The 56,634-nt window shown below is 70.2% G+C and carries 46 protein-coding genes (2 of these 46 running past the window's edge); 22 read left to right on the forward strand and 24 right to left on the reverse strand.

The features are described 5' to 3' along the window. Window positions 1-1,006, reverse strand: partial view of a CTP synthase gene (pyrG, locus tag IE209_RS11075; RefSeq protein WP_189687011.1) — the 5' portion only. Its footprint begins 674 nt before the window's first position; 1,006 of the gene's 1,680 nt are visible here — the first part of the coding sequence; it begins with the start codon at window positions 1,004-1,006; its stop codon lies beyond the left edge, outside the window. A gap of 135 nt (window positions 1,007-1,141) precedes the next feature. Between pyrG and coaBC the strand changes: the two genes are divergently transcribed. From coaBC to dut, 3 genes are read left to right on the forward strand one after another with little or no spacing between them, the layout of a single operon-like run. Continuing rightward, a complete protein-coding gene (coaBC, locus tag IE209_RS11080) occupies window positions 1,142-2,386 on the forward strand; it encodes a bifunctional phosphopantothenoylcysteine decarboxylase/phosphopantothenate--cysteine ligase CoaBC (RefSeq protein ID WP_189687012.1) in 1,245 nt (414 codons plus the stop codon). Then, the gene (locus IE209_RS11085; protein ID WP_189687013.1) at window positions 2,386-2,718 is read left to right on the forward strand and encodes a hypothetical protein; all 333 of its coding nucleotides are present in this window, start codon (window positions 2,386-2,388) and stop codon (window positions 2,716-2,718) included. The genes coaBC and IE209_RS11085 overlap by 1 nt, the downstream gene beginning before the upstream one ends. Continuing rightward, complete coding sequence (gene dut / locus IE209_RS11090) at window positions 2,715-3,161, forward strand: dUTP diphosphatase (RefSeq protein WP_145546321.1); 447 nt, start codon at window positions 2,715-2,717, stop codon at window positions 3,159-3,161. The genes IE209_RS11085 and dut overlap by 4 nt, the downstream gene beginning before the upstream one ends. Window positions 3,162-3,177: 16 nt before the next feature. Here dut and IE209_RS11095 read toward each other — a convergent pair whose 3' ends face one another. Continuing rightward, on the reverse strand, window positions 3,178-3,702 hold the full coding sequence (locus tag IE209_RS11095; protein WP_189687014.1) for an FKBP-type peptidyl-prolyl cis-trans isomerase: 525 nt from the start codon (window positions 3,700-3,702) through the stop codon (window positions 3,178-3,180). A gap of 68 nt (window positions 3,703-3,770) precedes the next feature. Here IE209_RS11095 and IE209_RS11100 point away from each other — a divergent pair, with 68 nt between their 5' ends. From IE209_RS11100 to IE209_RS11110, 3 genes are all read left to right on the forward strand, one after another. Continuing rightward, complete coding sequence (locus tag IE209_RS11100) at window positions 3,771-4,898, forward strand: cupin domain-containing protein (protein ID WP_189687015.1); 1,128 nt, start codon at window positions 3,771-3,773, stop codon at window positions 4,896-4,898. Then, complete coding sequence (locus IE209_RS11105) at window positions 4,891-5,391, forward strand: hypothetical protein (RefSeq protein ID WP_189687016.1); 501 nt, start codon at window positions 4,891-4,893, stop codon at window positions 5,389-5,391. Before IE209_RS11100 ends, IE209_RS11105 begins: the two co-directional genes overlap by 8 nt. A gap of 160 nt (window positions 5,392-5,551) precedes the next feature. Then, window positions 5,552-5,908, forward strand: a complete 357-nt coding sequence (locus IE209_RS11110) for a hypothetical protein (RefSeq protein ID WP_189687017.1) — start codon at window positions 5,552-5,554, stop codon at window positions 5,906-5,908. A gap of 51 nt (window positions 5,909-5,959) precedes the next feature. Here IE209_RS11110 and IE209_RS11115 read toward each other — a convergent pair whose 3' ends face one another. The 5 genes from IE209_RS11115 to IE209_RS11135 form a co-directional block, all read right to left on the reverse strand. Then, on the reverse strand, window positions 5,960-6,736 hold the full coding sequence (locus IE209_RS11115; RefSeq protein ID WP_189687018.1) for an MBL fold metallo-hydrolase: 777 nt from the start codon (window positions 6,734-6,736) through the stop codon (window positions 5,960-5,962). A 15-nt stretch (window positions 6,737-6,751) separates the two neighbouring features. Next, a complete protein-coding gene (bamC, locus tag IE209_RS11120; protein WP_189687019.1) occupies window positions 6,752-7,843 on the reverse strand; it encodes an NlpB/DapX family lipoprotein in 1,092 nt (363 codons plus the stop codon). 38 nt (window positions 7,844-7,881) lie between these two features. Next, window positions 7,882-8,778, reverse strand: coding sequence for a 4-hydroxy-tetrahydrodipicolinate synthase (dapA, locus tag IE209_RS11125; protein WP_189687020.1), 897 nt, complete (start codon window positions 8,776-8,778; stop codon window positions 7,882-7,884). 60 nt (window positions 8,779-8,838) lie between these two features. After that, window positions 8,839-9,405 (reverse strand): class I SAM-dependent methyltransferase, encoded by a 567-nt coding sequence (locus tag IE209_RS11130; RefSeq protein ID WP_189687021.1) that lies wholly within the window; start codon window positions 9,403-9,405, stop codon window positions 8,839-8,841. Between the two features lie 115 nt (window positions 9,406-9,520). Further along, window positions 9,521-10,744 carry an MFS transporter gene (locus tag IE209_RS11135; RefSeq protein WP_189687022.1) on the reverse strand — a complete coding sequence of 408 codons (1,224 nt, stop codon included), beginning with the start codon at window positions 10,742-10,744 and terminating at the stop codon, window positions 9,521-9,523. A 102-nt stretch (window positions 10,745-10,846) separates the two neighbouring features. On the opposite strand from IE209_RS11135, the gene IE209_RS11140 reads away from it, so the two are divergent. The 3 genes from IE209_RS11140 to parC all read left to right on the forward strand — a co-directional run bounded on the left by IE209_RS11140 (window position 10,847) and on the right by parC (window position 16,097). Continuing rightward, window positions 10,847-12,826: a DNA topoisomerase IV subunit B gene (locus IE209_RS11140; RefSeq protein ID WP_189687023.1), complete on the forward strand. Its 1,980-nt coding sequence runs from the start codon at window positions 10,847-10,849 to the stop codon at window positions 12,824-12,826. Continuing rightward, on the forward strand, window positions 12,826-13,626 hold the full coding sequence (locus IE209_RS11145; protein WP_189687024.1) for a lytic transglycosylase domain-containing protein: 801 nt from the start codon (window positions 12,826-12,828) through the stop codon (window positions 13,624-13,626). Before IE209_RS11140 ends, IE209_RS11145 begins: the two co-directional genes overlap by 1 nt. 71 nt (window positions 13,627-13,697) lie before the next feature. Further along, on the forward strand, window positions 13,698-16,097 hold the full coding sequence (gene parC / locus IE209_RS11150; protein WP_189687025.1) for a DNA topoisomerase IV subunit A: 2,400 nt from the start codon (window positions 13,698-13,700) through the stop codon (window positions 16,095-16,097). A gap of 10 nt (window positions 16,098-16,107) precedes the next feature. Here the strand turns inward: parC and IE209_RS11155 are convergent, their stop codons facing one another. From IE209_RS11155 to IE209_RS11180, 6 genes are all read right to left on the reverse strand, one after another. Further along, window positions 16,108-18,015 (reverse strand): PhoX family protein, encoded by a 1,908-nt coding sequence (locus IE209_RS11155; RefSeq protein ID WP_189687026.1) that lies wholly within the window; start codon window positions 18,013-18,015, stop codon window positions 16,108-16,110. A gap of 65 nt (window positions 18,016-18,080) precedes the next feature. Continuing rightward, window positions 18,081-18,782: an SDR family oxidoreductase gene (locus tag IE209_RS11160; protein WP_189687027.1), complete on the reverse strand. Its 702-nt coding sequence runs from the start codon at window positions 18,780-18,782 to the stop codon at window positions 18,081-18,083. Further along, entirely contained in the window at window positions 18,779-19,234 is a 456-nt protein-coding gene (locus tag IE209_RS11165) for a RidA family protein (RefSeq protein WP_189687028.1), read from the reverse strand. The genes IE209_RS11160 and IE209_RS11165 overlap by 4 nt, the downstream gene beginning before the upstream one ends. Further along, entirely contained in the window at window positions 19,231-20,145 is a 915-nt protein-coding gene (locus IE209_RS11170) for a transglutaminase family protein (RefSeq protein WP_189687029.1), read from the reverse strand. The genes IE209_RS11165 and IE209_RS11170 overlap by 4 nt, the downstream gene beginning before the upstream one ends. Window positions 20,146-20,154: 9 nt before the next feature. Further along, entirely contained in the window at window positions 20,155-22,692 is a 2,538-nt protein-coding gene (locus IE209_RS11175; protein ID WP_189687154.1) for a circularly permuted type 2 ATP-grasp protein, read from the reverse strand. Window positions 22,693-22,849: 157 nt separating this feature from the next. Further along, on the reverse strand, window positions 22,850-26,374 hold the full coding sequence (locus tag IE209_RS11180; RefSeq protein WP_189687030.1) for a transglutaminase family protein: 3,525 nt from the start codon (window positions 26,372-26,374) through the stop codon (window positions 22,850-22,852). Between the two features lie 120 nt (window positions 26,375-26,494). On the opposite strand from IE209_RS11180, the gene IE209_RS11185 reads away from it, so the two are divergent. From IE209_RS11185 to IE209_RS11200, 4 genes are all read left to right on the forward strand, one after another. After that, the gene (locus IE209_RS11185; RefSeq protein WP_189687031.1) at window positions 26,495-28,882 is read left to right on the forward strand and encodes a DNA internalization-related competence protein ComEC/Rec2; all 2,388 of its coding nucleotides are present in this window, start codon (window positions 26,495-26,497) and stop codon (window positions 28,880-28,882) included. Between the two features lie 83 nt (window positions 28,883-28,965). After that, on the forward strand, window positions 28,966-30,483 hold the full coding sequence (locus IE209_RS11190) for a circularly permuted type 2 ATP-grasp protein (RefSeq protein WP_189687032.1): 1,518 nt from the start codon (window positions 28,966-28,968) through the stop codon (window positions 30,481-30,483). A gap of 4 nt (window positions 30,484-30,487) precedes the next feature. Beyond that, window positions 30,488-31,447 carry an alpha-E domain-containing protein gene (locus IE209_RS11195; RefSeq protein WP_189687033.1) on the forward strand — a complete coding sequence of 320 codons (960 nt, stop codon included), beginning with the start codon at window positions 30,488-30,490 and terminating at the stop codon, window positions 31,445-31,447. Between the two features lie 57 nt (window positions 31,448-31,504). Further along, the gene (locus IE209_RS11200; RefSeq protein WP_189687034.1) at window positions 31,505-34,708 is read left to right on the forward strand and encodes a bifunctional diguanylate cyclase/phosphodiesterase; all 3,204 of its coding nucleotides are present in this window, start codon (window positions 31,505-31,507) and stop codon (window positions 34,706-34,708) included. Here the strand turns inward: IE209_RS11200 and IE209_RS11205 are convergent. Genes IE209_RS11205 through IE209_RS11215 form a run of 3 tightly spaced genes read right to left on the reverse strand, consistent with a single transcriptional unit; the run spans window position 34,695 to window position 35,536 of the window. Further along, window positions 34,695-34,934, reverse strand: a complete 240-nt coding sequence (locus IE209_RS11205) for a hypothetical protein (RefSeq protein ID WP_189687035.1) — start codon at window positions 34,932-34,934, stop codon at window positions 34,695-34,697. The two genes, IE209_RS11200 and IE209_RS11205, sit on opposite strands and share 14 nt — an antisense overlap. 38 nt (window positions 34,935-34,972) lie before the next feature. Next, window positions 34,973-35,341, reverse strand: a complete 369-nt coding sequence (locus IE209_RS11210; RefSeq protein ID WP_189687036.1) for a hypothetical protein — start codon at window positions 35,339-35,341, stop codon at window positions 34,973-34,975. A 12-nt stretch (window positions 35,342-35,353) separates the two neighbouring features. Next, window positions 35,354-35,536 (reverse strand): hypothetical protein, encoded by a 183-nt coding sequence (locus IE209_RS11215; RefSeq protein ID WP_189687037.1) that lies wholly within the window; start codon window positions 35,534-35,536, stop codon window positions 35,354-35,356. A gap of 149 nt (window positions 35,537-35,685) precedes the next feature. On the opposite strand from IE209_RS11215, the gene IE209_RS11220 reads away from it, so the two are divergent. Further along, window positions 35,686-35,997 (forward strand): I78 family peptidase inhibitor, encoded by a 312-nt coding sequence (locus IE209_RS11220; RefSeq protein WP_189687038.1) that lies wholly within the window; start codon window positions 35,686-35,688, stop codon window positions 35,995-35,997. 2 nt (window positions 35,998-35,999) lie between these two features. Here IE209_RS11220 and IE209_RS34195 read toward each other — a convergent pair whose 3' ends face one another. After that, on the reverse strand, window positions 36,000-36,122 hold the full coding sequence (locus tag IE209_RS34195) for a hypothetical protein (RefSeq protein ID WP_268245960.1): 123 nt from the start codon (window positions 36,120-36,122) through the stop codon (window positions 36,000-36,002). Window positions 36,123-36,136: 14 nt separating this feature from the next. After that, window positions 36,137-36,550 carry an RNA-binding S4 domain-containing protein gene (locus IE209_RS11225; protein WP_189687039.1) on the reverse strand — a complete coding sequence of 138 codons (414 nt, stop codon included), beginning with the start codon at window positions 36,548-36,550 and terminating at the stop codon, window positions 36,137-36,139. A gap of 101 nt (window positions 36,551-36,651) precedes the next feature. On the opposite strand from IE209_RS11225, the gene IE209_RS11230 reads away from it, so the two are divergent. After that, window positions 36,652-38,151: a sigma-54 interaction domain-containing protein gene (locus tag IE209_RS11230; RefSeq protein WP_189687040.1), complete on the forward strand. Its 1,500-nt coding sequence runs from the start codon at window positions 36,652-36,654 to the stop codon at window positions 38,149-38,151. Window positions 38,152-38,257: 106 nt separating this feature from the next. Beyond that, window positions 38,258-41,782, forward strand: a complete 3,525-nt coding sequence (locus tag IE209_RS34200) for a Dyp-type peroxidase (RefSeq protein ID WP_189687041.1) — start codon at window positions 38,258-38,260, stop codon at window positions 41,780-41,782. An 88-nt stretch (window positions 41,783-41,870) separates the two neighbouring features. Here the strand turns inward: IE209_RS34200 and IE209_RS34490 are convergent, their stop codons facing one another. Next, window positions 41,871-42,332 carry a hypothetical protein gene (locus IE209_RS34490; protein ID WP_189687162.1) on the reverse strand — a complete coding sequence of 154 codons (462 nt, stop codon included), beginning with the start codon at window positions 42,330-42,332 and terminating at the stop codon, window positions 41,871-41,873. Between IE209_RS34490 and IE209_RS11245 the strand changes: the two genes are divergently transcribed. The 5 genes from IE209_RS11245 (at window position 42,313) to IE209_RS11265 (ending at window position 47,172) form a co-directional block, all read left to right on the forward strand. After that, window positions 42,313-43,884 carry an RHS repeat-associated core domain-containing protein gene (locus IE209_RS11245; protein ID WP_189687042.1) on the forward strand — a complete coding sequence of 524 codons (1,572 nt, stop codon included), beginning with the start codon at window positions 42,313-42,315 and terminating at the stop codon, window positions 43,882-43,884. The two genes, IE209_RS34490 and IE209_RS11245, sit on opposite strands and share 20 nt — an antisense overlap. 38 nt (window positions 43,885-43,922) lie before the next feature. Next, on the forward strand, window positions 43,923-44,387 hold the full coding sequence (locus IE209_RS11250; protein WP_189687043.1) for an SMI1/KNR4 family protein: 465 nt from the start codon (window positions 43,923-43,925) through the stop codon (window positions 44,385-44,387). A gap of 55 nt (window positions 44,388-44,442) precedes the next feature. Then, window positions 44,443-45,393, forward strand: coding sequence for an IS5 family transposase (locus tag IE209_RS11255; protein WP_189687044.1), 951 nt, complete (start codon window positions 44,443-44,445; stop codon window positions 45,391-45,393). A 561-nt stretch (window positions 45,394-45,954) separates the two neighbouring features. Next, a complete protein-coding gene (locus IE209_RS11260) occupies window positions 45,955-46,113 on the forward strand; it encodes a hypothetical protein (RefSeq protein WP_189687045.1) in 159 nt (52 codons plus the stop codon). A gap of 228 nt (window positions 46,114-46,341) precedes the next feature. Next, window positions 46,342-47,172, forward strand: coding sequence for a DUF6216 family protein (locus tag IE209_RS11265; RefSeq protein WP_189687046.1), 831 nt, complete (start codon window positions 46,342-46,344; stop codon window positions 47,170-47,172). 79 nt (window positions 47,173-47,251) lie between these two features. Here IE209_RS11265 and IE209_RS11270 read toward each other — a convergent pair whose 3' ends face one another. The 5 genes from IE209_RS11270 to IE209_RS11290 form a co-directional block, all read right to left on the reverse strand. Next, window positions 47,252-50,182, reverse strand: coding sequence for an ATP-binding protein (locus IE209_RS11270; RefSeq protein WP_189687047.1), 2,931 nt, complete (start codon window positions 50,180-50,182; stop codon window positions 47,252-47,254). A 321-nt stretch (window positions 50,183-50,503) separates the two neighbouring features. Beyond that, complete coding sequence (locus IE209_RS11275) at window positions 50,504-51,724, reverse strand: DUF2399 domain-containing protein (RefSeq protein WP_189687048.1); 1,221 nt, start codon at window positions 51,722-51,724, stop codon at window positions 50,504-50,506. After that, on the reverse strand, window positions 51,724-54,537 hold the full coding sequence (locus IE209_RS11280) for an ATP-binding protein (RefSeq protein WP_189687049.1): 2,814 nt from the start codon (window positions 54,535-54,537) through the stop codon (window positions 51,724-51,726). The genes IE209_RS11275 and IE209_RS11280 overlap by 1 nt, the downstream gene beginning before the upstream one ends. Further along, window positions 54,537-55,217 (reverse strand): DUF4194 domain-containing protein, encoded by a 681-nt coding sequence (locus tag IE209_RS11285; RefSeq protein ID WP_189687050.1) that lies wholly within the window; start codon window positions 55,215-55,217, stop codon window positions 54,537-54,539. Before IE209_RS11285 ends, IE209_RS11280 begins: the two co-directional genes overlap by 1 nt. After that, window positions 55,214-56,503, reverse strand: coding sequence for a hypothetical protein (locus IE209_RS11290; protein ID WP_189687051.1), 1,290 nt, complete (start codon window positions 56,501-56,503; stop codon window positions 55,214-55,216). Before IE209_RS11290 ends, IE209_RS11285 begins: the two co-directional genes overlap by 4 nt. Window positions 56,504-56,587: 84 nt before the next feature. Here IE209_RS11290 and IE209_RS11295 point away from each other — a divergent pair, with 84 nt between their 5' ends. Beyond that, a protein-coding gene (locus IE209_RS11295) for a response regulator (RefSeq protein WP_189687052.1) crosses the window boundary here: on the forward strand, window positions 56,588-56,634 show its start. Its footprint extends 634 nt past the window's final position; 47 of the gene's 681 nt are visible here — the first part of the coding sequence; its start codon is at window positions 56,588-56,590; its stop codon lies off the right edge, out of view.

The following is a 56,634-nucleotide window of genomic DNA, read 5'->3' on the forward strand; positions in this document are numbered from 1 at the left end:
TCTCCGAGTCGATGTAGCTGATCTTGACGCGCGCATGGTTGCGCATGCCGGCGTGGCGAAGCGCCTCGTTGAGCGACTTGTAGCTGTCCGACAGGTCGACGTACTTGCCGACCATGGCGATGTTGACCTCGTGCTGCGGGTGCTCGGTCTCATACACCAGGTCGTCCCAGCGCTTGAGCTTGGCCGGCGGCGTGTTCAGGCGCAACTTGTCGCAGATCAGGCCGTCCAGGCCCTGCTCGTGCAGCATGCGCGGCACCTTGTAGATGGTGTCCACGTCCCACATGGAGATCACGCCCCAGCGCGGCACGTTGGTGAACAGGGAGATCTTCTCGGCTTCTTCGTCGGGGATGCGGCGGTCGGCGCGGCACAGCAGCGCGTCGGCCTGGATGCCGATCTCGCGCAGCTTCTGCACCGTGTGCTGCGTGGGCTTGGTCTTGAGCTCGCCGGCCGCGGCGATCCAGGGCAGATAGGTCAGGTGCACGAAGGCGGCCTGGTTCGGGCCCATGCGCAGGCTCATCTGGCGCACGGCTTCCAGGAAGGGCAGCGACTCGATGTCGCCCACGGTGCCGCCGATCTCGACGATGGCCACGTCCACCGCGTCCGGCGTGCCGACACCGGCGCCGCGCTTGACGTATTCCTGGATTTCGTTGGTCACGTGCGGGATCACCTGGACCGTCTTGCCCAGGTAATCGCCACGGCGCTCCTTCTCCAGCACGGACTGGTAGATCCGGCCCGTGGTGAAGTTGTTGGCGCGCCGCATGCGCGTGTTGATGAAGCGTTCGTAGTGGCCCAGGTCCAGGTCGGTCTCGGCGCCGTCGTCGGTGACGAACACTTCGCCATGCTGGAACGGCGACATCGTGCCGGGATCGACGTTGATGTACGGATCGAGCTTGATGAGGGTGACCTTCAGGCCACGCGATTCCAGGATCGCAGCAAGGGAGGCTGAGGCGATTCCCTTGCCGAGGGAGGACACCACACCGCCGGTGACGAAGACGAATTTGGTCATGTCAGGGTCGGGAAAACGTTCCCGGGGAGGTGGTAAAGCGAGATTATAGAAGGGCGCCCGGCCCCATCGTGGTGCGCCTGCGGGTGGCCTCGGCCTGTCTGCTAAATTGCGCCCCCACGTCAACGAGGGAACCCCATGGACAACTCTGCCCAGCCTGCGCCGGGCGCGGCAGGCGACCTGGCCGGCCGCCACATCGTGCTGGGCCTGACCGGCGGCATCGCCTGCTACAAGTCGGCCGAGCTGTGCCGGCTGCTCGTCAAGCAGGGCGCGACCGTGCAGGTGGTCATGACCGAGGCGGCCGAACAGTTCATCACCGCCGTGACCATGCAGGCGTTGTCGGGCCGGCCCGTGTACGGCTCGCAATGGGATGCGCGCGAGCCCAACAACATGCCGCACATCAACCTCTCGCGCGAGGCCGATGCGATCGTGCTGGCGCCGTGCAGCGCGGACTTCATCGCGCGGCTGGTGCAGGGCCGCTCCGACGAACTGCTGAGCCTCTTGTGCCTGGCACGGCCGATGCAGCGCGTGCCGCTGCTGGTGGCGCCGGCCATGAACCGCGAGATGTGGTTGCACCCTGCGACCCAGCGCAACATGGCGCAGTTGGCTTCCGACGGTGCGGTGCTGCTGGGCGTGGGCAGCGGCCCGCAGGCCTGCGGCGAGACCGGCGACGGCCGCATGCTGGAGCCGGCTGAGATCGCCCTGGACCTGATCGCCCACCTGGCACCCAAGCCGCTCGCGGGCCAGCATGTGCTGGTCACGGCCGGGCCGACCTTCGAGGCCATCGACCCGGTGCGCGGCATCACCAACCTGTCCAGCGGCAAGATGGGCTTTGCGATCGCGCGCGCCGCGCGCGAGGCCGGCGCCCGCGTCACGCTGGTGGCCGGGCCCGTGCACCTGGCCACGCCGCGCGGCGTCGCGCGCGTGGACGTGCGCTCGGCGCAGGACCTGCTGGCAGCGGTGGAGCGGCATGTGGATGCGGCCACCGTGTTCGTGGCCACGGCGGCCGTGGCCGATTGGCGGCCGGCCGTTGCCGCCGAACAGAAGATCAAGAAGGACGGCTCGGGCCAGGTGCCGGCCCTGGCCTTCGTCGAGAACCCCGACGTGCTGGCGCGCGTGGCGCAGTCGGACCGTGCGCGAAGCGGCAAGCTCTACTGCGTGGGCTTCGCGGCCGAGAGCGAGGCCCTGCTGCAGAACGCCGAGGCCAAACGGGCACGCAAGGGCGTGCCGCTGCTGGTGGGCAATATCGGCCCCGCGACCTTCGGCCAGGATCACAACGCCTTGCTGCTGGTCGACGAAGCCGGCGCGCGCGAGTTGCCCCATGCGCCCAAGCTGGCGCTGGCGCGCCAGCTCGTGGCCGAGATCGCCACGCGCTTGCGCTGATGCCCTCTCCCTACGACACACCGCCCGATGGCGACTTTGCGCGCTACATCGAGCAACTGACCCGGCCACAACCCCCGGCCGCCGCGCCTGCGCCCAAACGCCCTCCGCGCACGCCCGTGCCCAAGACCATCCCCGCGGCCGCCAGGCCCTTCTCCCCGCTGCGCCAGGTTGCGCAGGGCGCGCTGTTCGCGTACGTCGCCTGGCTCATGCTGTCCGCGGCCGTGCCGCTGCTCGCGCCCTGGGGCGGGCTGGTCGGCCTGGCCTACCTCGTCTTCGCCTTTTTGCGCTTGCGCCACCTGCCGTGGCGTAAGCTGCTCCAGCCCAAACCATGAACATCGACGTCAAGATCCTCGACCCCCGCATGGCCGAACAGCTGCCGGCCTATGCCACGCCGGGCAGTGCCGGCCTGGACCTGCGCGCCTGCCTGGACGCGCCGCTGCTGCTGGCACCCGGCGCCTGGGAACTGGTGCCCACCGGTATCGCCATCCACCTGGCCGACCCGGGCTACGCCGCCATGATCCTGCCGCGCTCGGGCCTGGGCCACAAGCACGGCATCGTGCTCGGCAACCTCGTGGGACTGATCGACAGCGACTACCAGGGCCAGCTCATGGTCAGCGCCTGGAACCGCAGCAGCACGGCCTACACCGTGCAGCCGCTGGAGCGCATCGCGCAGCTGGTGGTGGTGCCCGTGGTGCAGGCCAAATTCAACATCGTGCAGGACTTCGAAGCTTCCGCCCGCGGGGCGGGCGGTTACGGTTCTACCGGGACCGCCTGAGCCGCGGCGCAGCGCTTCAGTGCAGGGTGTCGTTGCCGGCCACCGGCACCTGGACCTTGAAGAAGCCCGTGCCGGCCGTGCCGCGGCCGATCTCGTCCTCGGTCGCCTCGCGCACGGCGTTGACCGTCAGCGACAGGCGCAGCGCGATGCCGGCCAGCGGGTGGTTGCCGTCCAGCACCACGTGCTCGGGGTAGATCTCGGTCACCGTGTACATGCGGTTGCGGGGAATGCCCGCCGACAGGCCCTGGGGCAGGGCCGTGCCCTCGAAGCTCATGCCTTCCTCGAGCACGTCGGGGAACAGCGCGCGCGGCTCCAGGAAGATCAGCTCTTCGTTGAAGTCGCCGAAGGCGTCCTCGGGTTCCAGGTGCAGGTGCAGCTGGTCGCCGGCCACATGGCCCTGCAAGGCCTCTTCGACCTTGGCCAGCAGATCGTCGCCGCCGACCAGGAATTCCACGGGGTCGCTCAGCACGTCCAGGTCTTCGCCCAGCGTGTCCTTGAGGGTCCAGGTCAGCGCCACGACGCATTGGGGGATGATTTCCATGGAAGAATTGTCGCAGCTTCGCCCCGCCGGCATCCGCGCGGGGCGATGGCGTTTTTGCACAGGACTCCATGGACACGACCCAACCCCTGCCGCTGCTGGGCGGCCTTTCGCCCGAACGCTTCATGCGCAGGCACTGGCAGAAAAAGCCCCTGCTGGTGCGTGGCGCCATCCCCGGCTTCAAGGCCCTGCTGGAACGTTCTGCGCTGTTCGCGCTGGCGGAGCAGGAGGGCGTGGAGTCCCGCCTGGTGCAGCAGGGCGCCAAGGGCTGGACGCTCCAGCACGGCCCGTTCGCGCGGCGCGCACTGCCGCCGCTGAGCCGGCGCCAATGGTCGCTGCTGGTGCAGGGCGTGGACCTGCACAGCGATGGCATTCATGCGCTGCTCCAGGCCTTTCGCTTCGTGCCCGACGCGCGGCTGGACGATGTGATGATCAGCTATGCCACGGACGGCGGGGGCGTCGGTCCGCACTTCGACAGCTACGACGTGTTCCTGCTGCAGGCCCATGGCCAGCGCCGCTGGCGCATCGGCCGCCAGCGCGACTTCCAGCTGCAAGAGGGCGTGCCGCTCAAGATCCTGGCGGCCTTCGAACCCGAAGAGGAATACGTGCTGGAGCCCGGCGACATGCTCTACCTGCCGCCGCGCTACGCGCACGACGGCGTGGCGGTCGGCGAGTGCATGACGTATTCCATCGGCTTCAGGGCGCCCAGCCGCGGTGGCATCGCCCGCGAGCTGCTGCAGCGGCTGGCCGACACGGCAGAGGAGAGCCTGGGCGCTGCGCTGTACCGCGATCCCAAGCAGACGGCCACGCCACAGCCGGCCGCCGTGCCGGTCGAGGTGCGCTCGTTTGCGGCCGATGCCCTGCGCGCTTTGCTGGACGACCCGGCCGCACTGGACTGCGCGCTCGGCGAAATCCTGAGCGAACCCAAGGCGCAGGTCTGGTTCGGCGAGGGCGCGGACCTGCCCGAGGGCTGCGGCGTCGCGCTGGACCGGCGCAGCCGCATGCTCTACGACGCCGGCCATGTCTACCTGAACGGTGAGAGCTGGCGCGCCGGCGGCCGCGATGCGCGCCTCATGCAGCGCCTGGCGGACCTGCGCCGCCTGTCGGCACGCGAGGTCGCCGGCGCCAGCGAGGGCGCGCGCGAACTGCTCGCGCAATGGTGCGAAGACGGCTGGCTGCAGCCGCTACCGCATGGCTGAGGACGCCGCGCCGGCGCTGCCGCAGGGCCGCTTCGCGGGCCGCGCGCAGTTCCACCAGTGGTTGTGCGCCGGTCTGCAGGCGGCCGCGCGCGCCGGCTGGGCCGAGCTGATCCTGGCCGATGCCGACTTCGCCGACTGGCCGCTCGGCGAGCGCGCCGTGGTCGCCGAGCTGCAGGCCTGGGCGCGGCCGGGCCGCCGCTGCACGCTGCTTGCAGGCAGCTACGAGGAGCTGCGGCGGCGCCATGCCCGCTTCGTGCAGTGGCGCATGCAATGGGACCACCTGATCAGCTGCCGCGCCTGCAGGGCCATGGACCGGCAGGATTTCCCGAGCGCGCTGTGGAGCCCGCACTGGAGCCTGCGCCGACTCGACACCGTGCACTGCACCGGATGGGCCGGGCCCGAGGCGGCACGCCGTGTGCAGACGCAGGAATTGCTGGCCGAGGCGCTGCGGCGCAGCACGCCCGCATTCGCGGCCTCCGTGCTGGGTCTGTAACCAGGGTTTACACGGGGTTTACAGAATGTCGCTGCCTATAATCGCGGGCTGAGCTGAAGGCGACCTTGTGCTTTCAACTCGGTCGTTGCAGCCCCTCGTTCTTCTGGCGGGACTGCAGCTCTTCAGGACTGTTTTCCAGAGAACACAAAGGATTCATGCAATGAACAAGAAGCTCGTTCTGGCCGCTCTGATGGCCGCTGCTGCCCTGGCCGCCTGCGGCAAGAAGGAAGAGCCGGCGCCCGCGCCTGCTCCGGCTCCTGCTGCCGAAGCACCGGCGCCCGCGCCCGCCGCAGCTCCGGCCGAAGCTGCTGCTTCCGCCGCCGCCGATGCCGCGAGCGCTGCCTCCGCTGCAGCCGACTCCGCTGCTTCGGCCGTGGGCTCCGCCACCGAGGCCGCCAAGGATGCCGCTGCCGCTGCCGTGAACAACGCCACCGAAGCCGCCAAGGACGCCGCTGCTGCCGCGTCCGACGCCGCCAAGGCCGCCGCCGAAGCCGCCAAGGGCGCTGCCAAGCAGTAAGCTGCTCCGCAGCCTGTCCGAAGGAGCCACCGCAAGGTGGCTTTTTCGTTTCTAGACCTCGATCCAGTCCGTGCCCGTGACCGGGTCGGCCACGCCCAGCGCCAGGCTGCCGCAGCCTTGCGCGCCGGCCAGTGCGGCCAGTGCCAGCTCGGGCCGGTTGTTCTGCCGGCTCAGGTGCGCGGCGACGATCTGCTGCAGGCCCTGCGCCGCCAGCGCCGTGGCGATCCCCGCCGCCAGCGGGTTGGCCAGATGGCCGTGCGTGCCCCCCACGCGCCGTTTGAGGAAGTAGGGGTAGGGAGAGGCGGCCAGCAGCTCCGGGTCATGGTTGCATTCCAGCAGCATCGCGCGGCAGCCGGCCAGCTGCGCCAGCACATGCTCGGTGGCGTGGCCGAGATCGGTCAGAACGCCCAGGCAGGTGGCGCCGTCGGACAGGCGCAGCTGCAAGGGCTCGCGCGCATCGTGCGGCACCGTGAAGGGGCGGAACTGCAGCGCACCCAGGCCGACCACGTCGCCGTCGCGCGCGATGTGCAGCAGATCGCCCAGGTCGGGCGCGCCGATGGCCTGGTGCGTGCCGTGGCTCATCCACAGCGGGATGCGGTGGCGCAGCGCGATCTTGCAGGCGCTGCCGATGTGGTCGCTGTGCTCGTGCGTGATGAAGATCGCGTCGATGTCGGCCATGTCCAGGCCGGCGAGCCCCAGACGCGTGGCCAGCGTGCGCGGGCCCAGGCCGCAATCGATCAGCAGGCGGTTGGGCCGGCCGCCGTCACGGGCTTCCACCACGGTGGCGTTGCCCGAACTGCCGCTGCCCAGGTTCTTGAAGCGCAGCATCTGTGCGCCGGCTCCTCAGCGCAGGTCGTCGGCGATGACCTTGACGATGTTCTGCGCGTCGGCCTGCTTGGCCGGGCCGCCATCGGCGCCCAGCACGGCCACGGTGCTGATCTCGCCCTGGCTGCGCACCGTGATGCGGTACTTGAGCGGTGCCTCGGTCTTGGAGGAGCTGCCGAACAGCTTGCCGAAGAAGCCGGGCTCGGCCTTGTTCGGATTGGGCGCCACGTAGCGCACGAAGTAGGTGCCCTGGCTGCGGTCACGGTCTTCCACGGTGAAGCCGGTGCGGTCCAGTGCCAGGCCGACGCGGCGCCAGGCGCGGTCGAAGCCGTCGTCCATCTGCACCACGGGCTGGTTGTCGACCGTGGCCACGCGCGTGGTCGAGCGCACCATGGTCTCGGACGCGGCCGCGGCCTTGACCTGCTCGTCGCGTGTGCCCAGCTTGACCATCAGCCGGCGCAGGAACTCGGCTTCGAGCTCGGGATCGACGGCGCGCGGCTGCCAGACGGTGCGGTCGCGGGCGTTGGTGTCGGGATAGACCTCGATCATGCCGCGGTGGCTGATGAAGATCTCCGAGCCTTTGGCCGTGCGCTCGATGCGGGTGCGGAAGCGGTCGCGCTCACCGGTGGAGTAGACCGAATCCAGCACCTTGCCCAGCGTGCTGCGGATGAAGTCCTGCGGCAGCTTGGCACGGTTCTCGGCCCAGTCGGTCTCCATGATGCCCAGGTTGCGCTGGTCGATCGTGAGCAGGAAGCCGTTCTCCTGCCAGAAGTCGCGCACCTGGTCCCAAAGCTTCTCGTCCGGCGCACGGTCGAGCACCAGCCAGCGCGTGTTGCCGTCGCGCTCGATGCGCACGTCGCCGATCTGGCTGGCCGCGATGGGCACGCCGGCCTGCTGCTGCGGCTGGGTGGTCTGGTAGGCATTGGCCGAGATGGTGCTGCCGGGCACCACGTAGCGGCTGTCGCGGCTCAGCTGCGTGAGGTCGGGCGGCACCTCCAGCGTGGGCGCCTTGCCGGCGCTCTTGTAATCGATCTTGCTGCCTTCGAGCACCGAGCAGGCGCCAAGCGCCAGGGACAGCGCGAGCAGCGCCAGTCGAGCGGGAAATTTCACGGACGGGATTCCTGTAGAAAGACCGGGGCGCCGGCGGCTCAGAGCAGGCCGCTGGCGCGCAATGCCGCTTCGACGACGGCTTCGTTGTTCTGGGCGAGGGGGGTCATGGGCAGGCGCATGGTGCCGCCGCACAGGCCCATGCGGGCCATCGCCCACTTGAGCGGGATGGGGTTGGCTTCGACGAACAGGTGCTTGTGCACGGGCAGCAGCTTGCGCTGGATCTCCATGGCGCCGCGCGCATCGCCGGCGATGGCGGCCACGCACAGTTCGTGCATGAGGCGCGGCGCGATGTTGGCCGTCACGCTCACATTGCCCTGGCCGCCGCACAGCATCAGCGCCACGGCGGTCGGGTCGTCGCCCGAATAGACGGCGAAGCCCTTGGGCACGTCGCGGATCAGCCACTGCGCACGTTCGATGTTGCCCGTGGCTTCCTTGATGCCGACGATGCCGGGCACCTGGGCCAGGCGCAGCACGGTGTCGTGCGCCATGTCGGCCACGGTGCGGCCGGGCACGTTGTACAGCACGGTGGGCAGGTCGCCGACGGCTTCGGCGATGGCCTTGAAGTGCTGGTACTGGCCTTCCTGCGTGGGCTTGTTGTAGTAGGGCACGACCTGCAGCTGGCAGTCGGCGCCGACCTTCTTGGCGAAGCGGGCCAGCTCGATGGCCTCGGCCGTGGAGTTGGCGCCGCAGCCGGCCATGATGGGCACGCGGCCCTTGGCTTGTTCCACCGAGACGCGGATGATCTCGCAATGCTCTTCGACATTGACGGTGGGCGACTCGCCCGTCGTGCCGACCACGCCGATGCAGTCGGTGCCTTCGGCGATGTGCCAGTCGATCAGCTTGCGCAGCGCCGGGTAGTCGACGCTGCCGTCCTCGTGCATGGGCGTGACGAGGGCGACGATGCTGCCCGTGATGCTGGCGGTTAAAGAGGTCATGTCCGCGGTCTGGAACGGAAAAACGCGCATTCTACCCAGCCGGTCTTGGCTGGAAGGGGCTCAGAGCCGGTGGCGCGGCGGGAGTTCCGTCGGGCTTTCCCGTACGGCGGCGATGCGTTGCACGAAGCGCGGGTGCTCCTCGAGGAAGCCGTCTTCGTAGGCGACCACGCGCAGGTCCGCCGCAGCGCGCAGCAGTTCCCCGGGCCGCAGCAGGAATTCGGGCCGCGACGGCCGGCCGACGGCCTCGTTGCCGAGCGCGAAGGTTTCGTAGACCAGCACGCCGCCCGGGCCGACCGCGGCCACCACCTCGGCCAGGCGCGGGCGCCAGAGGTAGTTCGTGACGACCACGGCGTCGAACCGGCGGCCCGCCAGCGGCCAGGGGCCGTCTTCGAGCTCTGCCTGCAGCACCTCGGCACCGGCTGCGGCCAACGGTGCCAGGCTGGCCAGGGCCTCGGGCGCGCGGTCGATCGCCGTCACGGCGAAGCCCTGCGCGTGCAGCCAGTAGGCGTGGCGGCCGGGCCCGCAGGCCAGGTCGAGCACATGTCCGCCGGGGGTGATCAGATGCGCCCAGCGCTGCACCCAGGCCGACGGCGGGTGCAGCGGGGCGGGCGGTGTGACGGCGCTCAAAAGCAGGCCCAGACCTGGTTGGCCAGCCCCACCATGAATTCGGGCTGCAGGTACATCGTGAACACGCCGGCCAGGGCGGCCAGCGCGATGGACCAGGCCGCGATGCGTGCCATGCTCATGTGGCCTTCAGCGCCGCGCCGCGCCGGATCGCGGCTTCCTTGACGGGCAGGTTCACGAGCCCGGCGAAGACCCCGAGCGCGATGGTGATCATCCAGACCACGTCGTAGCTGCCCGTGCGGTCGTACAGGTAGCCGCCCAGCCAGACGCCCAGGAAGGAGCCGATCTGGTGCGAGAAGAACACGAAGCCGCCCAGCATCGAGAGGTGCTGGATGCCGAAGATCGAGGCCACGGCGGCCGTGGTCGGCGGCACGGTGGACAGCCACAGCAGGCCCATGGTGGCGGCGAACAGGTACACGCTCAGGGGCGACAGCGGTGCCAGGATGAAGGCCGTGATGACCACGGCGCGCGCGAAGTAGATGAAGGACAGGATGTTCTTCTTGGCCATGCGCTGGCCCAGCGTGCCCGCGATGTAGGTGCCGAATACGTTGAACAGCCCGACCAGCGCCAGCGCGTAGCTGGCCACCTGGGGCGACAGGCCGTGGTCTTTCAGGTAGCTCGGCAGATGCACGCCGATGAAGACGACCTGGAAGCCGCAGACGAAGTAGCCGGCCATGAGCAGCTGAAAGCTTGGGTACTTGAAGGCCTCGGCCAGCGCCTGGGCGATGGTCTGCTCGCGCTTCACCGGTGCCGCGCCCGTGAAGCCCGGCTCGCGCAGCGCGAAGGCCAGCGGCACGATCAGGAGCGCGGCCGCGCCCAGGATCACGAGCGCCTCCTGCCAGCCGAAGCGCGCGATCAGAAAGCCCTCCACCGGCACCATCAGAAACTGCCCGAACGAGCCGGCCGCCGCCGCGATGCCCATGGCCCAGGAGCGCCGCTCGGCCGAGACGTTGCGGCCGATCACGCCGAAGATCACGGCGTAGGTGGTGCCGGCCTGGGCCATGCCCAGCAGCACGCCGGTGGACAGCGAGAACATCAGCGGCGTGGTGGCATGGGCCATGCCGAACAGGCCGAGCGCGTACAGCGCGGCGCAGACCAGCAGCACGCGGAAGGCGCCGAAGCGGTCGGCCGCCATGCCGGCGAAGATGCCGGCGATGCCCCAGGAGATGTTCTGGACCGCAATCGCCAGCGCAAAGGCCTCGCGCGTCCAGCCATTGGCCTGCGTGATGGGCTGCAGCCACAGGCCGAAACCGTGGCGGATGCCCATGGACAGCGTCACGATCAGGCCGCCGCAGACCAGGATGCGGGCCAGCGGAAGGGGTGTCTTCGTTGTATTTGTCATGGGGGCGCACTGTAGTGAATTTGCGTGACCCTTGCCGTCGCCCAGACTCCGGTCTGTGTTTGCATCCAGTCGCGCCGCGCGGCGACCCTACAATCCCGCGCCATGGCAACCCAATCCTCCGCTAAGGCGCAGCCACAGTACGGCGAAGCCTCCATCCGAGTTCTGAAAGGCCTGGAGCCCGTCAAGCAGCGGCCCGGCATGTACACGCGCACCGACAACCCGTTGCACGTGGTCCAGGAAGTGCTGGACAACGCGGCCGACGAGGCCCTTGCCGGCCACGGCAAGCGCATCCGCGTGACGCTGTTCGCCGACGGTTCCGTCGGCATCGACGACGACGGCCGCGGCATCCCGTTCGGCATGCACCCCGAAGAGAAGGCACCCGTCATCGAACTGGTCTTCACGCGCCTGCACGCGGGCGGCAAGTTCGACAAGGGCAAGGGCGGCGCCTACAGCTTCTCGGGCGGCCTGCACGGCGTGGGCGTGTCCGTCACCAATGCGCTGGCCCGGCGGCTGGAAGTCACGAGCCACCGCGAGGGCCAGGTGGCCCGGCTGGTGTTCGCCGATGGCGACGTGGCCGAGCCGCTGGTCGTGCGCAAGGCGGGCGAGGGCGATCGCCGCAGCGGCACCTCGGTGCGCGTGTGGCCCGACGCCAAGTACTTCGACAGCGAGGCCCTGCCCATGCAGGAGCTGGCGCATCTGCTGCGCAGCAAGGCCGTGCTGATGCCGGGCGTCACCGTCTCGCTGACGGTCGAGAAGACCCGGGAAAGCCAGACCTGGCAGTACAAGGGCGGGCTCACCGACTACCTCTCGCAGACGCTCACGGCCGATCCCGTGATCCCGCTGTTCGAGGGCGAGGGCTATGCCGACAGCAACGAGACCTTCGCCGAGGGCGAGGGTGCGCAGTGGTCGGTCGCCTTCACCGAGGACGGCCACGTGGTGCGCGAGAGCTACGTCAACCTGATCCCGACCAGCGCCGGCGGCACGCACGAGGCCGGCCTGCGCGAGGGCCTGTTCACGGCCGTCAAGAGCTTCATCGAACTGCATTCGCTGCTGCCCAAGGGCGTCAAGCTGCTGCCCGAGGATGTGTTCGCGCGCGCCAGCTACGTGCTGTCGGCCAAGGTGCTGGACCCGCAGTTCCAGGGCCAGATCAAGGAACGGCTGAACTCGCGCGACGCCGTGCGCCTGGTGGCCAGCTTCGTGCGGCCTGCGCTTGAGCTCTGGCTCAACCAGCATGTGGACTACGGCAAGAAGCTGGCCGAGCTGGCCATCCGCGCCGCACAGACGCGCCAGCGCGCGGGCCAGAAGGTCGAGAAGCGCAAGGGTTCGGGCGTGGCCGTGCTGCCCGGCAAGTTGACCGACTGCGAAAGCCGCGACATCTCGCACAACGAGGTCTTCCTGGTCGAGGGCGACTCGGCCGGCGGCAGCGCCAAGATGGGCCGCGACAAGGAATGCCAGGCCATCCTTCCGCTGCGCGGCAAGGTGCTCAACACCTGGGAGGTCGAGCGCGACCGGCTGTTTGCCAACACCGAGATCCACGACATCTCGGTGGCGGTGGGCGTCGACCCGCACGGCCCGAACGACAACCCCGACCTCTCCGGCCTGCGCTACGGCAAGATCTGCATCCTGGCCGACGCCGACGTGGACGGCTCGCACATCCAGGTGCTGCTGCTCACGCTGTTCTTTCGGCACTTCCCCAAGCTCATCGAAGCCGGCCACGTGTTCGTGGCGCGCCCGCCGCTGTTCCGTGTCGATGCGCCGGCGCGGGGAAAGAAGCCGGCCTCCAAGACCTACGCGCTGGACGCTGGCGAACTGACCGCCATCCTCGATAAACTGCGCAAGGAAGGCGTGCGCGAGGGCAGCTGGACCATCAGCCGGTTCAAGGGCCTGGGCGAAATGAGTGCCGAGCAGCTGTGGGACACCACGCTGAACCCGGACACGCGGCGCCTGCTGCCGGTGCAGCTCGGTTCCGTGGACTTCACGGGCACCGAACAGCTGATCACCAAGCTCATGGGCAAGGGCGAAGCCGCATCCCGTCGCGAACTGATGGAATTGCATGGCGACGCCGTCGAGGTGGACATCTGATGGCACGCGCACGACGGAACTGGAAGACACTGCTGGCAACGCTGACCGCCGCCGCCACCTTGTGGCCGGTGGCGTCGCGCGCGGATGTCTGGGGTTTCATCGATGCGCGCGGCGTCGCCCATTTCTCCAGCCACCAGGTCGACGAGCGCTACACGCTGTTCTACAAGGGCGACGACAGCTTCGACACCCGCAGCGGCATCGGCGCCTTCAACCCGGCGCCGGAGGACCGGCCCGCGCTGCCGCTCAAGCTGCAGAACTTCTTCGAGGTCTCGCCGACCTACAAGCAGGTGCTGCCGCATCTGCGTGCGGCTGCGGCCAAGCACGGCATCGAGATCGAGCTGCTGCAGGCGCTGATCGTGGCCGAGTCGGGGTTCGACCGCCAGGCCGTCTCGCCCAAGGGCGCGGTCGGCCTCATGCAGATCATGCCCGCCACGGCCGAGCGCTACGGCCTGGTGGGCGATGCCAAGGTGCCGATCGAGGCCAAGCTCACCGACCCCAAGACCAACATCGGCATCGGCACGCGCTACCTGCGCTTCCTGCTCGACCTGTTTCCGGGCCAGCTCGAACTGGCGCTTGCTTCCTACAACGCAGGCGAAGGCGCCGTGCAGAAGGCCGGCAACCGGATCCCGAACTACAAGGAAACGCAGGACTACGTGCGCACCGTCACGCGGCTGTACCTGGGCCTCAAACCGCCGCCGGAAACACGCCGGCTGCAGCTGCCGCAGCAGCGCCTGCGCATGGAGCTGCGTGGCCGTGCGCCCGCGGGCGACGCCGGCACGCAGCTCGCGCAGCAACCTTGATCTCCTGAGCCGGCCCGCACCGGCCATCACTGCGGCGGCCTCGCTGCCGCATGTCCCTCTCGTTCTGCAACATGACTGATTCTTCGATCCTGGACGATTCCCACCTGCCTCCGCAGGGCCCCGGCACGGGCGGCCCCGGCGACGGCGAGAGCGACGACGCGCTCGACCTGGGCCGCTACGCCCAGCGCGCCTACCTCGAGTACGCGATGAGCGTGGTCAAGGGCCGCGCGCTGCCCGATGTCTGCGACGGCCAGAAGCCCGTGCAGCGCCGCATCCTGTACTCCATGGGCCGGATGGGCCTCGGTTTCGGCGGTGCCAACGGCACCGTCGGCGCCAAGCCCGTCAAGAGCGCGCGCGTGGTCGGCGACGTGCTGGGCCGCTTCCATCCGCACGGCGACCAGGCCGCCTACGACGCGCTGGTGCGCATGGCGCAGGATTTTTCCCAGCGCTACCCGCTCATCGACGGCCAGGGCAACTTTGGCAGCCGCGACGGCGACGGCGCGGCGGCCATGCGCTACACCGAGGCCCGGCTCGCGCGCATCACGCGGCTGCTGCTCGACGAGATCGACGAGGGCACGGTGGACTTCGTGCCCAACTACGACGGCTCGACCGAAGAGCCGCGCCAGCTGCCCGCACGGCTGCCGTTCACGCTGCTCAACGGCGCCAGCGGCATCGCCGTGGGCCTGGCCACCGAGATCCCGAGCCACAACCTGCGCGAGGTGGCCGACGCCTGCGTGGCGCTGATCAAGACGCCCAAGCTCAGCGACGAGGAACTGCTGCAGATCCTGCCCGGCCCCGACTACGCCGGTGGCGGCCAGATCATCAGCGCGGCCAGCGACATCTTTGAGGCCTACCGCACGGGCCGCGGCTCGCTCAAGGTGCGCGCACGCTGGAAGATCGAGGAACTCGCACGCGGCCAGTGGCAGATGGTGGTCACCGAGCTGCCGCCCGGCGTCAGCAGCCAGCGCGTGCTCGAGGAGATCGAGGCGCTGACCAACCCGCAGGTCAAGGCCGGCAAGAAGACGCTGAGCCAGGAGCAGCAGCAGCTCAAGGCCAGCATGCTGGCCGTGCTGGACGTGGTGCGCGACGAGTCCAGCAAGGACGCGCCCGTGCGGCTGGTGTTCGAGCCCAAGACGAGCCGCATCGCCCAGCCCGAGCTGATCGGCGCGCTGCTGGCCCACACGAGCCTGGAGACCAGCGCGCCGATCAACCTGACCGGCGTGGGCCTGGACGGCCGGCCCGTGCAGAAGTCGCTGCGCCAACTGCTCGAAGAGTGGATCGCCTTCCGCCAGACCACGGTGCAGCGGCGCTCGCGCTTCCGGCTCGACAAGGTGCTGGACCGCATCCACATCCTCGAAGGCCGGCAGCTCGTGCTGCTCAACATCGACGAGGTCATCGCCATCATCCGCCAGTCGGACGAGCCGAAGGCCGCGCTGATCGCGCGCTTCAACCTCAGCGACCGGCAGGCCGAGGACATCCTCGAGATCCGGCTGCGCCAGCTGGCGCGGCTGGAGGCCATCAAGATCGAGCAGGAGCTCAAGGAACTGCGCGAAGAGCAGGGCCGGCTCGAGGACATCCTGGCCAATCCGGCCTCGCTGCGCCGCCTGATGGTCAAGGAGATCGAGGCCGATGCCAAGACCTTCGCCGACCCGCGTCGCACCTTGATCCAGGCCGAGAAGCGCGCCGTGGCCGAGGTGCGCGTGGTCGACGAGCCCGTCACCGTGGTCGTCTCGCAAAAGGGCTGGGTGCGTGCGCAGAAGGGCTGGGCCAAGGACCGCAGCGCACCGGCCGAGTACAGCTTCAAGTCCGGCGACACCTTGTACGGCGCCTTCGAATGCCGCAGCGTGGACCACCTGCTGGTGTTCGGCAGCAACGGCCGCGTGTACAGCGTGGCGGTGGCGGCGCTGCCGGGCGCGCGCGGCGACGGCACGCCGTGCAGCTCGCTGATCGAGCTCGAAAGCGGCACGCAGATGGCGCACTTCTTCGCCGGGCCGGCCAGCGCCCAGCTGCTGCTGTCCAGCTCGGGCGGCTACGGCTTCCTGGCCACGGTGGAGAACATGCTGTCGCGCCAGCGCGGCGGCAAGAGCTTCGTCAGCGTGGGCGAGGGCGAATCGCTGTGCCGGCCTTCGCACGCCGCGGGCGTGGCCCAGGGCCTCACGCTGGCGCCGGCGACGCACGTGGCCTGCGCGTCCACAGGCGGCCGCATCCTGACCTTCGAGATCGCCGAACTCAAGGCCATGGAGAAGGGTGGCCGCGGCCTCATGCTGATGGACCTGGAGCCCAAGGACGCGCTGGCCGGGGCCGCCGCCTACACGCGCAGCGTGCGCATCGAAGGCATCGGCCGCGGCGGCAAGGCGCGCGAGGAGCAACTGGAGATCCGCTCGCTCAACAACGCGCGCGGCGCGCGCGGGCGCAAGGGCAAGAGCACGGACCTGGGCTTCAAGCCGACCACGGTCCTGCGCGTCGAGTAAGCCCCCGCTCCTAGGCCCCGATCACCCCACCGTCCACACGGCGGATCACCACGGTCGCCGAGCGCGGCCGGTGCGGGCCCTTGTCGGGCCAGTTGGAAAAGCGCGTGGGCGCGGCCGGGTCGCTGCGCTCGCTCGGGCTCTCGCCCGGGTGCTGGATGTTGATGAACATCGTGCGGCCGTCCGGCGTGCCGGTGGCGCCGGTGATCTCGCAGCCGGCGGGGCCCGTGAGGAAACGGCGGATCTCGCCCGTGGCCGGGTCGGCCGCGAGCATGGCGTTGTGCGCCAGGCCGGCCAGTTCACCCTTGCCCATGGCCGAGGTCGACATGTCGGTCTGGATCCACAGCACACCGCGCGCGTCCACCCACAGGCCGTCGGGGCAGGCGAAGGCATCGCCCTTGACGTTGCCCCGGGCCTCCGCGCGTTCGTTGAGCGGGTCGCCCGCCAGCACGAAGTGGTTCCACTGGAACCCCAGTCCGTCGTGGTCGCCGTCTTCCTTCCAGCGCAGGATATGGCCCATGCCGTTGTTGGCACGCGGGTTGGCCGCGTCCACGCCCAGCTGGTCCTTGCCACCGCGGTTGCTGTTGTTGGTCAGCGTGCAGTAGACCCAGCCCTGCTTGTCCACGGCGATCCACTCGGGCCGGTCCATCTTGGTCGCGCCGAGGCGGTCGCTGGCCTGGCGGCTCTTGATCAGCACCTCGCCCTGGTCGGCGAAGCCGTTGGCGGCGGTCAGCGGGCCTTCGCCGTGCGTCAAGGCGATCCAGCGGCCGCGGCCGTCGGCGTCGAAGCGCGCCACGTACAGCGTGCCGGTGTCCAGCAGCGTCGCGTTGGCCGCGGCGCCACCGGCCTGGATGCGGCCGGCGCTCACGAACTTGTAGATGTACTCGAAGCGGGCGTCCTCGCCCATGTAGACCACGGCGCGGCCGTCGCGCGTGACGGCCACGGTCGCGCCTTCGTGCGCGGCGCGGCCCAGCGCCGTGCGCTTGACCGGCGTGCTGCTCGGGTTGTGCGGGTCGATCTCCACGACCCAGCCATGGCGGTTCAGCTCATTCGGGTGCCTGCCGGCGTCGAAGCGCTCGTCGTGCTCGTGCCAGCGGTAGCCGGCCGGGTCCCCCTTGCGCAGGCCCCAGCGTGCCTGGTGCGCGTCGGGCTGGTCCGGGCCCTTGAAGTAGTTGACGAAGTTCTCTTCGCAGGTGAGGTAGGTGCCCCAGGGGGTGATGCCGCTGCCACAGTTGTTGAAGGTGCCCAGCACGCGCCGTCCGCTCGGGTCGGCGGCGGTCTGCATCAGCACGTGGCCGGCGGCCGGGCCGGACACGGCCATGGGCGTGCGCGCCGTGATGCGGCGCGCCCAGGGCGAAGGCCGCACCACGTCCCAGCGGCCGTCCTTCAGCGCCACCTCGCAGATGCTGACACCGTGCGCGGCCTGGGCCTTGCGCACCTTCTCGGCCGTCCAGGGCGCCATGCCGCCCGCGTGCAGCAGGCCGTCGTCGGTGTACTCGTGGTTCATGACCAAGAGGCCGGAGGTGGCGCTCTGCGCGTAGAAGTGGATGCCGTCGTGGTGCATGCCGAACTGGGCCTCCTGCTCGGCCGCGCTGTTGCTGGCGTCGGACCTGTAGGCCGGGTTGTCGCCCGACAGGCCGACCGGCTCGCCCCAGGGCGCGATCACCTGCGCGGTATAGCCCTCGGGCACGGTGACGGTGTCGGCGTTGGAGATCGGCACGCTCTTGAAGCCGAGCGCGGTGCCCGTGGCACCGCCACCGGTGGTGGCGCAGCCCGCCAGGCCGAGCCCGGCCAACGGTGCGAGGAAGGCCGACGCCGCCGCGCCGCGCAGCACGGCACGGCGCGAGGGCTGGCTGACCTCATGGATGCTGGGGTTGGGACAGCGGTTGCTGTCCTCCATCGTGGAGAAGTCCTTCGGCATGGTGTTCTCGGGGTTCGTGGGAAACCCCGGAACACTGCCCGGTCATGGTGACAGTCGCGTGACGGTCACACGGCGCGCGTGATGCCGCCGTCGATGCGGATGTTCTGCCCCGTGATGTAGCCGGCCTTGTCGGACGCGAGGAAGGCGATCAGCTCGCCCACCTCTTCCGAGGTACCGTAGCGGCCCATGGGAATGCGTGCGCGCCGATCTTGCTTCTCGGGCAGGCTGTCGATGTAGCCGGGCAGCACGTTGTTCATGCGGATGTTGTCGGCCGCATAGCGGTCCGCATAGAGCTTGGCGAAGCTGGCCAGGCCGGCGCGGAACACGCCCGAGGTCGGGAACGCGGCCTCGGGCTCGAAGGTCGCGTAGGTCGAGATGTTGACGATGGAGCCGCTCTTTTGCCGCTGCATCTGCGGCGTGACCAGGCGCGCGATGCGCACCACGTTGAGCAGGTAGAACTCCATGCCCAGGTGCCAGTCGGCATCCGGGATGCTCAGCAGATCGCCCTTGGGGCCGTGGCCGGCGCTGTTGACGACCGCGTCGATGCGGCCCCAGCGCGCCAGCGTGGCGTCGACCAGGCGGCCGAGGTCGGCGTCGGACTGGTTGGAGCCCGTCACGCCGATGCCGCCGAGTTCGGCCGCCAGCGCCTCGCCCTTGCCCGAGGAGGACAGGATGGCGACGCCGTAGCCGGCGGCTGCCAGTGCGCGGGCCGCGGCAGCGCCCATGCCGCTGCCGCCGGCCGTGACGATGGCTGCGCGCACCGTCATGCGACCTCGGCGATCAGTTCGATCTCGACGCAGGCGCCCATCGGGATCTGCGCCACGCCGAAGGCGCTGCGCGCATGCGCGCCGGCCGGTCCGAACAGCTCGGCCAGCAGCTCGCTGGCGCCATTGGTCACCAGGTGCTGCTCGGTGAAGTCCGGCGTGGAATTCACGAGGCTCATGAGCTTGACGATGCGCTGCACCTTGGCCAGATCGCCCGTGGCGGCCTGCAGCGTGCCGAGCAGGTCGATGGCCACGGCACGCGCGGCCGCCTTGCCTTCCTCGGTGCTGAGGTTCTTGCCGAGTTGGCCGACCCAGACCTTGCCGTCCTTCTTGGCGATGTGGCCGGACAGGAACACCAGCTTGCCGGTCTGCACGAAGGGCAGGTAGGCGGCGGCCGGCGTAGCCACCGGCGGCAGCGAGATGTTCAGGGCCTTGAGTTTGTCGTGGATGCTCATGCGGGGATCTCCTCGGGTTGCGCGGCGTCGGCCGCCAGCGGCTGCACCGTCACGCCGACATGCAGGCTGTGGCGCGCGCCGCCATGGATGACGCCGCGCATGGGCGAGACGTCGGAAAAATCGCGGCCCACGGCCAGCGTCACGTAGTCCTCGCCCGGCGCGCGGTCGTTGGTCGGGTCGAAGTCGTACCAGCCGTCGTGGTCCGGTACGTCGGGCACGTAGACCGCCACCCAGGCGTGCGAGGCGTCGGCGCCGATCAGCCGCGGCTGGCCCGGTGGCGGCTGCGTGAGCAGGTAGCCCGACACGTAGCGCGCCGGCAGGCCCAGCATGCGCAGGCAGGCCACCATGATGTGGGCGAAGTCCTGGCACACGCCCTGGCGTTGGGCCAGCGCCTGCACCGCAGGGGTGTTGATCTCGGTGCTGTCGGAGGCGTATTCGAAATCGCGGTGGATGCGCCGCATCAGGTCGTCGGTGGCTTCCAGCAGCGGCCTGCCGGCCGTGAAACTGGGCCGCACATAGTCCATGAAGTCGGCATGGCGCGGCACGTAGGGCGAGGGGAACAGGTACTCGGACGCGGCGTCGTAGCCGCCGCCGGCGTGGTAGCGGAAGCGGTCGCGCACCTGCTCCCAGGCCAGCGGGCTGGGCGGCCGCTGCGGCAGCCGCGTCTCGACCACGCTGTCGGCCAGCACGCGCAGCTCCTCGTGGCCGCTCTGCAGCGCGAAGAAGCTGCGCGTGTTGCCGAACACGTCGCGGCCCGTGCGCAGCTCGTCGGGTTCTGGCGTCACCACCAGCCGGTGGTGCAGCAGCCGCTGGCTGGGCGTGTCGCGTGGCTGCAGATGCGCCACGTGCTGCGCGGTCTCCACGGCCGGCGTGTAGTCGTAGCGCGTTTCATGGGTGACTTGCAGTCGCATGGGCCTTCCCTATGCACCCACGCTGGTCTTGGCGTCGCGCGAGTGCGTGAAGTAGATGGCGCCGATGGCGTCGGAGATCTCGTAGGCCGACTGCACGCAGGCTTCCAGCCGCTTGAGCAGGTCCGCATGCCGCCCGTCCGCATCGACGGCGCAGATCTCCTCGAGCGACCAGCGGGCCGGCTGCAGCACGTCGCGCGCCAGCGGCGTGTCCTGCACCTTGGCGTCACCGGCCAGCTTGGCCAGGCGGCCGGCCAGGGTATGGGCCACCCAGCCCAGCGAGCGCGGGTTGTCGCGGTCCAGCACCAGCAGGTCCAGCAGCGCCGGCAGTTCGCGGCCCTGCTGGTACTGGGAGTGGAAGGTGATGGTGCTGTCGAACAGCGAGAGCACCGCCTCGAAGCCGCCCGTGGTCGCCAGCGCACCGCTGGACACCGCGCGCGCCAGTGCAGAGGACAGAAAGCCCAGCCGCTCCACATGCCGGCCGATGGACAGCAGCCGCCAGCCGTCGTCGCGCGTCATGCGGTCGGTCTGCGCGCCGGTCATGGCCGCCGTGGCGGTGCTGGTGGTCTCCAGCAGGCGCAACGCTTCCAGCGCCGAGAAGTCGCCGCTGCGCGTGGCGTCGGCGCAGCGCGCCAGCAGGTCTTCCTCGGCCTGCACGATCACGTTCCAGTGTTCCTGCGAGAGCCGCTCGCGCACGGCCGAGGCGGCGAAGCGTGTCGCGCGCAGGTTGTAGCCCACGCTCTGCACCTGCTCGGTGTCGCCCAGCCCGGCGATCAGCGAGCGCTCGAACACGCGGCGTGCCTGGGCTGGCGAGGGCACGGCCGGCAGCACCAGTGCGAACGCCTTGCACATGTCGTGCAGCCAGGCCAGCAGCGGGGCCAGGGACTGGTCCTCGCCGTTGAGCGCTGACAATGTCACACGCGCCAGCCGCAGCGTGTTCTCCGAACGCTCGGCATAGCGGCCGAGCCAGAACAGGTTCTCCGCGGCGCGGCTGGTAACCAGGCGCCGGCGGCGCACCACGGCCGCGGGCGACTGGTGCCGGTGCAGCAGCGTGGTGCGGTCGACCTCGCCTTCGGTGCGCACCCAGACGTCGGCGCTGCTGCCGCCGCGCTGCATCGAGGCGATGCTGTGGTGCGCGCTGACCATGCGCGCCAGACCGCCCGGCAGCACGCGCCAGGAGCGCGGCCCGTCGGACACGGCGAACACGCGCAGCATGACCGAGCGCGGTGCGATGCGCGGCGGGTAGCCTGTGCCGCTGCTCCAGGTCGGCATCTGCGACAGCGGCATGTAGGTCTGCACGGTGTGCTCGTCGCCCTGGCGCATGATGCGGCCGGCCCATTCGTCGAGCTGGCGGCGCGACAGCGCATTGCCCAGCACGGCATCGAAGGGGGCCGGGCCGCCGCTGTCGCCGTAGGTGGGCTTGATCACGCAGCGGGCCAGGTCGGGCAGGGCGGCTTCCATCGCGGCGCGCTCGCCGCACCACCAGGTCGGCACGGCCGGCAGCTGCAGTTCCTCGCCGAGCAGATGCCGCGCGAGAGCGGGCAGGAAGCCCAGCAGCGCGGGCGATTCCAGGAAGGCCGAGCCCGGCGCGTTGGCCACCAGCACGTTGCCGGCGCGGATCGCCTGCAGCAGGCCGGGCACGCCCAGGCGCGAATCGGGGCGCAGCTCGAGCGGGTCCAGGTACTGGTCGTCCAGCCGCTTGATCAGGCCGTGCACGGGTTCCAGGCCCTTGAGGGTCTTGAGGTACAGGCGCTGGTCGCGCACGGTCAGGTCGCTGCCCTCGACCAGCGTGAGGCCCAGGTAGCGCGCCAGGTAGGCCTGCTCGAAGTAGGTCTCGTTGTAGGGCCCCGGCGTCAGCAGCGCGATGTGGGCATCGGCCCCGGCCGGGCTCATGCGCTGGATGCCTTCGACCATGGCGCTGTAGGTGGCGGCCAGGCGCTGCACGTGCAGCGCGTCGAAGGCCTGCGGGAACAGCCGCGAGATGGCCAGCCGGTTCTCCAGCAGGTAGCCCAGGCCCGAAGGTGCCTGGGTGCGCTGCGAGACCACCCACCAGTTGCCGTCGGCGCCATGGGCCAGGTCGTAGGCCGTGATGTGCAGGTGCGTGCCGGCCAGCGGCTCCACGCCGTGCATGGCGCGCAGGTAGCCCGGATGGCCCTGCACCAGGGCCGGGGGCAGCAGGCCTTGGGCCAGCAGGCGCTGCGGGCCATAGACGTCGGCCATCACGCTGTCGAGCACGCGCACGCGCTGCAGCACGCCGGCTTCGATCTGGCGCCAGCTGTCCGGAGTGACGATGAGCGGGAACAGGTCGAGCGACCAGGGGCGCTGCGGGTTGGCGGCGTCGGCGTAGACGTTGTAGGTGACGCCGTTGTCGCGCAGCTGGCGCCGCATCAGCGCGGTGCGGCGGTCCAGGTCGGCAAAGCCTTCGCGGCCCAGCAGTTCGAAGAATTCGGCCCAGTCGGGCGTCAGCGGCGGCCGCGCCGCGTTGCTGCGCGCGGGCGCATCGGCGGCGGGCCGCGCCATACCGCGCAGTTCGTCGTAATGGCCCGGCATGGCCGGCCTGGCCAGCGAGGACGCCAGCCCGGCCGGGCTTTCCTGGCCTTGCCCGTCGAAAAGGTTGTTGCTTGATTGATCCACGTCAGGGGCATTGTCACATCCCGGTCACCGCCGGGATGCTGCATGCACGCCACAGTCGCGGCCCCTCTTGCGTTCAGCGCCGCAGGTCCAGTGTGAACGGGAACTCGCGGCTGCCCGGCACGTGGATCGTGGCGGGCGGCACGACCATCGTGCCCGGCGTGTGGCCGATGCGGAAGAAGCGCGCCAGGCGCCGGCTCTCGGCCTCGTACGAGTTGACCGGGAAGGTGTCGTAGTTGCGGCCGCCCGGGTGCGCCACGTGGTACTGGCAGCCGCCGAGCGAGCGCTTCATCCAGGTGTCGACGATGTCGAACACCAGCGGCGTGTGCACGCCGATCGTGGGATGCAGGGCCGAGGGCGGGGCCCAGGCGCGGTAGCGGATGCCGGCCACGTACTCGCCCTTGGTGCCGGTAGGCTGCATGGCCAGCGCGCGGCCGTTGCAGGTGACCACGTAGCGGCTCTCGTTGAGGCCGGTCACGCGCACCTCGATGCGCTCCAGCGAGGAATCCACGTAGCGCACGGTGCCGCCGATCGCACCTTCCTCGCCCATCACGTGCCAGGGTTCGAGTGCATTGCGCAGCGTCAGTTCGATGCTGGCGTTCTGGAGCTGGCCGACCAGCGGGAAGCGGAATTCGAAGTGCGGCGCGAACCAGGACGGATCGAAGGCGAAACCGGCTTCGCGCATCTCGCGGATCACGTCGTCGAAGTCCATCTTGACGAAGCTCGGCAGCAGGAAGCGGTCGTGCAGTTCCGTGCCCCAGCGCGTGGCCGGCGCCTGGTAGGGCGCGTGCCAGAAGCGCGCGATCAGCGCGCGCAGCAGCAGCTGCTGCACGATGCTCATGCGCGCATGCGGCGGCATCTCGAAGGCGCGCAGCTCCAGCAGGCCCAGCCGGCCGGTGCTGCTGTCGGGCGAGTACATCTTGTCGATGCAGAACTCGCTGCGGTGGGTGTTGCCCGTCACGTCGATCAGCACGTTGCGCAGCGTGCGGTCCACCAGCCAGGGCGGCATGTCCTGGCCGTAGACCTCGCGGTTGCGGCGGATCTCGCGCAGCGCGATCTCCAGCTCGTAAAGCTGATCGTTCCTGGCCTCGTCCACGCGCGGCGCCTGGCTGGTCGGGCCGATGAACATGCCCGAGAACAGATAGGACAGCGAAGGGTGGTTGTGCCAGTACAGGATCAGGCTGGCCAGCAGCTCGGGCTTGCGCAGGAACGGGCTGTCGACCGGCGTGGCGCCGCCCAGCACGAAATGGTTGCCGCCGCCGGTGCCGGTGTGGCGGCCGTCGGTCATGAACTTCTCGGCCGACAGGCGCGTCTCGAACGCGGCCTGGTACAGGAACTCGGTGTGCTGCACCAGTTCGCCCCAGTTGTGGGCCGGGTGGATGTTGACCTCGATCACACCCGGGTCGGGCGTGACCTGCAGCAGCTTCAGGCGCGCATCGCGCGGCGGCGGGTAGCCTTCCAGCACGATCTTGACGCCCAGTTCCTCGGCCGTGGCCTCGACCGCGGCCAGCAGGTCCAGGTAGTCCTCCAGCCGCGCCAGCGGTGGCATGAACACATAGAGGTGGCCGGACTTGGTGCCGATCTGCTCGGCCTTGGGCCCGTTGGCACGGCGCGGATCGCGCGCTTCCACGCACAGCGCGGTGCGGGTGATCCAGTGGGCCGATTCGAAGCGGTTCGGGCTGCGCAGGAAGTTGGCCGGTTCGGCCTGTAGCGGGTCGGGCGTGGGCGCGTCGCCCAGGCGGCGGTCCTGCCAGCGGCGTGCGGATTCGCCGGGGTGGTCGGTCGCGCTCACGAAGCGGGTGGGGTCCTGCTGCGCAGACAGCGGGGCGCTGCTGCTCGTGCCGAGGCCGTGGCCGCCCGCTGCGCTGGCGGCGGCGTAGCGCGCACGCAGGCCGTCGGCGGCCGGCAGCGCCGAACGCGGCTCCATCGGGTCGCGTTCGTGGAAGTAGGGGTAGTCGCTCTTGCTGACCCAGGGCAGCGAATCGAGCGGCAGCCGGTAGCCCATGGGCGAGTCGCCGGGCACCAGGTACATGCGCTCGTCGCGGAAGAACCAGGGGCCGGTGGTCCAGCGGCTGCCGGCCAGGCCCGGTCCTTCGCCCACCTGCAGCGGCAGCACGTAGCCGATCACGGCGTCCAGCTTCTGGTCGAACACGCGGCGCAGACGGGCGCGCTCGAGCTCGTCGTCCAGCCGCGTGTCGAAGGGGTCGACGTTGACGGGCAGGCGGCGCTCGCGCCACAGGTAGTAGAAGACGTCCTCGTAGCCGGCCTGCACGAAGGCATCGGTCAGGTTCAGCTTGCTGGCCAGCAGCGCGGTGAAGCGGCGCGCGTCTTCGCTGGTGTAGTGGGCCGGATGGCGCTCGTCGGCGAACAGGGCCGGGTTGGACCAACTGGGCTGGCCGTCGGCGCGCCAGAAGATCGACAGCGCCCAGCGCGGCAGCTGCTCGCCCGGGTACCACTTGCCCTGGCCGAAGTGCAGGAAGCCGCCCTGGCCGTACTCGGCGCGCAGCTTGTGCACGAGTTCGGTGGCATAGCCGCGCTTGGTCGGGCCCAGCGCGTCGGTGTTCCACTCGGCGGCGTCGCGGTCGCTCGTGGCCACGAAGGTCGGCTCGCCGCCCATGGTCAGGCGCACGTCGCCGGCGAGGAGCTGGGCGTCGACCTGCTCGCCCAGCGCCAGCACCTCGGCCCATTGCTCCTCGGTGTAGGGCTTGGTCACGCGCGGCGATTCGAAGATGCGCGTGACGGCCATGTGGTGTTCGAACGTGACCTCGGCCTCGTCGACCAGGCCTTCGATGGGCGCGGCGCCCGAGGGCTGCGGCGTGCAGGCCAGCGGGATGTGGCCTTCGCCGGCCAGCAGGCCCGAGGTCGCGTCCAGGCCGATCCAGCCGGCGCCGGGCAGGTAGACCTCGCACCAGGCGTGCAGGTCGGTGAAGTCGTGGTCGGTGCCGCTGGGGCCGTCGAGCGCCTTCACGTCGGGCGTGAGCTGAATCAGGTAGCCCGAGACGAAGCGCGCCGCCAGGCCGCAGCGGCGCAGCAGCTGCACCAGCAGCCAGCCCGAGTCGCGGCAGGAGCCGCTGGCCAGCTGCAGCGTTTCCTCGGGCGTCTGCACGCCGGGCTCCATGCGGATCAGGTAGCGGATGTCGCCGGCGACCTGCTGGTTGAGCTTGACCAGGAAGTCGATGGTGCGCTGCGTGCTGCGGTCGATCTTGGCGAGGTACTGCGCCACCAGCGGGGTGATGGGTTCCACCGCGAGGTAGGGCGCGAGTTCCTCCTTGACCTCGGGGCTGTAGGCGAACGGGAAGTTCTCGGCCGCCGGCTCGAGGAAGAAGTCGAAGGGGTTGTAGACCGCCATCTCGACGACCAGGTCCACCGTGACCTTGAACTCGGTCGTTTTTTCCGGAAACACCAGGCGCGCCTGGTAGTTGGCGAAGGGGTCCTGCTGCCAGTTGACGAAGTGGTTGGCGGGCTCGACCTTGAGCGAGTACGAAATGATGTTGCTGCGGCAATGCGGCGCCGGCCGCAGACGGATGACCTGGGGCCCCAGCTGCACAGGGCGGTCATAGCGGTAGTGGGAAATGTGGTTCAGCGCTGCGTGTGTGGACATCTGCGTCTCTTGCTCTGGGTGTAACAACCATGGCCCTCGCCACCGGTGCCGGATACTAGCAATAGGCGAGCTAGCAAGAGGCGAGCCAGTGGCTTGCGGCTGGCAGTGTAGTGAGGGGCTATGACCGAAGAGGCGGTGCAGGCGTCGAGGACCGGACCGTGGCTGAGCTGCTGCATCGGCTTCGTACTCGGCACGGCGGCGCAACTGCAGCAGCCTGCGCTCTGGGCGGCCTGGCCTTATGCGAGCCTCGGCCTGCTCGGATGCGCGCTGGCCTGGTTCGGCTGGCGCCACCGGTGGCCGGCCGCGCGGCTGCTGGCCGCGCTGGGCGTGGCGGCCCTGGCCTTCGGCGCGGTGGGTCTGCGTGCGCTCGCCTTCGAGGCGCAGGCCCTGGCGCCTGCGCTCGAAGGGCGCGACCTCGTGCTGACCGGGCGCGTGGCGGCCATGCCGCAGCCCGGCGACCTGGCCGTGCGCCTGCTGCTGGACGTGCAGGCCGCGCAGCTGGACGGTGCGCCCGTGCATGTCCCGCCGCGTGTGGAGCTCTCGTGGTACCGCGGCAGCCTGGACGGCGTGCCGCAGCAGACCCCGGAGCTGCTGGCCGGCGACCGCTGGTCGCTGCAGGCACGCTTGCGCGCGCCGCATGGCCAGCGCAACCCACATGGCTTCGACTACGAGCTCTGGCAGTGGGAGCGTGGCGTGCAGGCCACGGGCTACGTGCGCGCCGGGCCGAAGGACAGCGCGCCGCGCTTGCTGGAACGCGGCTGGCGGCACCCCGTGGAGCGCGCGCGCCAGGCCGTGCGCGGCGACATCTTCGCGCGCGTCGCCGAGCCGGGGCGCGCCGGCGTGGTGGCCGCGCTGGCCATGGGCGACCAGGGTGCGGTGGAGCGGGCCGACTGGGACCTGTTCCGCGCCACGGGCGTGAGCCATCTGCTGAGCGTGTCGGGCCTGCACGTGACCATGTTCGCCTGGCTCGCGACCGCGCTGGTCGGCTGGGGCTGGCGGCGGCTGGACCGGCTGGGCTGGTCGGCCTGCCTGTGGTGTCCGGCACCGCACGCGGGCCTGGTGGGCGGCGTGGCGCTGGCCGCGGCCTATGCCTTGTTCAGCGGCTGGGGCGTGCCGGCGCAGCGCACGCTCGCGATGCTGACCGTGGTCGCGCTGCTGCGCCTGGCGGGCCGGCAGTGGCCCTGGCCGCTGGTCTGGGCCGTGGCCGGCCTCGCGGTGTTGGCGCTCGATCCCTGGGCGCTGTTGCAGGCCGGCTTCTGGCTCAGCTTCGTCGCCGTGGGTGTGCTGTTCGCCAGCGATGCGGGACCGGCGGCGGCAGGCCCCTGGGCGCGCGTGCGGCGCCTGCTGCGCGAGCAGGCCATCGTCACGGTGGCGCTGGCGCCGCTGTCGCTGATGCTGTTCCAGCAGGTCTCGCTCGTGGGCCTGGTCGCCAACCTGCTGGCCATTCCCTGGGTCACGCTGCTGCTGACACCGCTCGCGCTGCTGGGCGTGGTCTGCGCGCCGCTGTGGGACCTGGCGGCCGCGACCACCAGTGCGATGCTGGCCGTGCTGGCCTGGCTCGCGCAATGGCCGCTGGCCAGCCTCACGCATGCGGCGGTGCCCTGGTCCCTGGGCGCTGCGGCCTTGCTCGGTGCCGTGCTGCTGGTGCTGCGGCTGCCGCTGGGCGTGCGCATGCTGGGCCTGCCCCTGGTGCTGCCGGCCCTGTTCTGGCAACCGGCGCGGCCGGCGCCAGGCCAGTTCGACCTGCTGGCCGCCGACATCGGGCAGGGCAATGCCGTGCTGCTGCGCACGGCCCGGCACAGCCTGCTGTACGACACCGGTCCGCGCCATGGACAGGACAGCGATGCCGGCCACCGCGTGCTGGTGCCGCTGCTGCGCGCGCTGGGCGAGCGGCTCGACACCGTGGTCGTGAGCCATGCCGACAGCGACCACAGCGGCGGTGCCGCGACCGTGCTCGCGGCTCAGCCGCAGGCCGCGCTGCGCGCTTCCCTGCCCGAAGGCCATGCGCTGGCGGCGCGCCATGCCGTGACGCCTTGCGTGGCCGGCCAGCAATGGGAATGGGACGGCGTGCGCTTCGAGGTGCTGCATCCGCCGGCGGGCGCGGCGCGCGATGCCAAACCCAACACGGTCAGCTGTGTGCTGCGCGTGGCGGCGCAGGGCCGTGCGGTGCTGCTGGCCGGCGACATCGAGCAGGCGCAGGAGCAGTGGCTGGTGGCCAGTGGCGCGCCGCTGCAGGCCGACCTGCTGCTGGTGCCGCACCATGGCAGCAAGACCTCGTCGAGCACCGCCTTGCTGCGCGTGGTGGCGCCGCGCTTCGCTTTGGTGCAGGCGGGCTACCGCAACCGTTTCGGCCATCCCGCGCCGGAGATCGTGCAACGCCTGCAGGCGCATGGCGCCAGCGTCGTGGCCTCGCCGGCCTGCGGCGCGGCGCAGTGGCGCAGCGACCGGCCCGAGCGCATCGATTGCGCGCGGGCGCAGCAGCCCCGCTACTGGCGCCACCGGCTTTGAGGGGATTTTTATTTTGCAAGCCACGGTCGCCGCCATCCGTGTCTGGCTTGCAACTTGCTATTCTCCGTACAGGAGATGGGTCCATGCTGAAATTTGACGAGATGTATACCAAGCTCCCCTACGAGTTCTTCTCGAAGGGTGAACAGATCCGGGATCACTACAAGATCTACGACGCCTGGCTGGCGCGCCAACCGGGCGACATGATGGCCAAGCGCCGGGCCGAGGCCGAGATGATCTTCCGGCGCGTCGGCATCACCTTCGCGGTGTACGGCGCCAAGGACGAGGACGGCTCGGGCACCGAGCGCCTGATCCCGTTCGACCTGATCCCGCGCATCATCCCGGCGGCCGAATGGGCGGCGATGGAGAAGGGCCTGGCGCAGCGCGTGACGGCGCTGAACCGCTTCATCCACGACGTCTACCACGACCAGGAGATCATCAAGGCCGGCCTGATCCCCAAGGAGCAGATCGCGGGCAACGCGCAGTTCCGCCCCGAGATGGTCGGCGTGGACGTGCCCAACAACGTGTACTCGCACATCGCCGGCGTGGACATCGTGCGGGCACCCGATGCCCAGGGCAAGGGTGAGTACTACGTGCTCGAGGACAACCTGCGCGTGCCCAGCGGGGTCAGCTACATGCTGGAGAACCGCAAGATGATGATGCGGTTGTTCCCCGACCTGTTCAGCCTGCACCATGTGGCCCCGAACGCCCACTATCCCGACCTGCTGCTGGAGACGCTGCGTGCCTCCGCGCCGCCGGCGACGGCCGAGCCCACCGTGGTGGTGCTGACCCCCGGCATGTACAACAGTGCCTATTTCGAGCATGCCTTCCTGGCCCAGCAGATGGGCGTGGAGCTGGTCGAGGGCCAGGACCTTCTGGTCAAGGACAACTTCGTCTACATGCGCACCACGCGCGGTCCCAAGCGCGTGGACGTGATCTACCGCCGCGTGGACGACGACTTCCTCGATCCCCAGGTGTTCCGCCCGACGTCCACGCTGGGCTGCGCCGGGCTCATGGAGGCCTACAAGGCCGGCAACGTGGTGATCTGCAACGCCGTGGGCACGGGCGTGGCCGACGACAAGTCGATCTATCCCTACGTGCCCAAGATGGTCGAGTTCTACCTGGGCGAAAAGCCCATCCTGAACAACGTGCCGACCTACATGTGCCGCCAGGCCGACGACCTGAAGTACGTGCTCGACAACCTCAAGGACCTGGTCGTCAAGGAGGTGCACGGCGCCGGCGGCTACGGCATGCTGGTCGGCCCGGCCGCCACCCAGGCCGAGATCGCCGACTTCCGCAAGGCGGTGGAGGCCAACCCCAGCGGCTACATCGCCCAGCCCACGCTGAGCCTGTCGAGCTGCCCGACCTTCGTGGAGTCCGGCATCGCGCCACGCCACATCGACCTGCGGCCCTTCGTGCTGTCGGGCAAGGAAGTGCAGATCGTGCCGGGCGGTCTCACGCGCGTGGCGCTCAAGGAGGGTTCGCTCGTCGTCAACTCCTCGCAGGGCGGCGGCACCAAGGACACCTGGATCCTGGAAGACGAGAACATTCCGTTCGCCAACTCGGCGCCCAGCCAACAACAAGCACAGACCTCGGGGGAATGATCCAATGCTGAGCCGCACCGCCGACCATCTCTTCTGGATGTCGCGCTACACCGAGCGCGCCGAAAACACCGCCCGCATGCTGGACGTGAACTACCAGTCCTCGCTGCTGCCGCAGTCCGCTGCCGTGGCGCAGCTGGGCTGGCAGGGCCTGCTGTCGATCAGCGAACTCGGCGGGCTGTACAGCAGCAAGCACGACAAGATCAGTTCGCGCGACGTGATGGAGTTCATGGTCAAGGACGAGAGCAACCCCTCGTCCATCGTGTCCTGCCTGCGCGCCGCGCGCGAGAACGCGCGGGCCGTGCGCGGCAGCCTGACCACCGAGGTCTGGGAGACGGCGAACAGCACCTGGCTGGACCTCAACCGCATGCTCAAGTCGGGCGAGTTCGAGGCCGACCCGGGCCAGTTCTTCGAGTGGGTCAAGTTCCGCTCCCACCTGTCGCGCGGCGTCACGCTCGGCACCATGCTGCAGGACGAGGCCTTCTACTTCCTGCGCCTCGGAACCTTCCTCGAACGGGCCGACAACACGGCGCGCCTGGTGGACGTGAAGTTCCATGCGGTGGAGAGCGACTTCTACGGCGCCGCCAGCGAGAAGGACCAGGAGTACGACTTCTACCACTGGAGCGCGATCCTGCGATCGGTCTCGGCCTTCGAGGTCTACCGCAAGGTCTACCGCGACGTGATCAAGCCCGAGCGCGTGGCCGAGTTGCTGATCCTGCGCGCGGACATGCCGCGCTCGCTGCACGCCAGTCTCAACGAGGTGCTGGCCAACCTGGAGATGGTGGTCAGCGACCCGGCCAGCGAGACGCTGCGGCGCGCCGGCAAGCTGCGCGCCGAGCTCAAGTTCGGCCGCATCGACGAGATCCTCGCGACCGGCCTGCACGCCTTCCTCACGCAGTTCCTGGACCGGGTGAACGAGCTGGGCAGCCAGATCAGCCGGGAGTTCCTCGTCCCCGTTCATGTCTGAGGGGCCGCTGCCCCAGCCCGTGCCGCCGCAGTCCACGGTGCGCGGGCCGCGGCCCCGATGAACCCGCTGCGCGGGTTCACGCGCTGGCTGGGGCGCTTGAGCGTCGGGCGCAAGCTCACCTTGATCTATCTGCTGGATCTGTCGGCCGTCATCTACGTCTGCGGCATCCTGATCCACGAGAAGTTCCAGTCGATCGACTTCACGCGCAAGGAGATCGTCGGCATCGAGTACAGCGTCGTCGTGCGCGACCTGCTGCTCGCCCCGTTCGAAGCCGCGGCGCCCACGCCGCCGCAGCGTGCGCAGATGCACGCGCAGCTGGCGCGCCAGCGCGCCGCGCACGACGAGGTGCTCAAGACCGGCGCGGCCGCCGATGCCTTCGAAGCCGCGCTCGCGCGGGTGGAACAGGGCCCGGACAGCGCCGAGGCCACCCGGCGCCTGCTGCGCAACGCGCGCGAACTGCTGACCACGGTGGGCAACCAGTCCAACCTGATCCTCGATCCCGATCTGGACAGCTACTACGCGATGTCGCTCGTGGTGCTGCGCTTTCCCGAATTGCTGGAGGTGCTGCACGACACCGTGCGCACGCTGCCCAGCGAGCGGGCCGTGGCGGCGGGCTCGGTCGACCGGCGCACCGAGCTGCTGATCCTGGCCGGGCGGCTCGATGCGGTGGCGCTGGGCATCCGCTCCGATTACACGCAGGCCTTCGCCGCCGGCACGGCGGTGCAGCGCGAGGCGCTGGGCCAGAGCCGCCAGGCGCTGCTGGGCACGCTGCAGTCGCTGCTGACCTCGGTGCAGCGCCTGGCCGACAGCCACATCGTGCAGTCCGACCTGGCCCTGCTGCGCGCAGAGCATGCGGCCACGCTGGCGGCCCTGGGTGGGGCCTGGTCGATCACCGCGCAGGACCTGGAACGGCTGCTGCGCGAGCGCGTGGACCTGTTGTTCAGCCGCATGTGGCTGCACCTGGGCACGGCGCTGCTGCTGCTGGGCTGCATCCTGAGCCTGGTCTACGCGGTGGCGCAGCAGATCGCCCAGCCGCTGCGCCGCCTCGCCGGTGTGGCCGATGCGGTGCGCCGCACGGGCGACCATGCGCTGCGGGCCCATTGGCACAGCCGTGACGAGATCGGCCAGCTCGTCACGGCCTTCAACCAGATGCTGACGGACCTGGACGCGCAGCGCCTCGTGCAGCAGGACGCGGCCGCCAGCGCCCGCGCCGCCCAGGCCCAGCAGATGCTCGTCGAGGCCATTCCGATCGCGCTCGTCGTGACCTCGGTGCCGCACCACGACGTGCTGCATGCCAACGCGGCCGCCCAGCCCTGGCTGGGTGGCCGCAGCACCGATCCCTGGCGCAGCGGCCTGGAGCCGGGCGTGCGCCAGCGCTTTTTCCAGCACCTGGCCGACCGCGGCGTGGTCGACGAATTCGAGGTGCGCTGGCTGGGCGGCGAGGAGCCCTCCTGGGCCGTGCTGTCGGCGCGCCGGCTGCAGTTCCGCGGGCGCGACGCGGTGGTGACGGCCTTCACGCCGATCAACGTGATCAAGCTCATGGAGCGCCGGCTCGAGCTGTGGGCCAAGGTGTTCGAGGCGTCCTCCGAGGGCATCGTCATCATGGACGCGCAGCTGCGCATCCTGTCGGCCAACCGGGCCTTCTGCCGCAGCACCTCGTACGACTTCTACGAGGTGATCGGGGAGCAGCTGTCCATGCTGCTGGCCGCGCAGGGCGGCGACCCGCTGGGCGAGCGCATCGCACGCACCGCGCAGGAGCGCGATGCCTGGCAAGGCGAGGTGCAGTTCCGCAAGCGCTCGGGCGAGACCTATCCGGCCTGGCTCATGATCTCCGCGGTGCGCGACGCCACCCGCAGCGGTGCGGTCACGCAGTACATCGGCATCGCCGTGGACATCAGCGACCGCAAGCGCACGGAGGCGCGCGTGCAGTTCCTGGCCCACCACGACGTGCTGACCGAGCTGCCCAACCGCTCGCTGTGCGTCGAACGCCTGGGCGAGGCCATCGCCCATGCCGACGCCACCGGCGAACAGGTCGCCGTCTTGTTCATCGACCTGGACCGCTTCAAGACGGTCAACGACACGCTGGGCCACCACATCGGCGACGGCGTGCTGCGCTCGGTGGCGCAGCGCCTCACGCAGGCGGTGCGCACCGGCGACACGGTGAGCCGGCTGGGCGGCGACGAGTACGTGGTCATCATGCGCAACATCGGCTCGGCCGACGAGCTGCGCCAGGCGGTGGAACGGCGGCTGATCCCGCTGATCCGCCAGCCCCACCATGTCGAGGGGCATGCGCTGCACGTCTCGTGCAGCGTGGGCGTGGCGCTGTACCCGCAGGACGGCAGCGACCTCGACGCGCTCATGCGCCGCGCCGACGCGGCCATGTACGAAGCCAAGGGGGCCGGCCGCGATGCCGCGCGCTTCTACGAGCCCGCCATCGAGCAGCTGGTGCAGCAGCGGCTGCTGCTGGAGCAGCAGCTGCGCCATGCGCTGCAAGCCGGCGAGCTGAGCCTGCACTACCAGCCGCGCGTGCGCGCCGATGGCCATGGCGTGGTCGGCGTCGAGGCACTGCTGCGCTGGCACAACGCGGTGCTGGGCGAGGTGCCGCCGGCGGCCTTCATTCCGGTGGCCGAGGAGACTGGCCTGATCCGGCCGATCGGCGCCTGGGTCATCGAGCAGGCCTGCGCCCAGCTCGCGGCCTGGGCCCGCCAGGGCCTGACGGGCTTCGGGGTGTCCGTGAACCTGTCGTCGGTGCAACTGTCCGAGCCCGGCCTCGTCGAGCACGTGCGCAGTTGCATCGCGGCCAGCGGCATCGCGGCGCACGCGCTGGAGATCGAGATCACCGAATCGCTGCTGATGGACAACGCGCCGCAGGCCGACCAGCAGCTCGCGGCGCTCAAGGGCCTGGGCGTGGGCCTGGCCATCGACGACTTCGGCACGGGCTATTCGAGCCTGGCCTACCTCAAGCGCTTCTCGATCGACAAGCTCAAGATCGACCAGAGCTTCGTGCGCGACATGCTGACCGATCCGACCGACCTAGCCATCGTGCGCGCCATCGTGGCCCTGGCCCACACGCTGGGGCTGCAGGTCGTGGCCGAAGGCGTGGAAACCGGCCACCAGGCCGCGCAGCTGGCCAGCATGGCCTGCGACGAACTGCAGGGCTACTGCTTTGCGCGGCCCATGCCCGCGGTGCAGCTGGAACGCTGGCTGCGCACCCGCGGCGCACAGCCGCAGCGCCGCCGCGCCGAAGCTATTCGTCCATGACGGCGCCGGCCGCGTCGCCGTACTTCTCGACGAACCAGGCGTGGCTGGCCTGCGTGCCCAGCTCGTAGGGGCAGGCCTCCTGCAGGATCTTGCGCACCTCCTGTGCCGCGCGCCAGCGCGCCAGTGCCTGGGTGCTGGCCGCGTCAGGGCCTGCCGGGCGGCTGGCCAGGATGAACTGCGCCAGGCGACGGTCGACTTCGAGGATGACGGTGGGCTCGGCTCGCATACAACTGCAATAGCAAGTACCGGGCCGCGCTGGCTGTATCAGGACTCCGGGTGATCCCGGAGGTCGTCCTCCGGCGGATGCTGCAGGAAGGCCTGGATCACCTGCTTGGCCTCGTCCAGCCGTGCGGGCTGGGGCTCGGTCAGGGTCTGGTGCAGCAGATTGGTGAAGGCCTCCAGCACCATCTGTGTGCGTTCGCTCATGCCATGCTGTTGCGTGGCCTGCCGCACGCCCGGCGCCGCGCGTGCGAGGGCCTCGTGCAGCACCGCCCGCTGCGGGTGCGTCGCGGCCAGTGCCGTGGTCACCGCGGTCAGTGCCGTGACCAGGCCCAGCAGATCCTCGTTGCTGCGCTCGAGCTGCTCCAGCCGTTCTTCGATGTAGCGGTGCCCAGGGCGGCCGGTGTCAGACATGCGGTGTGCGGCTCAGGGGGCGGCGCGCTCGATCAGCGCCGTGATGGCGGTGAGGACACCGACCATGGCGAGCGCATGCAGCACGAACGCCAGGCGGGCGCTGCGCCATGGCGATGGCAGGCCAGTCGTGGCGGGGGGGAAGGGCGTGGTGTTCACCAGCAGCTTTTCGTGGGGGAGCTCGGGGGCGCTGCGCATGGCTCGCGTTCTCATGGGAGCGGGCGAGCATGGAGGATGCCAGAACCAACTGTCATCCACCGTACGGAGGACGTAACAGCGGGCAAGAGTGTACCTGCCTGTGCTAGGGGGTTCCATCCGGGCGTCGAACGTGGCATAGCATGCGGCCCATGAACACAGGCAAGAAGCAATGGTGGGCCGCCGTGGCCGTGCTGGCGTTGGCGGGTTGCGCAGGGCTGGGCGGGCCGTCCGGCCGGCCCGGGGCATCGGCACCCCCTGCGACCTGCGATGCCGCGGCCGCGCAGTTCGCCATCGGCCAGTCCTTCGGCCCGGCGCTCGAGCGCGATGTGCGGGCACGCTCGGGCGCCAGCATCGTGCGCTGGCTCAGCCCGGGGCAGGCCGTGACCATGGAATTCAACCCGGCGCGCATCAACCTGACGCTGGACGGCCGCAGCCGCATCACCAAGGTCGCCTGCGGCTGAGCTCAGCCGGTGCCGTCGAGCGCCTTGGGCGTCGGCAGCTTGGTCGGATCCTGCGGCACCTTGGTGTCGGGGCAGGCCGTCAACAGCGCCAGTGCGGCGCAGGCGGCGAGGAAGACGCGGCACATGGAGTCTCCTTGGGTCAGCCATCGACCGAGGCGCTCCAGCGCTCGCCCCAGCCATCCGTGGCCTGGTCGAGCACGCGGCGCTCGCGCTTGGTCGGCCGGCCGTGTTCCTGGGCCAGCGCCGGCTCGGGTGCCAGCCGGCGCTGTTCGGCCTGCCGGGCGCGTGCCTGCAGGCTCTCCACCGTTTCTTCGTAGAGCGCCTGCGCCACCGGCGCCGGGCCGCGTTGGCCGCTGACGCCGAGCACAAGCACGGTGCGCAGCACCGGCCCCTGGCGCACGGAAACGGTGTCGCCCGGTTTGACCTCGCGCGCCGGCTTCACGTCGTGGCCGTTGATCTGCACGCGGCCGCGCTCCACCTCGTCCGCCGAGAGCGTGCGCGTCTTGTAGAAGCGGGCCGCCCACAGCCATTTGTCGATGCGAATTCTGTCCATCGCCGCCGATTGTGCGCCGGCCGCGTGGCCGGTGTTGTAGGCCGATGGCGCACCGTCGGGGCGCGCCGGGGCGAGCGGCGGCCCCGTTACCATGCGCGCCGATGCCCGCCACCGAGTCCGCGTTGCCGCCCGACGCCAGCAGCATGCTGGCGCTGGCGGCGCGCTCCATGTTCCACCTATTCTCCAGCATGAGCCAGGGCATGTTCCTGGTCGACAAGGCCGGCACCATCGTCTGGGTCAACGAGGGGTACAGGCGCTTCCTGCCGGCGCTGGGCTTTTCCAGCATCGACGAATTCCAGGGCCATCCGGTCGAGGAGGTGATTCCCAACACCCAGATGCGCCGCGTGCTGGAGACCGGCGAGCCCATCCTCGTGGATCTGTTGACGAACAAGGCCGGCACCTTCGTGGTCAGCCGCATCCCGCTGCGCGAGGAGGACGGCCGCACCATCGGCGCCATCGGCATCGTGCTGTTCGACCAGCCCGAAACCACGCTCAAGCCGCTGATCGAGAAGTTCGCCCTGCTGCAGCGCGACCTCGACGACGCACGCCGCGAACTGGCCAGCCAGCGCAGCCGCGCGCTGCTGCAGGGCGAGGGCGGCACCGGCCAGCGCCGCGCCAAGTACACCTTCGCGAGCTTCATCGGCACCAGCCCGGCGGCGCTGGAGGTCAAGCGCCACGCGCGGCGTGCGGCCCAGTCGTCCAGCCCGGTGCTGCTGCTGGGCGAGACCGGCACGGGCAAGGAGCTGCTGGCCCATGCCATCCACCTGGCCTCGGCCCGCGCGCGCGGGCCCTTCGTGAGCCTGAACATCGCGGCCGTGCCCGACACCTTGCTGGAGGCCGAGTTCTTCGGCGTCGCGCCCGGCGCCTTCACCGGCGCCGACCGGCGCGGCCGCGACGGCAAGTTCAAGCTCGCCGACGGCGGCACCCTGTTCCTGGACGAGATCGGCGACATGCCGGCCGCGCTGCAGGCCAAGCTGTTGCGCGCGCTGCAGGAGGGCGAGATCGAGCCGCTGGGCTCGAACCGGCTGGTGCCCTTCGATGCGCGCGTGATCGCCGCGACCTCGCGCGACCTGCCGGCCCTGGTGCGCCAGGGGCGCTTTCGCGAAGACCTGTACTACCGGCTCAACGTGCTGCCGCTCAAGCTGCCGCCGCTGCGCGAACGCCGTGGCGACATCCCGGCCCTGGTGGAGGCGCTCAGCGAAGATCTGGCCCAGCGCAGCGGTGAGGCCCCGCCCGAGCTGATGCCCGACGCGCTGGCGCTGCTGGCCGGCCAGCACTGGCGCGGCAACATCCGCGAGCTGCGCAACGTGCTCGAGCAGCTGGCCATGCGCAGCGACAGCCAGCGCGTGGACGCGGCCGAGGTGCGCCGCGTGCTCGCCGAGACCGGCGTGGAGGCCATCGCCGCCGCGGCGCCGCCGCCCGCGCCCGAAGGCCAGGGCCATGCCGCGCTGCTGCGGCCTCTGGCCACCCAGGTGGCCGAACTGGAGGCGCTGGCCATCGCCGCCGCCATGGCCGAAACCGGCGGCAACAAGCTGGCGGCGGCAAGGCTGCTTGGCATCTCGCGCGCCACCCTGTACGGCCGCCTCCAGGGCGACACGTAAGTCCCGCTTTCATCACATCTGCGGACCCGCCGTCGCTTGCGGTGTCCCAGCCCTGATAAGTTCGGCCCTCCGGCCTGACAGGCCCCGTATTTCAGGGATAGAACTTATGCGCAACCACGTGCGCGGCAGCGGACTTGCTGGCATCACCAACCTGGCCTTGCAAGCCCGCGTCCGCGAAGGCCTGGCCCCGGGCTTCGAACCCATCAGCTACCTGGAGCGGCTGCGCCGCCTGCTGGACGCGATGCACTCCTCGCGCCGCAACGCGCGCGAATCCGAGCTGCGCGACTCGGCCTTCCCCGACCCGATCGGCCGCTTCAACATGATCAGCAGCTTCCGCTATGCGCTGGTGCCGCCTGCGCTGGTCGGCTCCAAGTCCTGGCATCTGTCGCTGAACGTGAGCTTCGACGGCGGCTGGGAGCCCTACATGCGGGTCATCTACCGCGACATCGGCCCGCTGCTGGACGCGCTGCTGTGCCACTGCGAGGGCTACCCCGGCTCGCGCACCAGCGACTTCGACACCTACTGCCGCTGGGTGCGCAGCGCCGAGCAGGACGCCGGCATCTTCTACACCGACGGACCGGCCACGCTGGCCGACCAGCGCTACCTGGCCAGCGTGGAGCGGCTGCAGCGCGAGAGCGGCGACCCGGCCGCGGCCGACCGGGCCATCGCCGCCCACGCCGAGCCCGACGCACTCAGCGCCACACGCCAGGGCCTGGAGCGCATGCTCGGCGACCTGGAAGGCCTGCTGCCGCTGCAGCTGCGCACGCTCAAGGGCCTGTACCGCCTGACCGGCTGGTGGGCCGGCGCCGACGGCGACATCCTGCTGCGCTTCGCCCAGCTGGCGCTCAAGGGCCTGCAGTCCACGCTCGCGACGGACGCCTTCCACCAGCACCCCCAGGTGCCCCTGCTCAAGAAGCTGCTGGCCGACGAGCTGGCCTGGCTGGCCCGCCCGCTGCCCGAGCCGGTGCCGGCGGACCGGCTGGCCTGGAACCCCGATGCGCTGCAGGCCGCCGTGCTCGGCGAAGGCCCGCGCGCCACCCACGGCGCGCTCGTGCTGCTGCGCGTGACGGATCCCGAACGCGCGGCCGAGCACCTGGCCACGCTGGCGCCGCGCTGCGCCGCGCCGGCCGCCGCCGAGGGCGAAGTGCGGCTGCACATCGGCTTCACGATGGCCGGCCTGCGCGCGCTGCGCATCGACCCCGAGCGGCTGGACCGCCTGCCGGCCGAGTTCGCGGAAGGCATGGAGCCGCGTGCCGGCCTGCTGGGCGACCTGCGCGGCAACCATCCCGACCACTGGCGCCGCCCGCTGCGCCATGGCGTGGATCCGGCGCGCGAGGACCGCATCGAACTGGGCGTGGTGCATGTGGCGGTCATGATGCGCACCATCGACACCGCCGACGAAGGCCATGGCCTGCATCCGCTGATCCAGGGCGCGGTGCGCGTGCTGGGCCAGGGCACGGGCCTGTCGGTGCTGGCCGTGGAACCCACGCGCAGCCGCACCACTGCGCCCAATGGCCGCGAGCATTTCGGCTTCGTCGACGGCATCAGCCAGCCCATCGTGGCGCCCGAACTCACGCCCGATCCGGCCCCCGACAGCTCGCCCTATCCGCGCCAGCACCAGGTGCGCCCCGGCGAACTGGTGCTGGGCTTCGCCAACGACCGCGGCGACGGCCCGTACCCGGCCGAGGCCGACGGCCTGCTGGACCGCGGCAGCTTCCTCGTGGTGCGCAAGCTGCGCCAGCGGCTGGACCACCTGAACGAGGCGCTCGAGCGCTACGCCGAAGGCGACGCGCAGCGCCGCACCGATCTGCTCGAGCGCATGATGGGCCGGCGCCAGGACGGCAAGCCGCTGGTGGCCGCCGGGCCCGGCGGCGACAACGACTTCCGCTACCGCGGTGCGGACCAGGCGCAATGCCCGTTCTCCTCGCACGTGCGGCGCGCCAACCCGCGCGACGGCCAGACCGGCCTGCCGCGCATCCTGCGCCGCGGCATGGGCTATGGCCCGGCCTCGCTGGAAGCACCGCCCGAGGCCGACCGCGGCATCCTGTTCATGGCCTACTGCGCCAGCATCGCCGAGCAGTACGAGACCGTGCAGCGCTGGCTGGCCGGCGGCAACAGCACCGGCGTGGGCTCGACCCAGTCCGACCCGCTGCTGGGCGTGCCGCGCGCGGGCCAGCCGCGCGTGTTCCGCTGGGTCGACGCCTGCGGCACGCCGCAGCGCGCCGAGCTGGGCGACAAGGCCTTCGTCGAACTGCAGTGGGGCCTGTACCTGTTCGTGCCCGCGCTGGCCGCTCTGGCGCGGCTGTCGGATTTCCGCAGTGCGCCCGAGCCCGTGCTGGCGCCGGCGCCCGTGCCGCCCAGCGCGCTCGACGTCTGGCGCGCCCGGCTGGAGGACCGCGACAACGGCCGTGCCACCTGGCGCGCCGTGCGCGAGCAGCACGGCGGCGACCAGCAGGCCGAGCCCTACGGCCGCCTGCTCGGCACGGCCGACAAGGTCTTCCCGGCGCTGGCCGACGCGCGCTGCAAGCGCTTTTCGGTGCAGGGCTTCGGCGAACGCATGCAGGCCTCGCTGGGTGTGAACCACCTGGGCATGGATCCGGCCGACGGCCATACGGAGGTCGGCCCCGTGGTCAACGCCGCGGTGGCCAGCATCGGCGAGGCCCAGGCCTTCGCCGCGGCCAGCGCCGTGGCGCAGGCCGTGCTGGCCCAGACCGTGGCGGTCTCCAGCGGTGCCTTCGCACTGCGCCACCCCGATGGCCGCGTGCGCGTGGCGATCGACCTCATGAGCTTTTCCGAGCAGGTGGTGGGCGAACTGTCCAAGCGCTGGTTCGGCCTGCCCGATGGCCAGAACATGGTCGTCGGCGGGCGCAGCCCCACGCCCGACCCGCAGGGCAAGCCGCGTTGCCCCGGCCACATCATCGGCCCCTCGCGCATGGTGTTCGGCGCCCATCCGCAGGTGCATGTGACGGCCGAGGGCGAACTGCACGGCCCCATGGTGCTGCAGGCCGTCAAGGACCAGCTGGCCGACGGTGCCTCGCCCGGGCTGGTGGCCGCGCTGCGCCCGGCGCTGGCCGCGCTGGGCGATGCCCATGGCCCGGACCTGCTGGAGCGCGAGATCACCGGCCTGCTGCTGGGCTTCGCGCCCACGGTGCACGGCAACTTCCTGACAGTCATGAAGAACTGGATCGAGGACGGCCGGCTCTGGTCGCTGCAGCAGGACCTGGCCGAGCGCGCGCTGGCCGACGCTTCGCTGGCCACCGCCCGCGCCGCGCTGTGGCGGCCCATGCTGGACACCATGCAGGCCGAGCCCGTGCCGCCCATGGTCTGGCGCCGTCCCGTGCAGGGCAACCGGCCCGACCCGGACGCGACCGTGGTGCTGGGCCTGGCCTCGGCCATCGAGAGCCTGCCGCCCGAGGAGCAGGCGCGGCGCGACGCGCTGCTGTTCGGCGGCGACTACTTCGCGCCCGGCACGGACCGCTGGGGCCTGCACGCCTGCCCGGGCTCGCGCATGGGCGTGGCCGTGATGCTGGCCATGGCCGCGGCGCTGCTGCAGGCCGGCACGCTGCGGCCGACGGGCTCGCCGGTGCTGCTGATCCTCACGCCCAAGGCGGCGGTGCCGGTCGCGGTGTAGGTGTTGGCGGCCTGCGTGCTGGCGGTGCCCCCGGGCGCGGCGTGGTGTTCATTCGGAGGCAGTCACCGGATGCGGGCACCACATTCGCCTACGAAGCGGCCAACAAGGCGCGGCTGAACTTCAACGCCGCCGGCAAGGTCAGCCTGCCTATACCCCGGGGCGTGCACATCAGCATCGCCTTCACCGGCAGCGATCCACCCAGGTCACGATAAGCCTGGGCTGCACGCCGACGCTGACCAACATCGCGGGCTGCGTGATCAATGCCGCCGGCGGTACGCGCAGCGTCGGCATTTCCGATGCCAACGGAAACCTCATCACCTTTACTGAAGCGCGCGGCAAGGTGACCAGCGACACCTACACCGCCCAGGGCCTGCCGCTGGCGGTCACCAGCCCGGCCGATGCCGCAGGCGTGCAGCCCGTCACCACCGATGGCTACACCGCGTTCACGGCGGACCTGCTGGGCCGGCGGCTCACGGCCAGCACCGCCAATACGCTGGAGAAAGTCGCCTGCCTGGGACAACGCCGGTCGCATGACCAGCACCACGGCCAACGCGCGCGCCATCGCCTACCAGTACGACGCGGCGGGCAACCGCACGCGCATGACCTGGCCGGACACCGCGTTCTTCGTGACCACCACGTACGACGCATTGAACCGCCCGCTGGTGCTCAGCGAGAAGGGCACGGCCAACCTGGCCAGCTACGCCTACGACGACCTGAGCCGTCGCACGGTGGTCACACTGGGCAACGGCACCACGACGACCTACGGCTACAACCCGCAGGGCGACCTGTCCACCCTGGCGCACGATCTGGCCAGCACCGCCAACGACCAGAGCTACACCTACACGCGCAACCAGGCCCGTGAGATCGTCACGCACAGCTGGAGCAACGACCTGTACCAGTGGCCGGTCACGGGGCTGGTCGCCAACGGCACCAAGAGCTTCACGGCCAACGGGCGCAACCAGTACACGACGGCCATCGGCGCCACCATCACGCACGATGCCAACGGCAACATGACCGGTGACGGCACCTGGACGTACACCTACGACCAGAACAACCGTCTCAAGAGCGCCAACCGCGCCAGCCCGGCCACGGCCATCACCATGGCCTACGACGCCGAAGGGCGCATGCGCAACACCAGCACCAGCTCGACCTCCGTCACGCACCGCATGTACGACGGCACCGACCTGGTGGCCGAGTACAACATCTCCGGGGTGCTGCAGGCGCGCTATGTGCACGGCCCCGGCGTGGACGAGCCGCTGGTGACCTACACCGGCACGGGCGCTGCCACCAAGAACTGGCTGTACGCCGACCACCTGGGCTCCATCGTGGCCTCGGCCGACAGCACGGGCGCCAAGACCGACATCAACAAGTACGGCCCCTTCGGCGAGCCGCACACGCTGAGCGGCGGCACCAAGTTCCGCTACACCGGCCAGCAGATGCTGGGCAACACCGGGCTCATGTACTACAAGGCCCGCTTCTACGACCCGCGCCTGGGACGCTTCCTGCAGACCGACCCGATCGGAACTGCGGATGACATGAACCTGTATGCGTATGTTGGGAATAACTCGGTCAATTCGATTGATCCAACAGGATTGTCGAAAGAGGTTCTTGCAAACTTCCTAAGTCGTGGTATACGAGTCATCAATGAAAAAGTTATTACGCATGGGACGGGTATTCCATTTAAGGATGGATTCCCGGTTTTCGACGGGGTGGCGATAAAGTCTGTCAATATTAAGCAGACCGGCGTCAATGTCACCGACTTTGCGTTGGCTAACAAGGCTGCAGGGCTGGCGGAAACGCCGAAGGGGTACACGTGGCACCATCATCAAAATGAAAAGACGATGCAGCTAATTCCATCTGAAATCCATTCGAGTGTTGGGCATACAGGCGGCGCAGCTATGGCGCGATCCCGTTCTAAGCAAAGCGGGGCGGCAACAATCGAATTTCTTGTCGACTTGCTCACCCCAGTCGGACTTCTTCCATCTGGTATAGCACCCGGCACACTTTACGGGCCAGGCACCGCATATCCAACCAGTTCAGCTTATGATGCAGCCGTCGCGGCTAAGGGCCAGTCCTCAGCGAGTTCTTCGTCAGGAAAGTGAGTCACTAATTTGGTCGGACTTTTATTGGAGAGTTTGTCATGCTTGCTGAAATGCGAGGTCATGGAACACCGGTCGGGCCTATCGAAATCTCGTCTTTTGAGAATGAGGCTAGGCTAGTTTTACCTGATGACTATTCACTATTTCTGCAGAAAAATAACGGGGGGCGCCCGATCCCAAAATTTTTCCCCATTGCCGGCTATGAGGGCAATCCTTTTGGTCAGGTACAGGATTTTTTTGGGATAGGGGATTCGGTAGCCTCTTGCGATTTGCTGTGGAATTTCAAGACTTTTCGCGGGCGAATTGGATCGGATTATCTTGCCATCGCGCGAGAGGATGGCGGAAATCTTATTTGCCTAGATATCTCTAAATTTTCTAGGGGGCGGGTGGTTTATTGGGATGCTCGCGTAGGCCGGCCAAAAGTTGGGGCGGGAATTTATGAGGTTGCTCCTTCTTTCGACAATTTCTTAGAAAATCTTCGGGATATTGATCCACTGAATTTGTAGATCCCGTGGGGCTTTGTGGCACAAATCGCCTCGACGACGTCCGTAGACTAACGGCGTGACAGAAGCGAAGAACAGGCAGCGGAGCAAGTACCGCACGACGAACTGGAAGGCCTACAACGCGGCGCTGAAAGCACGAGGCTCGTTGACGATGTGGCTCGATGAGAGCATGCAGTGGCGTGGCACGTCGAGTGGCAAGCGCGGACGTAGCCCGACCTTCTCGGACGCAGCGATCCAGTTCTGCCTGAGCATCAAGTGCCTGTTCGGCCAGCCCTTGCGCCAGGCCCTGGGCATGGTGCAAAGCCTGCTGCAGTTGGCCAAGCTGGACTGGCCGGTACCGGACTTCAGCACGGTCTGCCGACGCCAGAAGACCTTGCAGGTCGAACTGAGCTACCAGCCGAGCAAATCGCCGTTGCAGTTGCTGGTCGACAGCACTGGCATCCAGTTCCTGGGCGAAGGCGAGTGGAAACGCAAAAAGCATGGCGCCGAGTACCGGCGCGAATGGCGCAAAGTCCATCTCGGCATCGACGCGCAAACGCTGGAGATACGCGCCATCGAGGTGACCAGCAACGCCATCGGCGATGCACCGATGCTGCCCGAGTTGCTGGCACAGATTGCTCCCGAAGAGCCCATCGAAAGCGTCTGTGCGGATGGTGCCTACGACACGCGAGGCCGCCTGGACGCCATTGCCGAGCGGCAAGCGATGGCGGTGATCCCGCCGCGCAAGAACGCCAGCCATTGGAAGAAGTCGAGCCCGGGCTCGGCGCAGCGCAACGAGGCTATTCGCGCGTGCAAGCGCTTGGGCCGCAGCATCTGGAAGAAGTGGAGCGGCTACCACCGGCGCAGCCTTGTGGAGACGAAGATGCACTGCTTCAAGCGACTGGGCGAACGGGTGACCGCGCGCACGTTCGAACGCCAGGTTGTGGAGTTGCATGTCCGCGTGGCCTTGCTCAATCGCTTCAGCCAGATCGGCCGTCCTCAAACCGTGCCGCTGGCTGCCATGGCATAGGTCCGTCTGGGGTTGGGGCCATACCGTCTGCAACTCGATTGCGCAACAAAGCCGCGGTGTTCCATCCTTCGCCGAATCAGTTGCCAATTCCGCTGCCAATAAGAAGCCTTCCGCATCGGGGACATAATGTCGTAAGTAGGTGTTGGTATGGGCTGGATGTGATTTTTTGAAGAATTTATGAGTTTCATTAGAAAACTGTGGATTTATGTTCTTCTCAAGAATCCGTCAGGCCTTACCTGTCTTGTCACTATTTGGGGGCTTGGCGGGGTTTATTGGGTCGCTTCGATAGCCGGACTTGTGGAGCGTGTTGATGACTGGGCGATGTTCAAGGTGCTGGCCGCTTGTGGGTCGTTTGCGTTCTTCTTCTTTCCCATATGGAATGCGCTTGTGAGCAAGGACTCTTGAACGATAGCAATACGGACGGTTTGCCTAAAACGCGCCGCGATGTGCTGATCGTCGGCGATGGCATGTAAAAAATCTGAGCATCGAAGACCAGCAGCCGGCTTCCGGGGCTTTTTACCTGTACGCCTCGGCCGACCAGAAGATGGTGCCAGCGACACGGTGCTGATCACGACCAGCTACAACGCGACCAACAAGCACGCGCTGCAGACTGTGGTGGCCGACGCTTGGCACGGCACGCTGACGTTGGCAGATGTATTCGCCGTGATGTCGCACCCTGGTGCTTTTGGTAGTTCCATGCCACAGGCTGCGGCGCTGTAATCGCAGCGCACAGGCCGCAGGCTTGCCCGTCATCTACAGGGAGTACCGCATGATTGACCCATACGCGCACGCGGTAGCGGCCGTCGTGCCGGCTGTTCCCGTGCCGCCAGCGCAAGCTGGTTCAAGCCCGGGCCGATACGACAGCCTGGGCCGCTTGGGCCATGCGGCCTGGAGCGAGGGCTCTGTCGTCACCTGCAGCCACGACGCGGCAGGTATGGGCAGCAGCTCATGACCACAGGCGATCCAACCACCTTGCTCTCCGGCGTCGCTGTCGAAACCTGGCTCGCCGGCGAATGGAAGACGCTGTGCCTCATCTCGGCCGTGGTGTTGAGCCTGCTGTGGGTGTGGTGGAGGACGGGTTCCACCCACTTGCTGATCATGTTGTTGCTGCGTTGGCTGGTCGGCAAGCGCAGCGACGCATCGTCGGTCGTGAAGTTCCTGGAAGAACGTACCGACCTCATGCACTTCCGCGCCGTGACGGGCGTGCGCAATGCGCCCACCCTGCCAGCCGCAGAGCGGATCATCCAGTGGTCCAAGCGCAACGACCTGGACATCGACATGGTGGGTCGGGCGCACCGTTATCTCGACGTCCGCCGGCCGAGTTTGCGTACCGGGCCCAGCCACGGCTGGGCCAACTGGGGCCTTCTGTGCGGGCTCCTGCTGTGGCTGCTCGCTGGGTTTGCCGCGCTCATGGGCGCGCTGGCGCCGCCGGTGCTGAATGTCATCAAGACGGACACGCCGTACCTGGTGGATGGCGAGAGGGCCTGGCAGTTCCGGTGGAGCGGCACACCGCAGGCCTTGCGCTTCACCCGCGACGACTGTGCAGAACCGGAACGCATCGTCGAAGCCACCCAGTACGCGGAGTACGACGTGGGGGTTCTGTGCAAGCTGCTGTTGTCCGAGCCGCGTGCGTACTTGCGCTCCGTGTTGCGCCAACAACGCGTGGCCGCCGGTATCGCGGCCCTGCTGGCAGTCTTCTGGGGAGCGCAAGCCTTGCTGTGGGTGCGCAGTGTGCGTGCGGTACGGGCGCTCCATGCGCAGATGGCAGCCGACGGCTGATCGTCGCGCCGGACCGGCGCCGGGTCTGCGCCGCATCGCACATGCGCAACGCGGCGCCATCAGCGCGAGGGCTGCTTCTTCAGATCTGCGCGCTCAGCCGCTGCACCTGCTCCAGGTGCCAGCCCATCTCCATGGTGTCGAAGGCCGCCTCGGCCTGGTCCAGCAGCGCGCGCGCGCGACTGCCGTCGCCGCTGGCGGCGGCCAGTTCGGCCTCGGCCAGCTGCGTCACCGCACGCTCGTGCGCCGAGCCGCGCGCCTGCGCCACGCGGTAGGCGAAGGCCAGCTGGCGCTGCGCGGCCGCGTGCTGGCCCGCCGCATGGGCCGCGCGCGCCATTGCGCGTGCCGCCATGGCCAGGCCGATGCGGTCTTCGCGGCGGCCGCGCTGCAGGGCCAGCAGCGCGTGCCGGCGCGCCTCCTCCGGGCGGCCCAGCTGCTGCAGGCCCTCGGCCAGCCAGCCGTGGTTGAGCGAGCGGAACAGGCCGCTGTCGCGCGGCAGCACCCAGTCGGTCACGGCCACCAGGCCCTCGATGGCCGCCGGATCGCGCCGCAGCATCCACTCGGCATAGCCGCCGATGGCGCGCGCCACCGACAGCTGCCACAGCGAGCGCGTGGTCTCGGCGATGCGGGCAGAGGTGGTCGCGGCCTGGTGCGCGGCCTCCCAGCGGCCCTGCCACAGCAGCACGGCCGCGCGCCAGCCTTCGATGCTGGTGCCGATCTGGTGCGTGAGCCCCACGATGCACTCCTGCGCCTGGTCGAAGCATTCGGCGGCCGCGCCGAAGCGGCCCTGGTCGCCTAGCACCACGCCGCGGCAGACCAGCGAGTAGGCCAGGCCCACGTTGGTGCGCCGGCCGCTGCGGTGGCTGCGCTTGACCTCGATGGCACGGTCCAGCAGCCGGGCGGCGCGCTGGTAGCGCCCGGCCGCTGTGTGGGCCTCGCCGAGCGAAGCCACGACCTGGGTGGCCAGCGGCGCGTCGCCGGCGGCCTCGGCCTCGCGCAGGGCCTGCTCGCCGTGGCGGATGGCCAGGCGCGGCTCGCCCAGCGCGTAGTGCACGCAGCCCAGCCAGTGGCGTGCGCGCGCCACGCGCCCGAGGTCGCCATGGCGCTGGGCCAGCCCCACGGCGCGCTCGGCCAGCGCGATCTGGCCGCGCTCGGGTTCGAACATGCAGACCATGGCCAGCCGCTCGACGATGTCGACCCAGCGCAGCGCGCGCTCACCCACGAGCTCGCCGCGCTCCAGCGCGGCCAGCGCGGCGTGGAAGTGCGCGCGCGCCCGGTCCAGCGCCGAGACGGCCAGCGCGCGGTCGCCGGCCAGCTCGGCATAGTGCGCTTCCAGTGCCGGGTCGCCACCGGCGCCGAAGTGCAGGGCCAGGGCCTCGGCGTCCTCGGCGCCGCCGCCCTGGGCCTGCTGCATGAGCGCCACGGCGATGCGCAGGTGCAGCCACTGGCGCTGCAGCAGGCCGACCGAGGCGTACACCACGTCGCGCGTGACGCCGTGCTTGAAGCGCAGCGTGCCGGCATGCTCGCCCGGGAACAGGAAGTCCTGCTCGGCCAGCTCGCGCAGCAGCGGGCTGTCGGGTGCATGGCCGGTGATGCGCGCGAGCAGCCAGGCCGGCACGGTGTTGCCGATCACGGCGGCGGTGCGCAGCATGTCGACCAGGGGCGCGGCCAGGCCGTGCACGCGCGATTCGATGAGCTGGTTGATCCAGCCGGCCGGGCTGGGCGGCGGCGCCAGCCGGCCGCTGTCGCCGTGCGCGGCGGAATGGCACAGCTCCTCGATGAACAGCGGGTTGCCGCCGGCGCGGGCGCAGATCTGCGCCACCACGAAGGGGTCGGCGCCGGGCAGGTAGGCGGCCACGGCCTCGGCGGCCGTGGCCTGGCCCAGCGGCGCCAGCGTGACGGCGTCGAAGCCGGGCGTGGCCGGCGCGGCCGCGCTGCCGACCACACGCCGCGTCAACACCACCAGCAGGCGCAGCCCGGCCTGGCGCTGGATGCCGGCCAGCACCTGGTGCGAGGCGTCGTCGGCCCATTGCCAGTCGTCGATGAACAGCACCAGCGGCTGCTCGGCCGCCAGCCGCTCGAAGGCGGCCGCGAAGGCATGCGGGCGCGCCGGCAGCTCGGCCGTGCCGAGCGACTGCATCATCTGGCGGAAGGGCTGCAGCGGCGCGGTGCCCAGGCCGCTGTCGCAGCTGCCGCGCAGCACGCGGCAGTCGCGCTGGTGGGCATGGTGCAGGAACTCCTCGACCAGCCGCGTCTTGCCGATGCCGGGCGGGCCGGCCACCTCGACGCCGGCCGGGGCGCCGGCGCAGGCGGCGTCCAGCGCGCGCGCCAGCCGTTCGAACTCGGCCTGGCGGCCCACCAGCGGCGCCTGCTTGCGGCTGCGCGCCTGCACGCCGGCCAGCGTCTCGGCCTGGCTGCCGATGCGGTAGACCAGGATCGGCGCGTCGCGGCCCTTGACCGTGAGCATGCTGGGCGCGCCGGCACCGAAGAAGCGGCGCGCCGGCCCCAGCGTCTCGTCGCTGACCACGATCTCGTGCGGGCCGGCCGCATCCGACAGCCGGGCCGCGATGTTGGGCACCGTGCCCATGAGCTCGAAGCGGCCGCGCTCGATGTCGCCGTCGCCGATCAGCACCAGCCCGGCGTGGATGCCGGTGTGCAGCTGCAGCGCGAAACCCGGCGGCAGCCGTGGCGCCAGCCGGCCGACGGCGCGGTGCAGCGCCAGCGCGGCCTCGACCGCGCGGCGCCCGGCCTCTTCGTGCGGGACCGGGTGGCCGAACATGGCCAGCAGGCCGTCGCCCTGCACGCGCACGATGCTGCCGCCCCAGCGCGGCACGGTTTCCTGGTAGGCGATGCGCAGCATGGACAGCAGCGCGGCGTACTGTTCGGCCTCCATGGCACCGGCCAGTTCGGTCGAGCGCGACAGGTCGGAGAACAGCAGCGTGACGTAGTGGCGGCGCTGCACCACGGCCGGGTCCGTAGCAGGGGCGGTAGCGGGCGGCAGCGTTTCGATCATGGGGCGGCGCTGCGGCGTTGCAGCGCATCAGGCATGGCAGCGAAGTGTTGTCGTTGGGCCACGCGGGATGTTACAGGCTGCAGCGGCGCATAGGCTGATGCATGTCAAGCGGCGCACGCCGCAACACAGGGTCGGCGGTTTCACACTGCCGCACGGCACTGCCCTGGCTTTGCCGGTGATCGCGGGGTACCTGGCTGCAGGCAGCCGCGCCGGCATGTGCGACCCGCCGACATGGCGCATGGCGACCAGACGCACCGGCGGTGGAGCAGCTCGCCCAGCACCAGGACCCGACGGCGCATCGGCGGCCTGGCGCGGCTAGGCTCAGAGCCAGGCTTCCTGCTCGGCCTTGCGGCCGGTCTGGCGCATGCTGTCGCACAGCGCGCGGAGCGCCTCCGGTACCGTGTCGCGCCGGGCCAGACGGTCCAGCAGCCGGTGGTCGTGCGGGTTCAGTGGCCAGTGCTGGGCGGTGTCCAGCAGCCGGCTGGCGTTCATCTCGTGCGGCACCCAGTCCAGGCCGCGCTGGTCCCACAGCGCGCCAGCGGTACAGGCGATGTCCACGCCGGCCGGATCGATGTCCGCGCTGATCCAGGCGGGCGCGGGCGCCAGCGTGAGCAAGCGGTCCATGGTCTGCAGCCAGGCCAGGGACGGCCGTCCGGGCAGCCAGGCCAGCGCCAGCCCGGGCCGGCGCAACTGCGCCTGGCGCTCGAAGCTGGCGCGGTTCTCGATCAGCCACCAGCGTGCCGGCCCGGTGGCGGCATCGGCGCGCAACACATCGGCCAGCGGCAGGCCCAGGCAGTGCAAGGGTGCGAGGTCCACGGCCTGCGCCTGCCACTGCAGCCGCAGCGCGCCGGCGAGCCAGAGCATGGGGGCGAAGCGCGCGATGCGCAGGCGCTCCAGGTCGAACTGGCTTTCCAGCCAGCGCCAGTCGGCCTGCGTCAGGGCTTTGGTATCACCGCCCGCGCGCAGGGCGAAGTCGCGGCGCGTGCCCTGGGCCGCGTCGTCGTGCCAGGCGGCGACGGCCCGCAGCAGGCCCAGCCGCGCAGCCAGCAGGTCCGGGCGCAGCGTGGTGTCCTGCACCAGCTGGGCCAGCGCGGCCGCCAGTTCGTCCAGCAGGTCCGGGTCCAGCGCGTCGGCGCCGACGGCGTCGCTGCGGGCCTGCAGCCAGTCCTGCGCCTGGGCCAACTGCAGCGCGCGCTGGTCCTTGCGCCGGCGCGGGCTGGAGACGTCCAGCAGGGCCTGCAGCCGCGGCAGCTCGCGCCAGACCAGGGTTTCCCACTGCCAGCGCCCGCCGACCAGCTGCTCGCGCCGCGCGATCCAGCCCTCGCGCAGCAGCAGCTCGCTGAGCGCCTCGGCGTCTTCGATGCGTTCGCCGCGAATCGCCGCGAGCAGCGTGCTGCGCCGGCGTTCCGGGCTGTCGCTGCCGGCCCAGCGGCGCAGCAGCGCACGCTGCGCGGGCGCGAGCAGCGGCAGCTGCTGCGGCACCGGCCGGGCGGCCTGGCGCTCGCGCCGGTCGCGGCCACGGGGGGTGTCGGTCCAGTCCATCAGGTGGGCGGCGGCGCGCGCCGCTGCAGCACGCCGATGGGCGGCGCCCAGCGCGCATCGCGCGGCTTCTTGGACGTGACCAGCGTGATGTCGGCCGGCTCGAACACTTCCACGTTGTGCGTGATCGGCGTGGTCAGCACGTACTGGGCGCGCGTGGACTTGAGGAAGTGGCCGACCAGCTGGATGTTGCGCACGTCCAGGTGCGCGAAGGGCTCGTCGATGAAAACGAAGCCGCCCGGCATCTCCTCGTCCTTGAGCAGGCCGACCAGCAGGATCAGCGACTTGATGACCTGCTGGCCACCCGAGGCCTCGCCGTCGTTCAGGCCGATCTGGCCCTTGCCGTCGAAGTTGAAGCCGACCTTGAGCTCGGCCTGGCGCAGCACGGTGTCGTCGTTGTCCAGGTGCGGCAGCTCGGCGTGGACCTCCACGCCGGACAAGAGGCCCAGCTCGACGATGTTCTTGCGGTAGCGCCGCACGGTGGTGCGCAGCACGTCGATGTAGCGCGCGCGGGCGTTGTCCACGGCCACGCCGGCCATGGCGTTGCTGGCCTTGCGCTCGGCCAGTTGCTGCTGCTGGGTGCCGACCGTGGCCTGCATGAGCTGCTGGCGCTCCTCGACGCTGGCATCGAGCTCCCACTGGCCTTCGGCCAGTTCCTTCTCGATGGCGGCGCTGCGCAACCTGGCCTGGGTGGCGTTGCCATAGCGCTCGCGCAGCGCGGCCAGGGTGGCGGGCGCGATCCAGCGCGGCGCAAAGCGCTGCTTGTCCGCGCGCGAGCGGGCCGCCCGCTCGCGCTGGGCCGTGAAGCGCTCGCCCCATTCGCGCGCGTGGCGCTGGGCCTCGCTTTCGCTGGCCGCCAGCTGGCGCTGCAGGCTTTGGTACTGGGTTTCGGCCTGCTGCTGGCCCACCACCGCCTGCATGTGCGCGCGGTCGGCCTGCTGCCAGCGCGTGCCGGCTTCGATGCGGGCCTGCCGGAGTGCCGGCAACTGCTCGCGGGCCTGGGCGAAGGCCGCGCCGCGGCGCGCCAGTTCCTCGGCCGCGCGGTGCCCGCGGCTGGCCTGCAGTGCCGCGTCGAGCTGGCGCTGCACCTCGGTCTGCTCCCTGGCGACGGGCAGCATGGCGGTGTCGATCTGCGCCAGCCGGCGTTCGATGGAGTCGCGCTGCGAGGCCAGGGCCGCGGCGCCAAACTGGTGCTCGCCAGGGTCGACCCAGACGCTGCGGCCACCACGGCCGTCGCGCCAGTAGGCCTGCGGCGTGATCCACTCGCCGCCCAGCTGCAGGCCGGCCTGCGTGTCGTCCACGCGGCGGATCTGCGCGAGCTGCTTGAGCAGCCACACCGGCGCGGGTGCCGAGAAGCGCAGCACGGCCAGCAGGCTGTGCGGCGGTGCATCCCGGGGCGCCGTGGCGGACTCGGCCACCAGGTAGTGGCGGTAGCGTTCGCGCTCGGCCAGCGCCATGGCGCGCGGCGCATCGCCGCTGTGCGCCAGCACCACGACCCAGCGCGCACTGCGCAGCACGCCTTCGGCCGCGGCGCGCCAGCGCTCGTCGCTGATCTCGACCACGTCGGCCATCACGTGGTGGCCGATGTTCTCCTGCCGCAGCACCCGCAGAAACCGCTGCACCTCGGCCGGCGGCGGTGCCTGGTGCTGGCCTTGCAGCCGCTCCAGCGCCGCCTGCGCGGCGCGACGCTGGCCGCCCAGTTCGTGCCACTGGGCGGCGAGGGCGGCCTTGCGCTCCTCCAGCGCGCGCACGCGCTCGGCCAGCTGCGCGGCATCGCTCTCCACGGCCGCCAGGGCCTGCAGTTCGTCGGCCTGCTGCACCAGGGCTTCCACCGGCCGCTCGGCGTCGCGGGCCTGCTGCTGTGCGGCCTGGGCGGCGGTCCTGGCGGCCTCGCGCGCACGCACCTGCTCGGCGGCTTCGCGCTGTTGCTCCACGAGCTGCAGCAACTGGCGCTGGATGTCGGCGCGCCTGCGCGTCTCGGCCGCGTGGTGCACGCGCTGGCGGTGCAGCTCCCTGAGCTTCGCCGCGGTTTCCACGCGCTCCTCGTGCCAGGCCAGCACGGGCATGACCTCGGTGGCCAGCAGTTCGCGCTCGCGCAGCTTGGCCTGGTGCTGGCGGTACAGGTTCACGCGCGCGTCGAGCTGGGCCAGCAGGGCCTGCCCGTGCGCGAGTTCGCGTTCGGCGCTCTCGACCTCGGCCGCCAGATCACGCTGGTGCTGGCGTGCTTCTTCGTAACGGTCCAGCACCTCCTGGTCGCCGAACACGTCGAACACCAGGCGCAGCAACTCCTTGGGCGAGTACTCGCAGAGCCGGTCGGTCTGGCCCTGCTCGAGCGCCAGCACGCGCGCGATGGCGCGCGACAGGCCCGCGCCCTCGAGCCGGCGGCGCCAGTGCTCGATGCCGAGCCAGTCCTTGGTGGGGGCGTCGACCAAGGTCTCGATGGGCACGTCGCCATCGGTCATCAGGTAGCGGCGCTGCCAGTCGCCGCCGTTGCGCTCGATGCGGCAGGCCAGCGTGACCTGGTCGGCGTAGAGCAGGTTGCGCGCGAAGGGCCGGCTCGAAGCCTGGCGGCCGCGCGGCCGGTTCTCCACCGTGGCGCGCAGCCAGGTGGTGTCGGCGTTCGCGTGGCGCGCGTAGGTCTTGTAGCTGCGCCCGCCCGAACACTCCAGACCCAGCAGCGTGCGCATGGCGTCCAGCAGCGTGGTCTTGCCCGAGCCGTTGGGGCCGGCCACGGTGATGATGGCGCCGTCCAGCGGCAGCGTGAGCCGCTGGCAGTAGTCCCATTGCAGCAGCTCCAGGCTTTGCAGGTGGAACATCAGGCGGCCTCCCCGGAGGAGGGCGCGGCCTCGGCCTGGGCACGCGTGCGCGCCAGCACGTCGCCGAGCGCGCCGTCCAGGATGCGCGGGGCCAACAGGTCGTAGTCCAGCAGCAGGTCCAGCAGCGGACCTTCGGCGATGTCCTCGCCGCGGCGCTGGATGAAGCCGTGGGTCTCCAGCCGCTTGAGGTTGGCGTCCAGGCGGGTCTTCTTGCCGAGCTGGTTGCCGAAGTCCGCCAGCAGGGTCTTGTACGCCACCAGCGGGCTCACGGCAGCGGCGCTGGGCAGCGGGCGTTCGGTACGGAACATCTCGGCCTGCCCGTCGCCCTCGGCGCTGGCGGCGCGCGCGGCCTGGCGCTCGCGCTTGGGCAGCACGATCAGGGCCCACAGCACCACCAGCAGCGACTGCGCGTCGCGCGGCAGTTCCAGGTTGTTGTTGGCGGCCAGGCCGGCTTCGCCGAACACCGCGGCCTCGGCACCGCGCAGCAGCGCCACGGCCACGTGGTCGGCGTGGATGTTGTCCACCAGCTGCAGGCCGACCTCGGCCAGGCGCTGCTGCGTGGCTTGCCAGAGCTCGGCGTCGATCAGTGCGCGGCGCACGCGCGGGTGCTGGCGCGGCAACCAGCGGCGGGCCAGCAGTTCGGCCGCCAGCAGGGCGGCATCGTCCAGGGGAGTGCTCATGGGGCAGGGGGATCGGGAATGAGTTGGCCGGCGCTGATGGCGGCGACATGGGCGTCGTCCACCGGCTGCACCTGCGCTTGCAGTTCGGCATGCCAGGCGCTGCGGGCCAGGTCGCCGGTCTGGCCGTTCAGCGTGCGCGCCTGGGCGTCGCCGAGCAGCGGCAGCAGCTGCATGCGGTAGGCGGCCTGGGCGAAGCGGCCGCCCAGCACGGCGGCGGTCAGCGGTTGCGGCGCGGGCTCGGCGTTCCATGCCGTGAGCTGTGCGATCAGCGCGCCGAGTTCCTCGGGCATGCGCAGTGTTTCCAGCGCACCGGCGGCGGCTTCGGCCGGCGGCGGCAGGCCCTGGGCGCGCAGCGGGTCGGGCCGGTCGCGTTCGAACTCGCCCTCGGCCACGTCCACGAGTTCCTGGGCGCTCACGAACACTGGCCGCAGGCCGGTGGCGAGCGCACCTTCGGCCAGGCTGTGCAGCGCAGGCTGCGACTGCAGCCAGTGCCGCACGTCCGAACTGGTGATGCCGGTGCTGCCCAGCGTCACGCGCTGGCGGTCGGCCTGCTGCAGCGCACGCGTGAACTGGCTGGCCATGGACAGCAGCCTGGCCTGGCTGTGGCCCAGCGCACGCGCCTCGCGTTCCAGCCGCGGGTCGCCGTGCTCGCTGCGGATCAGCGCCGTGAGCGCCTCGCCGGCGCGCTCGACCAGTTTCAGCGCGCGCTCGAAGCGGGGCTGGGCCGCGCGCAGCTGCACTTCGGAGCCGCTGGCGATCGCGTCGGCGAACTGGTCGTGCAGCCGCGCCAGCTGGGCGTGCAGGTGCTTGATCTGGCCCGCGTCGGACAGGCCCAGCGCCTGCGCACCGGCGACCTGGGCCAAGAGGGCGGCCATCTGGTCGTCGTCGCTGGCCATGCGGGTGAGCGGGGCCAGCACGGCCTGCACCTGCTGGGCCAGCGCCGGCAGTTCGTAGTCCTGCGTCGTGGCATTCCAGGCCAGCAGGCCGATGTCGCGCAGGCGCTTGAGCACCATCTCCAGCGCTTCTGGCCGCAGCGCATGGAACAGCTGCTGCAGTTCATCGCGCTGCAGCCGGCCCTGGGGCAGGCTGGCGATTTCGAGGAAGGCCCAGACGCGCAAGCGGGCCGCCGCGGCGCTGCCCGAGAACAGGCCGCGCAGGGCGTCCAGCACCGGCAGCCGCTGTTCCAGGGCGAAGCCCAGGGCCGATTCGGCGGCGAGTGCGGGGTCGCGGAAGTAGCCCTCGAAGCTGCCGGACTCGGACTCGTCCGACGGGGGAGGCAGTTGCATGGCGGCGGATTTTGCACGAGGGCCCGGGGGATCCCGGACCACGGCCGCGGGCACAATGCAGCGCCTGCGCAGCCCCGGACCACCATGCACATCCTGCTCGTTGAAGACGACGAAGCCCTGGCCACCTCGGT

It is taken from the genome of Pseudorhodoferax aquiterrae (assembly GCF_014652235.1).
GTDB lineage: Bacteria > Pseudomonadota > Gammaproteobacteria > Burkholderiales > Burkholderiaceae_C > Pseudorhodoferax > Pseudorhodoferax aquiterrae.

Bases quoted from the DNA above. Each gene is read 5' to 3' on its own strand.
- coaBC (WP_189687012.1), top strand. From the start codon at position 1,142: ATGGACAACTCTGCCCAGCCTGCGCCGGGCGCGGCAGGCGACCTGGCC.
- IE209_RS11085 (WP_189687013.1), top strand. From the start codon at position 2,386: ATGCCCTCTCCCTACGACACACCGCCCGATGGCGACTTTGCGCGCTAC.
- dut (WP_145546321.1), top strand. From the start codon at position 2,715: ATGAACATCGACGTCAAGATCCTCGACCCCCGCATGGCCGAACAGCTG.
- IE209_RS11095 (WP_189687014.1), bottom strand. From the start codon at position 3,702: ATGGAAATCATCCCCCAATGCGTCGTGGCGCTGACCTGGACCCTCAAG.
- IE209_RS11100 (WP_189687015.1), top strand. From the start codon at position 3,771: ATGGACACGACCCAACCCCTGCCGCTGCTGGGCGGCCTTTCGCCCGAA.
- IE209_RS11105 (WP_189687016.1), top strand. From the start codon at position 4,891: ATGGCTGAGGACGCCGCGCCGGCGCTGCCGCAGGGCCGCTTCGCGGGC.
- IE209_RS11110 (WP_189687017.1), top strand. From the start codon at position 5,552: ATGAACAAGAAGCTCGTTCTGGCCGCTCTGATGGCCGCTGCTGCCCTG.
- IE209_RS11115 (WP_189687018.1), bottom strand. From the start codon at position 6,736: ATGCTGCGCTTCAAGAACCTGGGCAGCGGCAGTTCGGGCAACGCCACC.
- dapA (WP_189687020.1), bottom strand. From the start codon at position 8,778: ATGACCTCTTTAACCGCCAGCATCACGGGCAGCATCGTCGCCCTCGTC.
- IE209_RS11135 (WP_189687022.1), bottom strand. From the start codon at position 10,744: ATGACAAATACAACGAAGACACCCCTTCCGCTGGCCCGCATCCTGGTC.
- IE209_RS11140 (WP_189687023.1), top strand. From the start codon at position 10,847: ATGGCAACCCAATCCTCCGCTAAGGCGCAGCCACAGTACGGCGAAGCC.
- IE209_RS11145 (WP_189687024.1), top strand. From the start codon at position 12,826: ATGGCACGCGCACGACGGAACTGGAAGACACTGCTGGCAACGCTGACC.
- parC (WP_189687025.1), top strand. From the start codon at position 13,698: ATGACTGATTCTTCGATCCTGGACGATTCCCACCTGCCTCCGCAGGGC.
- IE209_RS11155 (WP_189687026.1), bottom strand. From the start codon at position 18,015: ATGCCGAAGGACTTCTCCACGATGGAGGACAGCAACCGCTGTCCCAAC.
- IE209_RS11160 (WP_189687027.1), bottom strand. From the start codon at position 18,782: ATGACGGTGCGCGCAGCCATCGTCACGGCCGGCGGCAGCGGCATGGGC.
- IE209_RS11165 (WP_189687028.1), bottom strand. From the start codon at position 19,234: ATGAGCATCCACGACAAACTCAAGGCCCTGAACATCTCGCTGCCGCCG.
- IE209_RS11170 (WP_189687029.1), bottom strand. From the start codon at position 20,145: ATGCGACTGCAAGTCACCCATGAAACGCGCTACGACTACACGCCGGCC.
- IE209_RS11175 (WP_189687154.1), bottom strand. From the start codon at position 22,692: ATGCCGGGCCATTACGACGAACTGCGCGGTATGGCGCGGCCCGCCGCC.
- IE209_RS11180 (WP_189687030.1), bottom strand. From the start codon at position 26,374: ATGTCCACACACGCAGCGCTGAACCACATTTCCCACTACCGCTATGAC.
- IE209_RS11185 (WP_189687031.1), top strand. From the start codon at position 26,495: ATGACCGAAGAGGCGGTGCAGGCGTCGAGGACCGGACCGTGGCTGAGC.
- IE209_RS11190 (WP_189687032.1), top strand. From the start codon at position 28,966: ATGCTGAAATTTGACGAGATGTATACCAAGCTCCCCTACGAGTTCTTC.
- IE209_RS11195 (WP_189687033.1), top strand. From the start codon at position 30,488: ATGCTGAGCCGCACCGCCGACCATCTCTTCTGGATGTCGCGCTACACC.
- IE209_RS11200 (WP_189687034.1), top strand. From the start codon at position 31,505: ATGAACCCGCTGCGCGGGTTCACGCGCTGGCTGGGGCGCTTGAGCGTC.
- IE209_RS11205 (WP_189687035.1), bottom strand. From the start codon at position 34,934: ATGCGAGCCGAGCCCACCGTCATCCTCGAAGTCGACCGTCGCCTGGCG.
- IE209_RS11210 (WP_189687036.1), bottom strand. From the start codon at position 35,341: ATGTCTGACACCGGCCGCCCTGGGCACCGCTACATCGAAGAACGGCTG.
- IE209_RS11215 (WP_189687037.1), bottom strand. From the start codon at position 35,536: ATGCGCAGCGCCCCCGAGCTCCCCCACGAAAAGCTGCTGGTGAACACC.
- IE209_RS11220 (WP_189687038.1), top strand. From the start codon at position 35,686: ATGAACACAGGCAAGAAGCAATGGTGGGCCGCCGTGGCCGTGCTGGCG.
- IE209_RS34195 (WP_268245960.1), bottom strand. From the start codon at position 36,122: ATGTGCCGCGTCTTCCTCGCCGCCTGCGCCGCACTGGCGCTGTTGACG.
- IE209_RS11225 (WP_189687039.1), bottom strand. From the start codon at position 36,550: ATGGACAGAATTCGCATCGACAAATGGCTGTGGGCGGCCCGCTTCTAC.
- IE209_RS11230 (WP_189687040.1), top strand. From the start codon at position 36,652: ATGCCCGCCACCGAGTCCGCGTTGCCGCCCGACGCCAGCAGCATGCTG.
- IE209_RS34200 (WP_189687041.1), top strand. From the start codon at position 38,258: ATGCGCAACCACGTGCGCGGCAGCGGACTTGCTGGCATCACCAACCTG.
- IE209_RS11245 (WP_189687042.1), top strand. From the start codon at position 42,313: ATGACCAGCACCACGGCCAACGCGCGCGCCATCGCCTACCAGTACGAC.
- IE209_RS11250 (WP_189687043.1), top strand. From the start codon at position 43,923: ATGCTTGCTGAAATGCGAGGTCATGGAACACCGGTCGGGCCTATCGAA.
- IE209_RS11265 (WP_189687046.1), top strand. From the start codon at position 46,342: ATGACCACAGGCGATCCAACCACCTTGCTCTCCGGCGTCGCTGTCGAA.
- IE209_RS11270 (WP_189687047.1), bottom strand. From the start codon at position 50,182: ATGATCGAAACGCTGCCGCCCGCTACCGCCCCTGCTACGGACCCGGCC.
- IE209_RS11275 (WP_189687048.1), bottom strand. From the start codon at position 51,724: ATGGACTGGACCGACACCCCCCGTGGCCGCGACCGGCGCGAGCGCCAG.
- IE209_RS11280 (WP_189687049.1), bottom strand. From the start codon at position 54,537: ATGTTCCACCTGCAAAGCCTGGAGCTGCTGCAATGGGACTACTGCCAG.
- IE209_RS11285 (WP_189687050.1), bottom strand. From the start codon at position 55,217: ATGAGCACTCCCCTGGACGATGCCGCCCTGCTGGCGGCCGAACTGCTG.
- IE209_RS11290 (WP_189687051.1), bottom strand. From the start codon at position 56,503: ATGCAACTGCCTCCCCCGTCGGACGAGTCCGAGTCCGGCAGCTTCGAG.